Genomic DNA, 56,543 nt, shown 5'->3' on the forward strand with positions numbered 1-56,543 from the left:
CCTTGCCGGGCAGCGACGGCAGCCCGCAGTGCTTGACGAAGGCCTCGATGCGAATGATCGCGTTATGCCCCCAGTAGTTGGCGGTGTCGCCCTGCCAGACGCTCTGCCCGGCCGCCAGCATGGGACTGTAGAGGGTTGCCGCGAACTGCAGGAAACGCCCGAACAAGGTGTTCGAACGCACCGGCAACGGCACGGTCTGCAGCAGTCCCAGGCGCGGGTTGGCCTGCATCGTCGCCGCCATTCTCACCAGCGTGCGCCCCCCCATCACGCTGTCGGCATCGAGAATCAGCATGCTCTCGTAGTGCTGCCCCCAGCGCGAACAGAAATCCGCCAGGTTGCCCACCTTGCGGCCGATATTGCGCTTGCGACGGCGGTAATAGAGGGTCAGGCCGGCCGGCAGTCGCCGACGCAGCGCGGCGGCGGCGTGTCGCTCGGCCTCGGCGACCTCGGCATCGGTGGTGTCGCTTAACAGGAAGACATCGAAAGCTGCCGACTTGCCGGTGTCGGCCAGCGACAGGCAGGTTGCTTCGAGTCCGGCGATCACCCGCTCGGTATCCTCGTTGTAGACCGGCATCAGCAAGGCGATGCGCCGCTCGGGGTCGAGGGCCTCGTCGAGCGGTGCGGCGCGCTTGAGCGTCAGCGGGTCGCGCTTTGAGAACACCACCAGGAACCCGGCAATGCCGGTCCAGAAAGACACCGCGATCCAGGCGAACATGCACACGAACAGCACCAGGATCGACAGCTCGAGCACGGTCAGGCCATTGGCGCGCAGGATGTCGAACATCATGTAGGCGCCCTGCAGGCTGGTCAGCAACGACAGGATGAAGAAGACCAACCGGCGCAGCCCCAGCAACGGCATGCGCTGGCGATCGCCCCCCCCTGGCCGGGCCTCGCTTGCGGCGCCCCCTGGCATGCCTTTCGCCCGACCCGCCTGTTCGACAACCGGCGAATCGGCATCGTGGTTCAGCGCCCGGTCACGGGAATCGTTTTCACAACACATCGGGATTCCACAGGTAGCTCCAGGTTTCGGTCAGTCGCCGACCACGCAACTGCAGTTCGAGCTGCATATCCGCGTTCTTGCCTTGGGTGGCCAGCTTGAAGGACGCACGCCACGTCTTGCCGTCGGGCAGCTGGCGAACCTTGAGCTCGCTGATCTTGCCCTGCGAAACGTTGAGATTGGCCTCGACCGGCTGCGCGGCAGCCAGGCTCGAGAGCTCGTCGCCACCGCGAAAGTCGACGATGAAGCGGCGCAAGTCGCGCGATGGCGGATCCGTCTGGTCGGGATTGGCCCCCCAGCCATTGCGGACCCTGACGACCTGACCCAAGGTATTCTCGGGTAGCGCCTTGCCGTAGGTGGAAATCTGATACTGATAACGACGCTGGTCGCCGGCACGGAACTCGGCGTCGGGCACCCAGTAGACAACGATGTTGTCGTTAATTTCCTTCTCGGTGGGAATCTCGACCAGCTCTACGCCGCCCTCGCCCCAATCGCCCTCGGACGGACGAACCCACAGACTGGGACGGTTCTGGTAATCGGCCTCCAGGTCCAGGTAGTGCTCGAAATTCCGGTCACGCTGCATCAGGCCGAAACCACGCGGCGAATTGTCCCGTAACTGGGTGACGTTGAGTGCCGGCGGATTCGACAACGGCCGCCACAGCCACTGGTTGCTGGACGTGTACATCTGCACGCCGTCGGAGCTATGCACCTCGGGACGGAAATCGTCGTAATACTGCTGGCTGTTCTCGCCGTAAAGAAACATGCTGGTCAACGGCGCGATGCCCAGCTTGCCGACGTTCTCACGGGCGAATAGCCGTGCATCGACATCGATGACGGTATTGTTGCCGGCATGCACGTCGAAGCGATAGGCCCCCGTCACGGAGGGGCTGTCGAGCAGCGCGAACAGCGTCATTTCGGCATCGTTGGGCTCGGGGCGCACCAGCCAGAAGGCACGGAAGGCCGGAAATTCCTCCCCCCCCTGCGTTGCCGTATTGACCGCCAGCCCGCGCGCCGAGACGCCGTACTCCTGCCCCCGACCGACCAGCCGGAAGTAGGACGCGCCGAGGAACGCCACGATCTCGTCCTTAACGTCAGGGGTATTGATCGGGTAATGCAGGCTAAACCCGGCGAAGCCCATCTTTTCGGGATCGATCCCGGCAACCAGCTCCTTGAGCGGTGCAGCGCCATTCTCGTAGTTGAACATCGCCGGGTCGAAGCCGATTTCGTCGATGCGCCCCCCCTTGAGCACATACATCTCGACCGGCTGGTCGTAGAGGAAGCCGGGATGGAAGAACTGCACCTCGAACAAGCGATCGTCGCGCCATAGCGCATACTCGTTGCGATAACGAATATCGCGATAGTCGCTGTAGCTGAGATTCTTGAGCTTGTCCGGCAACGGCGACTGCGGAGCGCTGTAGGCGCTGCCCGCCAAGGCCTTGGCACGCTCGATGACACGCTCGAAGAGTTTCTCGGGGGTCATTTCCGGCTCGGGCTGGGGTTGCTGAGCCGAAGCATCGGCCTGCCCGTTCGCAGCCGAAGCCTCGGACGAGCCGTTATCCTGCGGCGACGCGTCGCTCCCCCGTTCCTGCTGATTCTGATCAGCGGGTTGCTGCTCCTGGGCCTCGGCGACGGTCACCCCCAACGAGAGGCCGACCAGCACCAGGCATTGCCACACCTTCATGTGTAATTCCTCATTCCCTCAATGGACCAATGCGACCCCTCAGTCCTTGCAAACTCAGTCCTTGCAAACTCAGTCCTTGCAAACTCAGTCCTTGCAAACTCAGTTCTTGCAAACTCAGTCCTTGCAAACTATGCCGATTGATTTTTATCGGTGCGTCGATGCCATAGCATGAAACCCGCCACGCTTCGATGGTCAGCAGTCTGCCAAGCGTGGCGTAAGTTTTTGTATCATGATCTGTTGGCTTTGCTCGCCATCAATTTCGTGCTACTCGCCCCGTGGCTACTCGGCCATTCCACTCAGCCTATCATTTGTTAGTCGATAACGTCGGCCGGGACGTTACCTGGCTGACCTCGCGGCTGATTCAGCGGCTATCATCGCCTGCCTGTGGCGGGTCGACCAGGAGCTCGCCCGCATCCGCCCGCTGAAGCTTCCCTTCCGGGCTCGGCGAGCTGTGCCTGGCGTGGCTGGCCCCACCTGCCGACGCGTTTCGCGGCGATCGGCCTGCATGTCGTCAGCGCGATTGCTACCGCCCCTGTCCAGGACGGCCAGTCATGGCTGGCGCGCTCGCGTACACCAGTGGACTGTGGCTGACCAGTCAATTGCATTACAACCTATTGCTGAGCGCCGGCTATTCTACGTTGATCGACAATTTCCCCGCTACCGGCCATGGCATGTTGGCGATCTTGCCGGTGATCACGGCTCCCTGGCCGGCCGGTCGGCGTCTGAGTTATCAGCACATCCTCGTGCATGCAGTTTGCGTGGCCGAATCGAGCGATCGTGTCGCTCTGGCATCGGTGGATGCCGCGCGCAGACAACCGTCCGCCGCGGCGCCCACCCACAATCGCTCGTAACTCTCGCGCTATGTAACCGAGCGATAGGGACATCGCCAAGCCGCTGTATCGTACGACACTCCGACATTTTTCGCTTGAACGACCAACCTGAACGGCCCGCTCGCTGGCGCTTATGCGATCAAAGAGCAGAGCGTCAGGTGCGAGAAAATTCCGTGAGCAGAAACGCCTCGATCGCCTGACGCACCGAGGGCAACATCACATCGCGCTGCCGCATCAATTCGCGCACCGTATCCTCGAGTCCCGGCACTCCGACCTCGCGATGCTTGCACAGCGCCATGCGCGCGCAGGTTCGCGGGCAGGCATCGTCGCCCACTCGCACGCCGAGCGCCTGGATGCGCGCGCGAAAGTCATCGCCATCGATCAAGTCGACGATCATCATAATCGGCCTCCGTTATTGTCCTGCGCGTGGATCACCCGGTCCGCGACCACTCGAGCGAGCGCCACGCAGCATGCAGCGATATTCGCTCTCCACGAGGTCGACGACAATCCCTCGCCGTTTCCAGGCCTCTTGATGACGTTCATCGTCAGGCCGAGGTCGCGACAGGTCATGTCTAGAAACACGAAGCATAACCAAAGAAGGGCCGCCCCGGTCTAACCTGGGGCGGCCCTTCTTTATTCATGCCGGCATGCCACCGATTCAGCGTCGGTCTCGGCACATCGGCTACGGCTACGACGCGGTCACATTACGACTGACCGGCCATGCCCTGAACCTTCTTCATCAGCTCGGGATCCTGCTGAACCGTCTGACCGATGGCATTGAAGGTCTCGACGGTCAGACCGCTGTCTTCGACGACCGCAACCATCTTGTCGTTGGCTTCCTTACGGATCTCTTGTTGCTTGGACTGGTCTTCAGCCTGCTGCAGACGCTGGGTGTAATCCTGCGAGATCGCGGCGATCTCCTGCGAGGCATCAGCGAATTGCTGGAGCTGTTCGTCCGTGAAGTCTTCAGCGCTCGGCGCGGCCTGCTGGGTCTGCTGCTGGGCGGCATTATCGCCGCTTTGCTGAGCCATGGCCGGCGCGGAAACCATGCCGGCGCTCAGTAGCGAGGCAGCGAACAGTGCGGTGATCTTGCGCATGTAAATCTCCAAATACTTTTTCGAACGTGTGCTGAACTGGGACGACCTTAGTGGAGGGAAGGTTCCAATCTTTTTGTTACTAAATGTAAATATCCTGCCGGCCGACTCACTGATCTTCGAGCCAGGCGACGATCGCTTCGATCCCCGCTCGAGTCTGGCGCAGCGCTGGGGTTCCCAGAACCTCGCCGGAGCTGGCGAGCAATTCGCCGCCGTCGAAGTCCACGTAGGCGAGCCGCACCGTCAGTTGCTCCGGCGGGCAGCCGAAGGCACTGCCCGGCAGCAACGCAACGCCCGCCTCGGCGAGCAACCGCCGGGTCAGCTCGCCGCTGCTGGTGATACCTCGCGCCGCCAGGCGCTGGCGGTGGGCGGCGAAATCCGGAAACACATAGAAGCCGCCATCCGGGGCGTGTGTGCGCACCCCGGCGGCGTTGAGCCGCGCTGCGCACCAGCCACCGACTTCAGCGAGTACCGTGCGCTGACGTTGCAGGTAGGCGTCGAGCGCGGGGCTCGCGGTATAGGCGGTGATCGCGGCCTGCTGGATGGGGCTGGCGACGCTCGACCAGGTCTCAGAGGCGACACCGAGCAGGCGCTGGAACAACTCGCCGCCCAGCGCCGCGGGCAGGTGCGCCACACCCAGCCGCCAGCCACCGGCTCCGCACCACTTGGACAGCCCGCCGGTGGTCACCGTGCCTTCCGGATAGTCGCGGGCGAAGGCGCGATACGCGCCGCGATGATGGAGCAAGCCGTAGATCTCATCGGCCAGCACCACCACGCCATAGCGGCGCGCCACCGCGGCCAGGCGCTGCTGAGTCTCGGCATCGGGTGCCAGCCCGGTGGGATTGCCCGGTGCGTTGTGGATCAGCACCTTGAGCCGCTCGGGCCGCTCGCGGCAATGCCGTTCGAGCGTCTCGGCAGTGACTTGCCAGCGATGGTCGTAACTGGCCTCGAGACGCACGGCGCGCTGCCCGGCCATGCGCGCCTGCGGTGCGTAGGACACCCAGGCCGGCGCGGGTATCAGGATATCCGCCGTCGGCAGCGCCTTGATCAACGCAAACAACAGCAGTTTGCTGCCCGGACCGATCAGCACGCGCTGGGCGTCCCAGTAGGTTTCATCGACGCGACTCTGGAACGCCGCGACCCGTTCGCGCAGCGCCGGCAGCCCCTGCACCGGCAGGTAGGCCTTGTGCGCGGCGTGCGCGGCGAGCGCCGACACCGCGGGGGCGAACACCGGAAATGGCGACTGACCGAAGCCGAACTTGTAGATACGCTGGCCACTCGCCTCGAGCAACCGCGACTGCTCGTTGATCAGTAGCGTATCGGATGATGGCGTGGCCTCATCGCCATCGGCATAGCTTGCGAGCAAGCGAGCGGCGACGGGATTGCCGGATTCAACGGGAACATCGGTTGCGCGGGTCATGCGGGCCTCCTCGAAGGCACGGAACGGTAAATAATCGGAAAATACGGACATCGGCTCACTCGACGCCCAGCCGGGCGATCAATGCCTCGCGCCGCCGGATCGACGCCACGGCGTGTTCGCCGAGCCGCACGGCGACGCGCGACAGCAACAGCTCCACCAACAGGAACAGGCTGCTCATCGGGTTGAAGAAGAACGGCCCCTCGGCCGGCGCCACCAGCCGGCAGTCGGTAAGGCCCGCCAACTGCGAACGCGGGTGATTGGTCAGCGCCACCAATCGCGCGCCCTGCTCCACGGCCAGCCGACAATAGTCGACGCTGGTCCGCGTCTCGGGGCGAAAGGCGATGCCCACCACCAGATCGTCGGAATCGAGCGTGAGGGCCCGCTCGACGCCGACGCCGGCCTCGCCAGCGATCAAATGCACGTCGTCACGCAGGTAATCGAGGTAGTAAGCCAGATAATGCGCCGCGCCGAAGCTGGCACGCAGGCCGATCACCTGAACCCGGCGCGCGGTCGCAAGCCCCGCGGCGGCACGCTCGAGCATGGCGTCATCGAGTCCCTCGACCGCGGCCGATAGATTGGCCATTTCCTGTTCCCAGAGCGCCCGCTGCGCGCCGCCGGGACGCAACGTCGGCGTTTCGCCGAAATCCAGCAGCCGCTCGGCGCGCGTGGAATAGTAAGTGGCGCCGGAGAGATCTTCGCGGAACAGTGCCTGGAAGGTCTTGAAGCCGGAAAAACCCAGCGCCCGCGACAATCGCGTGAGGCTCGAGGGATTGACGGCGTGCTGCTCGGCGAGTTGCGAAATGGTCGATAGCCCGACGCGTTCGGGGCTGGCAAGCAACGCCTTCAACACCGTCTGTGCCCTGGCCGAGAGTCTCGGCGCGCCCTGATCCTGGCGGGCAATACGCGCAGCCAACGCCTGCAATTCGGCGAGGCTGACGGGCGGTTCAAGCGCTTTGGTGTCCATGGGTTCTCCAGAGTACTGACTGGCCAGAGTACTGACTGGAGAGTAGGTTGAAGGCGACGTTATTGCAAATAAATTTGCATTATTGGAATTAAATTTTCTTCCGATGAGTGCCTGGCAGTTGGCCTTCACCAACGCCTGGCGCAGCCATGGGTTCGAGGCCCGGGACGAAGCCGATCGCTTTTGGTTCGATCACCCTCTCGACCTGGCTCTGATCGCCGCCACAGACTGCAACGGGCGTCATAAGGCGCCCGTTGCGGGTCTTGCCGCCCGGCTAGCCGTAGACCAGATTGGGCAGGTAAGTGATCAGGGCCGGGAACAGAATCACCAGCAGCAGACCGACCCCCTGGATGCCCAAAAACGGCAGCGACGAGCGGAAGATCTGCGCCATGGTGATGTGCGGCGGGCAGACCCCCTTGATGTAGAACAGCGCATAGCCGAACGGCGGACTCAAGAACGACATCTGCATGTTGACCAGGTAGATCACCCCGAACCACAGCGAGACGTCTCCTGCACCGACCCCCGGCAGCCCCAGCAGGCCATCGAAGGAGAGCGGCTGGATAAGCGGCACGAAGATCGGCACCGCCAGCAGCAGGATACCCACCCAGTCGAGGAACATGCCCAGCGCTATCAGCAGGATCATCATGACCGCCAGCACACCGTAGGGTCCGAGCCCGGCACCGGAGATCAACGCCTGGACGAAATCCTGACCGCCCTGAAGAATATAGAAACCGACGAAGATGCTGGCGCCGAAGATGATCCACATCACCATCGCCGAGGCGACCAGCGTGGTCATGCAGGCGGCATGCAAGTTGGCCCAAGTCAGGCGCCGGTGCATTGCCGCAACCACCAGGGCACCGAAGGTGCCGATGCCGGCGGCCTCCACCGGCGTGGCGATGCCGGTGAAGATGATACCGAGCACCAGAATCACCAGCACGATGGGTGCCAGCATGTTGCGCAGCAGGCGCAGCTTCTCGCCCGTGTCGACGCGATCCTCCACCGGCATGGGTGGCGCCATCTTGGGGTTGATTGTGCCACGCAGCCAGCAGTAGAGGGCGTACATGCCCGCCAGCAGCAGGCCGGGAATCAGCGAGCCGAGATACAGCTCGCCCACCGACTGCTGGGCAATCACGCCGTAGATGATCGCCAGGATCGACGGCGGAATCAGGATCCCCAGCGTACCGCCGGCCATGATCGAGCCGATCGCGATCTCGGGATCGTAGTTGCGCTTGAGCATCGCCGGCAGGGCAATCAGGCCCATGGTCACCACCGCGGCACCGATCACGCCGACCATGGCGGCGAGCAGCGTCGAGGCGATTATGGTGGCGATCGCCAGCCCGGCCTTGAGCCCGCCCATCCATTTGTAGACGGTATCGAACAGCTCCTCGATGATGCCAGCCTTCTCCAGCACGGCCGCCATGAAGATGAACAACGGGATCGCCGAAAGCTGATAGTTGGTCATCATCGGGAAGATGCGCGAGGGCATCAGGTTGAGCATGGCCTGGTCGCCCACCAGATAGAGAAAGGCCACACCCAGGCCGCCGGTGACGAAGGCCAGCGGCAGACCGGCCACCAGCACCACCATCAGGCTACTGAACATCACCAAGGTCAGACCGCCGATTCCCACGCTGCTCAGGCTGTTCTCGAGGCTTCCGGCCAGGCTCTGGTAGTCGGTGACGCTGATGTTGACTATCTCGAACACCATCCAGGCAGCCAGCACAGCGCCCAACGCCACCAGCAGGTGAGCAAAGCCGCGTCCCTGGCGTTCGCAGGCACGATAGTGGCGGAAAGTCTGCAAGTCCCGGATCAGTTGGGCGATCCCCTGCATCAGCAGCAGCAGAGCGCCGAAGAAGAGCATGAACTTCACCGGATAGAACTCGATGGCCCATTCGGTGAAGGAAGTTTCGTTGGCATAGCTGGAGCCGAAGAAGAACGTGTCGCTCACCGACTGCGAGAAGAACTTCCACCCGGTCGCCACCAGGCCGAGGGTGAAGATGAAGAAAAACACCGATGTCAGCAGGTCGAGGGCTGCCTTGGTCAGCGGCCGGGCGCGCTGGTAGAGGATGTCCACCCGCACGTGGCCACCCTCGCGCAGGGCGAAGGCGCCGGCGATCAGGTACTGCATGCCGAACATCAGAGTCATCGACTCGTGAACCCAGTTGGTCGGCGAGTTGAAGGCATAACGCACCAGCACCTCATAGGTGTAGGCGAAGGGCGCGATCATGGACCAGTAGGCGACATAGCGGCCGAAGAAGCCCGAGATACTGTCGGAGACGGCGGTAAAGACATTGCCTGGCGGATGGTAGCGCTCTACCGGGGCCTCAGCAGGGATCTCGGCGGTATCGCCGCCGCTGACCACGGCGCCGCGGCGAAAGCTGCGATCGACGCAGAACATCACCACCAGCGGCAACAGGGCCAGCACGGCCCAGTAGAGCCAGTGGGGCAGGACAAAATCAATGTCGAGATTCATGAACACTCCTCCGCTGCGCCATCTCGTTCCGGCGATGGCAACGGATCAATGAGTCAGAGAATGGCGGGGTGCATGGGTTGTCATCGGCCCGGCCGATGCCGTCCTTAGACGGCCACCGGCGGGCACCTTGGGGATTTACAGGTTAAGCTGGTAGTCCTTGATGTCCTCGCCGGTGACCAGCGCCACCGCCGGGTCCATCATGGTGTCGAGGTGTGCCTTGAACAGGCGCGCGGCGTCCGGATCCTTGTTGGCCCACTTGAACCACAGCGGAATGGCGGCTTCGCGGAAGCGGCTGGCATCCGCCTCGGAAAGGTGGATGATTTCCACACCCTTCTCTCGGTATTTGGGCCAGGCCTCGGCATTGGCCTTCTGGATCGCGGCGTAATGCTCACGGGAGTAGGCCGACACCAGATCATGCATCAGGTCCTGGGTCTGCGGCGACATGCGCTCGAAGACGCGACGATTGACGGCGATGTCCATCAGATCGACGGCCTGATGAAGACAGGGTGTGGAGGGCGGCCCCATGATGATGTAGTCCGCGACTTGCCAGAAGCCAAGCTCATAGTTGACCGCCGCGCCAGTGTAGTCGGCGGCGTCGATGGTTCCCTTCTCGAGTGCCGGGTAGACCTCCGAGCCGGGCAACAGCGTGGTTCGCGCACCGATCGAGGCGAAAGTCTCGGCCACGATGCCGCCGGGCATGCGGAGCTTGATCCCCTTGAAGTCGTCGAAGCTGCGCAGGGGAATCTTGGAGTGGATCAGGTTGAGGTCGTGCTGGACGTAGCCCAGCAGCTCCTGGCCCTGCTTGCGGTACAGATCCTTGGCGATCCCGAAGCCTCCGTAGGCGCCGAACATCATGTCCCACTGGTGCGGCGCGGAGAGGCCCATGGGATAAGCCGTCAGGAACACGCCAGCGGGCATCTTGCCGGGCCAGTAGACGGTGAACCAGTTCTGGCCGTCGAGCACCCCGTTGCGTACCGCATCGGCCACCTCGAAGGCGCCGGCCACGGCACCGGCTGGAAACGGCTCGATGCTGACCTCACCGCTGGTCGCCTCGGACACCCCCTTGGCCCACGCCTCGAAGGTCTTGTAACCGGTAGTGCCCGGCTGCCACGAGGACTGCATGCGGATGCGAATACCCTGCTGCGCCTGGACGCTGCCAACCCACGGCGCGGCGACCGCCGCCGCCGAACCCAGCGCCGCCCCCTTGAGGAAGGTGCGCCGGCTGGCGGGCTTGGTGGCTGCGCTGGTGGGCTGAGAGGCGCTATCCTGATCGGCGGTGGTCGCCGGCTGGTGTGTCTTGTCGTGCATGGCGATATCTCCTGGGGAGTCGAGCCCACCCGAAGCGAGCGAGCCTTGTTGTTGTGCAGTTATCATGCGCTTGCCGCCGTGGGCGGCGGTGTGTCCCGAGAATCACAGTAGCCGAGTTGCGTTGGCTCGCCATCGATTCCCTCAACGCTAAAAGCGCCCCAGCCGTCTGAAAATACGGCCAAAATGATCTCCAGCCGCGCCACTGGCGGGCCGCTCTGGTCCGACCAATTGACCATCGAAATCACGTTTTAGACCAAAGCACGACCCCTGTGAGGCTATTTTGACGCCGCACTGGCATGCCAGGCAGCGATCTGGTGTGCTTGTCCGATCCATTACGCCGAGGAGCCGACGATGTCCCGCCACCTGCGCCCCCTGCTGATGCCCATGCGTCAGCGCGACTCGGGGCAGCACCAATGAGCGCCTCCCCGTCACCCGACGCCCGCGCCGAATCGCCCTGGCTGAAGACCATGCCGGGGCTGTTCGTACTGTTGTGGAGCACCGGTTTCATCGGCGCCAAGTTCGGGCTGCCCTATGCCGAGCCGTTCACCTTCCTGTTCATCCGCTTCATGCTGACGCTCGCGGTGCTGCTGCCGCTGGTGTGGTTGCTCAAGGCGTATTGGCCACACTCCCGGGTGCTCTGCGCGCATGTCGCGGTGACCGGGCTGCTGGTGCATGCCGTGTATCTGGGCGGGGTGTTCCACGCCATCGAACTGGGGCTGCCCGCCGGGCTGGCGTCGCTGCTGGTCGGGCTACAACCCCTGCTCACCGCTGCGCTGGCCTTGCCGCTGCTCGGCGAGCGCCTGACGGCCGGTCAGTGGCTTGGCTTGCTGCTGGGCCTGGTGGGCATCACCCTGGTGCTCGGCGGCAAGCTCGCCCCCGCCGCCGGCCGCCTGTTCGACGGCTTCGGCGTGGGCGCGCTGGTCAGCGTACTCGCCTCGCTGATGGCGATTTCCGCCGGCACCCTGTATCAGAAACGCTTCTGCACCGGCATGCCGCTGCTTACCGGCAGCGTGATCCAGTACCTGGCCGCGGGCGTCGCGCTGGGTGCCGGCGCGCTGTTGCTGGAAAGCCGTGAGGTGACCTGGACGATGACCTTCGTCGCGACGCTCGCCTGGCTGGTGCTGGGCCTGTCGGTGGCGGCGATCCTGCTGCTGATGGCGCTGATCCGACGCGGCGCGGCCTCGAAGGTCGCCAGCCTGTTCTACCTGGTGCCGCCGCTCACCGCCCTGGAAGCCTGGTGGTTGTTCGACGAGACGCTGGGGCCGGTGGCGCTGGCCGGCATGGCGATCAGCCTGTTCGGGGTGGTACTGGTATCGCGTGGCCAGGCCACCCCCAAGACTCGCCGCTAGCTGCCGATAAAACGATGGAGGGCCGCAGCGACCCAGGTTATGTCATCCAGTGCGACGTTTACGGTATACCCGTGAGGCGGGCTGCGCGCCCATGCGCTAGATAATAACCGGGGAGCGAGAACACCATGAATCATTGCGCAAGAGTCGAGGGCCACTGCGGACGTTGCGATACGCCGCTGCCGTTCGATTTCACCATGGCTTTCCAGCCGATCGTCGATGTCGAACGAGGTCAAGTGGTCGCTTTCGAGTCGCTGGTACGCGGCACCCGGGGCGAATCGGCCGGTCAGATCCTCGGCCAGGTCGACGAGAAGCTGCTCTATCGCTTCGATCAGGCCTGCCGAGTCAAGGCCATCGAGCTCGCCAGCCGGCTGGGCATGCGGGAGAAGCTGTCGATCAACTTCCTGCCCAACGCCGTCTACGAACCCGCCGCCTGCATCCAGGCCACGCTGGATGCCGCGCGGCGTGTCGACTGGCCCATCGAGCGCATCAATTTCGAGATCGTCGAGAGCGAAGCCGTCAGTGACCGCGCTCATCTCAAGCGCATCGTCGACAGCTATCGCGAGATGGGCTTTTCCACCGCGCTCGACGACTTCGGCGCCGGTCATTCGAATCTCGACCTGCTGACCGAGATGCGCCTGGACACGCTGAAGCTCGATCGTCAGCTGATCATGCAGATCGATCGCGACCCGCGCCGCCAGGCGATGGTCCGTGCAGTGGTCGCCATGGCCGCCGAACTGGATTGTCAGTTGATCGCCGAAGGCATCGAGACGCTGGCCGAGGCACGTTGGCTCAAGCGCGCCGGGGTCGTCCGCCAGCAGGGCTACTTCTTCGCCCGCCCGGAACTCGAGGCGCTGCCCGTGGTGCCGGCAGCGCGTTTCGTCGATACCCAAGCATGAGCTAGACAATGCTCATGAGCCTTGTCCGTATGGGGGCAACGCGTATGAGCGCCGAATCGATCCACCATACACCGCCGGCCTGGCTGGCTTCTCGGTCTGCTAGATTTTGTCTGAACGTTGGCGAGCGCGGGCAGTTTTCGGGCAACGCCTAAGCCATGATCTGGAAGCGATAGCGGGTCCGCAGGGTCTGGCCCTTGGTCAGCCCGACCAGCCCCTGGTCGAGCGGCGCGGCGCCGTGATGGGCGTCCACGTCGTGGTTGACCGGCTCGAAGCAGAAGAAGTCGGCCTGACTACCCGGTGAATAGACCAGATAGCGCGGGCACGGCGGGTCGCTGTCGATATACAACGTCAGGTCGCGCTCGGGCCAGACCAGCCGTGCGTGGCCATTCCAGCCGGTAAACAGATTGTCGATCGGCCCGGCCGGCAACTTGCCGCCGTGACGGAAATCCCATTCGCTCGCCGCGTCGATGGCCCGCCAGCCGGTGGGCAGTTGCGCGGCGTCGACGTCCCACACGCCATCCGCCGGGGCCTCGATAGTCACCCCGACGCTGCGCGGGAACCAGGGATGCACGCCCATGCCGTAGGGTGCGGGCGCCTCGCCCCGATGGGTGATCACCAGTTCCACGGTCAGCGCCGCGCCGTCGAGCCGATAGATCAGCCGCGAGCGGTAGTCGAACGGCGGCTGGTGGCTGGATTCGCGTTCGAGGGTCAGTTGGGTGGCGGTACGGTGGGCGACGCGCCACGCCGCCTGCCAGCCATCGCCGTGGATCGGAAATCGCTCGCCCTGGCGATTGGGTTGCAGCGGATAACGCTCGCCCTGCCATTCGAAGCCGCCGCCGCTGATGCGGTTGGACCACGGCACCAGCGGATACAGCCCCATCTCGTTGGGATCGTCGGTCGCACTGTCGCCGGGGCGGAACAGCGCGATGTCGCCATCCTTGCGCAGCGCCTCGAAGCGCACCACCGAACCGCCCACGGCCGGCGCCACCTCGAGTCGCAGCAAGGTGTTCTCGAGCGTAATCGTCATTGCCTGGCTACTCCGCTGAAATCGATCGCCACAGCATACCGCACCAAGGCCTTGGCGGGGACCGACCGATGGCTACTCAGTCGTGATAGACCGCGCTGCGTGCGCCGTCGACGGTGATACAGGTGCGCTGAAGCGGTTGCCAGCCGACTCCTCGAGCGTCGGCCATGAAGCGATGACGCGCGGCCCGCCCAGACGCACTCGAGGGTATTGATGGCGATCATTGCGCGTCCCTATCGATACCGAACGTGGATGAATTCAATGCGAGTGCCGGGGCACCTCGGCGCCGCGGCAGCCGACCAGGAAGTCGAAGTCGCAGCCCTCGTCGGCCTGCAGCACCCGCTCGATGTAGAGCTGACGATACCCGCCGCTAGCGGCGATGGTCCGCGACGCTGCGGTAGGATCCGTCTCGGCCAGCCGTGCCGCGAGCGCCGTGTCGTCAAGTTCCAGGTGCAACATGCCGGCGTAGGCGTCGAGTTCGATCCAGTCGCCGTTGCGTACCGCCGCCAGCGGCCCGCCGGCGGCGGCCTCGGGGGCGACGTGCAGCACCACGGTGCCGTAGGCGGTGCCGCTCATCCGCGCGTCCGAGATGCGCACCATGTCGGTGACGCCCCGTTCGAGCAGCTTGGCCGGCAGGCCCATGTTGCCGACCTCGGCCATGCCGTGATAGCCGCGCGGCCCGCAGTGCTTCATCACCAGTACGCTGTCGGCGCTGACCTCGAGATCGGGATCGTTGATGCGCGCCTTGTAGTCGTCGAAATCCTCGAACACCACCGCCTGGCCGCGATGGGTCATCAGCTCGGGGGTGGCGGCGGAGGGCTTCAAGACCGCGCCGTTGGGGGCGAGGTTGCCGCGCAGCACGCACATGCCGCCGTCCTCGCGCAACGGGTTGTCGAGCGGGCGGATCACTGCGTCGTTGTACAGCGGGGCGTCCTTGACGTTGTCCCACAGGGTGCGGCCGTTGACGGTCAGGGCATCCTTGTGGGGCAGGCGGTCGGCCTCGCCGAGCCGCCGCAGCACCGCGGGCAGGCCGCCGGCGTAGTAGAACTCTTCCATCAGAAAGCGCCCGGAGGGCTGCAGGTCGACGATGGTCGGCGTGCCGCGACCGATGCGCGTCCAGTCGTCCAGCGTCAGGTCCACGCCGATGCGCCCGGCGATGGCCTTGAGATGAATCACCGCGTTGGTCGAGCCGCCGATCGCGGCATTGGTGCGGATGGCGTTGTCGAACGCCTGCTTGGTCAGCACCTTGGACAGCTTGAGGTCCTCGTCGACCATCTCGACGATGCGGTTGCCGGAGAGATGCGCTAGCACGTAGCGCCGCGAGTCCACCGCCGGGATCGCGGCATTATGCGGCAATGAAACGCCCAGCGACTCGGCCATGCAGGCCATGGTCGAGGCGGTGCCCATGGTGTTGCAGGTGCCGGCGGAGCGCGACATGCCGGCCTCGGCGGCCATGAAGTCGTGGAGCGAGAGCTTGCCCGCCTTCACCTCTTCCGAGAGCCGCCAGACCACGGTACCGGAGCCGATGTCCTTGCCCTCGTGCTTGCCGTTGAGCATCGGCCCGCCGGTGACCACGAGGGTGGGGATGTCGCAGCTCGCCGCGCCCATCAGCAGCGCCGGGGTGGTCTTGTCGCAGCCGACCAGCAGCACCACGGCGTCCATGGGGTTGCCGCGAATCGCCTCCTCGACGTCCATGCTCGCCAGGTTGCGGGTGAACATCGCGGTGGGTCGCAGGTTGGACTCGCCGTTGGAGAACACCGGGAACTCCAGCGGGTAGCCGCCGGCTTCCAGCACGCCCTGCTTGACGTGTTCGGCAAGCTTGCGGAAATGCGCGTTGCAGGGGGTCAGTTCCGACCAGGTGTTGCAGATGCCGATGATCGGCTTGCCCTGAAACTCATGATCGGGGATGCCCTGGTTCTTCATCCAGCTGCGGTACATGAAGCCGTTCTTGTCGGCGCTGCCGAACCAGGCGGCCGAGCGTAGCGGTTTCTCTTGAGTGCGTAGCGGGCGTTTCACATTGGTCATGAATCAGTTCCTTACGTCTTAGCTCGGCGGGTCTGCTTCCAGCGGTCGAAGAGTACCGCCAACAGCAGGATCGCCCCGCGCACCAGGTACTGGTAGAAGGTCGGTACGTTGAGCAGGCCCATGGCATTCTGCACGCTGCCCATGATCAGCACGCCGACCAGCACGCCGGTGATCGACGCCACCCCACCGGACAGCGACACGCCGCCCAGCACGCAGGCCGAGATCACCGCGAGTTCCAGACCCAGCGAGGTATTGGGATCGCCCAGGCCCATGCGCGAGGTGAGCAACACCCCGGCGATGCCGGCGACCACGCCCTGCAGCGCGAACACGGTGATCTTGAGTCGGCGCACGTTGACCCCGGCCAGGCTCGCCGCCTCGGCGTTGCCGCCGGTGGCCAGCACGTTGCGGCCGAAGGCGGTCAGGTTGAGCAGCACGCCGAAGATCACGAAGCACACGATCATCGTCCATACCGGCAGGGTCAGGCCCAGGAACGAGGCGCTGCCCAGGTCGAAGAACCCCGGCACGCTGATCATCACCGCGTCGCCGCCGGAGGTGATGTAGGCCAGCCCGCGCACGAACTCCATCGCCGCCAGGGTGGCGATCAGCGAGTTGATGCCGAAGCGCGCCACCACGAAGCCGTTGAAGGCGCCCACCGCGCCGCCGGCGGCCACCCCGCCGAGCACGCCGATGACCACGCTGCCCGAGGTCGAGGTGATCACCGCGGCGACGACCCCGGCGAAGGCGACGATCGAGGCCACCGACAGGTCGACCTCGCCCAGCGCCAGCACCATCATCATGGTCGTGGCGATGGTGCCGATCAGCGTCACCGAGAGCAGCAGGCCGACGATGTTGCGTCCGGTCAGAAAGTCCGGCACCAGCACCGACAGGCCGATGAACAGCAGGATGAAGATGGCGATCAGCCCGGAGGTATCGAGCAGCGTGCGCAGGACCTTGGGCAGGCCGCGCCGTCCCTCGGGCTGCGCCGCCGTTGAAGAGACGACTTTTTCACTGGACATGGGTCATTCCTCTCTGAAAGCTTCGACGCTCGTCAGGCCGGCAGCGCCAGGCCCAGCAGGCGTTCGGGGGTGGCCTCGTCGCGGTCGACGATGTCGATCAGCGCACCGTCGCGCATCACGCCGATGCGGTCGCAGATCGAGCTGACCTCGGCCAGGTCGCTGGAGATCACCACCACGCTCTTGCCCTGCTCGGCGAGGTCGTAGAGCAGCGAATAGATGTCGCGGCGCGCGCCGACGTCGATGCCGCGGGTCGGCTCGTCCATCACGAACAGCTCGATCTCCTCGGCCAGCCAGCGGGCCACGATCACCTTCTGCTGGTTGCCCCCCGACAGGTTGTTGATCGGGGTCCTGGGCCCCGGGGTCTTGATGCTCAACTGGCGGATATAATCGTTGGCGTTGTCGGTCTCGCGGCGGGCATGGCGGAACACCCCCCAGCGCTTGAAGAAGCGCCGGCAACTGATGTTGAGGTTGTCGGCGACACTCGCCACCGGAAAGATGCCCTGCGACTTGCGATCCTCGGGACACATGGCGATGCCGGCGCGGATCGCCTCGCGGGGGCTGGCGAAGCGGCGCGTGTCGCCGGCGAAGCGCACCGCGCCCTCGCTGGCCTTCTCGACGCCGCAGACCAGCCGCATCAGCTCGCTGCGCCCGGCGCCGACCAGCCCGAACAGTCCCAGCACTTCGCCACGCTTGACCTCGAAGCTGACCGGCTCGCGCACGCCGTGGCCCTTGAGACCCTCGAGGCGCATCAGCGTCTCGCCGTGCTGGCGTGGACGGTAGCCGTACACGTCGGCGATCTCGCGCCCGACCATCTCGCTGACCAGGGTGTCGTGGTCGAGCCCGGCGAGCGAGTCGTGGGTGGCGATGTGCCGGCCGTCGCGGAACACCGTCAGCGCATCGCACATCTCGAAGACTTCCTCCATGCGATGGGTGACGTAGAGCACCACCCGGCCTTCGTCACGCAGCCGCGCAACGATGCGCTTCAAGTGGCGGATCTCCTGCACGGACAGGCTGCTGGTGGGCTCGTCGAAGGCGATGATCCGGGTGTCGCGCAGCAACGCCCTGCCGATCTCGATCATCTGCTGCTGGCCAATCGACAGATCGCGAACTTTGGTGGCGGGGTGAATGTTCGCCTCGCCGAGATCCTCGAGCACCTTGAGCGCACGCTCGCGCAGTCGGCGGCGGTCGATGAAGCCGTGGCGCTCGGGTAACTGACCGAGCAGCAGGTTCTCGGCCACCGACAGGTTCGGCGACAGCGTCAATTCCTGATAGATGATCGCGATGCCCTGATTGAGCGCCTCGCGGGCATTGCTGAAGACGTGGCGCTCGCCGTTGATCCACAACGCCCCGGCGGTGACCTTGTTGACCCCGCTGAGCACCTTGAGCAGGGTCGACTTGCCAGCGCCGTTCTCGCCCATCAGGGCATGCACTTCGCCAGCGCGAACGTTGAAGCTGACGTCATCGAGCGCGCGCACGCCGGGAAACTCGACGGTAATGCCGTCGACGCGAAGATAGGGTTCGGACATGGATCTAGACTCCGCAGGGATGGACAGGGCCCACGACACGCCTCGCCATGGGCCGGACGACTCAGAGATTCAAGTCCTTGCGGACCTGCTCCCAGTTGTCGCGAGTCATCAGCGTACCGGTGGTCTCGGTATTGGCCGGCGGCTTCTCACCTTCGGTGATCCAAGTGTAGAGATTGTCGGCGCTCTGGCGGCCGTGCATGGTCGAACTCACCGCCACGGTGCCATAGAAACCGGTGGGCTTCTCGCGAGAGAACTCGGCGAAGGCCGCCCCCGAGCCGTTGATGCCGACCCCGATCACCTGGTCGGGACTCAGCCCATACTGTTCGCTGGCGCGCACGCCGCCCAGCACGCTTTCTTCGTTGAGGGCATAGATCACCCAACGCTCGAAATCGCCTCGTTTGGCAAACACCGGCGAAGCAGCTGCAAAGGCACTGCTGGTGTCGGTGTTCTGTTGCGGTGCATCGAAAATGTTGGCTTTCTTGAAGCCGGACTCCAACAGCGCGTCGGTGGCACCATCGGTGCGCGCCTTGGCGGTGGGCAGCTCATAATTGGTGATGCGCAGTGCGGCCACGTTCTCGGGATCCCAGCCGCGACGTTCCATTTCTGCGGCGATGGCATCGCCCACCTGCTGACCGATCTTGTAACCCGACATGCCCAGGTGCGGCACACCCTCCATCGGCTCGCCGTCGGCGCCCACGAAACGGTCGTCGACGGTGACCACTTTCATGCCGTACTGCTTGGCACGGTTCATGATCGCCGGCCCCAGGCGCACGTCGGGCGGGCAGATGACGAAGCCCTGAGCGCCCTGGGAGTTCAAGTTGTCGATAGCGCTGAGCACTTGCTGGCCATCCTCGCCGGCCAGACTCACCACTTCGAAGCCCTTTTCCTCGCCGAGATTGGTGGCGGCCTGCTGTTCGTTGATGAACCAGGCCTGTTCCGGCTTCTTGACGATGAAGCCGATCTTGACCTCGTCGTCGGCGGCCTGCGCCAGGCTGAACGCGCTCAGTGCAAGACCGGCGCCCAGCGCAAGGCGTGATAGCGTATGTGTAAATGACATTCGGCATTCTCCTGCCCCGAGGGCACAGATGTTGTTGTTGTGATCGGACGACGCAGCGACCGACCCTATGAGCACGCTGTGACGTTAGTCAGTCTATGGGTAAGCGACTAATACGCATTGCCAGACAGGGGGATATCGTTTTGTTTATCAATAAGCAAGCAGGCTTGGTCGGTTGCGCCCCATACCCACCGAATGGCCTCGATGGCTACGACTAATGTCAGGTTCGTTACGACTAAAGTCGTTCGCGGCTGGCGCCATCTCTTTTCCGTAGAACGCAGAAGCGGATGCCCTTTACCTGCTCGGGCGACTCGGCGGTCACAAGGCGGCAGACGCTCTGCGACCGACAGGTCCCGCCCGGCCGGAGCATCGCCGCAGGAAATCAGGAGGGTTGTTATTGCAGGTTAGACAGCGGCAAAGAGCACAGTTAATAATGCGCTTCACATAAAAGATATCAAAAAAGTTATCAGCGATGAGAGAACAACACAGCAGGGCTGCACTAGCGCCGGACTGGTTTCTTCGCGTACGCCTGAAGTTACGCCATTTGCAGTTATTCCTGGCCCTGGAGGAGCATCGCAACCTGCACCGCGCCGCGGCCAGCCTGGCGATCAGCCAACCGGCGGCTTCCAAGCTGCTCGGCGATCTCGAGTCCCAGCTCGGCGTCACGCTCTTCGAGCGTCATTCACGTGGGGTCACGCCCAACTGGTACGGCGAGATCGTGATCCGTCACGCCCGCAGCATCCTTTCCGAGCTTCATCACGCCGGCAAGGAACTCAACGCCCTGCGCGCGGGCAATGCCGGCGTGGTCTCGGTGGGCACGGTGATGGCACCGGCGGTGACGATCCTCGCCAGCGCCATCCAGCGGGTTCATCGCGAACTCCCCGGGCTCAAGGTGAGCGTCGACGTCGACGTCAGCAAGTCGCTGATTCCCCGGCTGATGGAGGGCGAATTCGATTTCGCCATCACCCGCATCCCCGAGGGCTTTCCCGCCGAGCAGTTCGTGTTCGAGGAGATCGGCGAGGAGGAGATCTGCTTCGTGTGCCGCGCAGGGCATCCGCTGGCCGGCCTGGCGATACCCGACCTGGCCGACATAGCCGCCTATTCCTGGTCGTTGCAGCCCAGCGGCGCGCTGATGCGCCAGCGTGTCGACCACCTGCTGCTGCAACACGGCGTGCTGCCGCCCGGGCAGATCATCGACACGCCGGATATCCTGGTCTCGCTGGCGCTGGTCGCCAAGTCCGACACCCTGACCGTGACCTCGCGTCAGGTCGCCGACCTGCTGTGCGCCCCGCAACACTTTCGGCTGTTGCCGTTCAGCGAATCGTTGAGCGTCCAGCCCTACGGGCTGGTAAGCCTGCGCAAGCAGCGCCTGTCGCCCGGCGCCGGGGCGCTGATGAGCACCCTGCGCGAACTGATCGCCCACCAGCGCCGCATGACCTGAAGCGGGCGGCGCCGGCGGCGACATACAGGGCCAGACGGCGCTGGGCCCCTGGACTTTCGATACCACCGGGGTACTGGGCTACTCCGGCAGCGACGGTCACGCCCGCGTGCGGGGGTTCCCCGAATGGATCACCCTGCCGAGCTATCAGTCCCTGGCCATGGGGCGGCTGTGGCATTTCTTCTTCGCCTGGCTGTTCGCGGGCGCCGGCGCGCTGTTCGTGGTGTACGCGCTGTTCAGCGACCACCTGAAACGTGATTTATGGCTACCCGCGTCCCAGTGGCGCGGCCTGGGGCGCGACGTTCTCGATCATCTGCGCCTGCGCTTTCATGCCAATCGCGGCGGCTACAACGGCTTGCAGAAGCTCAGCTATCTGGGAGTGCTGTTCGTGGCCCTGCCAGTGATGATTCTGACTGGCCTGTGCATGTCGCCCACGTTCAACGCGGCGGCGCCCTGGCTACTCGACCTGTTCGGCGGTCGCCAGAGCGCGCGCTCGATTCACTTCATCGTCGCCGGTTCGTTGATCCTGTTCCTGATCGTTCATCTCGTGATGGTGCTGCTGAGCGGGCCGTTTCGGCAGGTGCGCGACATGCTGACCGGCGGCAGACGCGACGTGACGTGACGCCTGTCGAAAGCAGAGGGGGCACTCATCATGAAACGCAATGATGCCGCATTCCATGGCCGCAGACGCTTCCTGCAACGCGCGGCGCTGAGTGTGGCGACGCTGGGATTGGCGGGTTGCGATCGGCTGTCCCGGAACGATCAGGTCGTCAAAACGCTGGGCCTGGCCGAACGGCTAAACCTGCGCGTTCAGCGCTTTCTGGCCGGCGAGCGTGGCCTGGCGCCGAAATACCCGCCATCGATGATCGACGCAACCTTCCGCCCCAACGGCTCCACCGACCCGCAAGCGCCGCGCTATCGCCAGCTCGCCGCCGGGCAGTTCCGTGACTGGCGCCTGGAGATCGGCGGGTTGGTCGACGCCCCCCTGTCACTGTCGCTCGCCGAGCTGCAGGCGATGCCGGCCAGAACCCAGATCACGCGTCACGACTGCGTCGAAGGCTGGAGTGCCATCGGCCAGTGGCGCGGCCCGCTGCTGACCGACCTGCTCGAGCGTGCCGGCGTGCAAGCCGAGGCGCGCTATGTGGTGTTTCACTGCATGGATCAGTTGGGCGGCGAGGACTATTACTACGAGAGTCTGGATCTGAGCGAAGCACGTCATCCGCAAACGATCCTAGCCTACTCGCTCAACGATGCGCCGCTACCGATCGCCAACGGCGCGCCGCTGCGGCTTCGCGCGGAGCGTCAATTGGGCTACAAGATGGCGAAATATCTCTCCGCCATCACCCTGGTCGGCGATTTCGACGACATCGCCGGTGGCAACGGCGGCTATTGGGAGGATCGCGGCTACACCTGGTATGCCGGGATATAGCCGGCACCCGCTATCGGCATCGTCGATACGCTTGACAATCTTTCACGATCAACTGAACTCAGACGGTCGGAGCTCCCAGAAAATCAAACTTGATATCAGCCCCCTTACACGTCAGGAGCAGCCCTCATGCCAGCCACACGTCATGCCATCCGCACGCTTCGCCAGGCGCTACTCGGCCTCACCATCGGTTGTCTCGCGAGCGGTGCCCTGGCAGCTCAGGACACGCCCAAGAACCTGCGCGGCACCATCACCAAGCTCAGCGGCGACGGCTTCACCGTCGAGTCGGTTACCGACGGCAGCAGCCATCGGGTGACGATCGGCGACAACACCCGGCTCGCGGCCGTCAGTGAGAGCAGTCTCGACGAGATCGAGGAAGGCACGTTCATCGGCACGGCCAACGTGCCCGGTGAAGATGGACAACCCGCCAGGGCACTGGAAATGGTGATCTTCCCGGACTCCATGAAGGGAACCGGAGAAGGCGACTACCCTTGGGACATGCCGCGCGGCGCCACCCAGAGTGGCTCGGGTGGCGAGAAACTTGGCGGCAGCGGTAGCGGTTCGACCATGACCAATGGCACCGTCAGCGCCAGCGACGCCAAGAGCGGCGATACAGGCGGCAAGATGGGCGGCGCCTCAAGCGGCTCGACCATGACCAACGGCACCGTGGATAACGCCGCCGACGAAGACGGCATGATGACGCTGACCGTCGACTACGGCGATGGCAGCAAGCAGATCCGCGTACCGAGCGACGTCCCCACCGTAATGGTCAGCAAGGGATCCAAGGACGATCTCGAAGCGGGAGCGGCAGTCTTCGTTGCCGGCGATCTCGGTCAGGATCCGATCCAGGCCAAGGCCGTGATCGTCGGTCGTGATGGCACCGTGCCACCGATGTAATTCGGCCATCGGTCCCGGGGCCGGATCATTCACTCGTCGTGGAACGCCTCGACTAACTCTCGCCGGCCGAGCAGGAAGGCGTCGGCGACGTGGCGCAGCGGCGCGACGTCGACGTCCGACTCGCCGGCGGCGACGAGCTTGGCGAAACGTGCATAGAGCGCCGGGTATTCCTGCTCCTCGCCCGTCGGCTGGTGTTCGCCGTCGATATACAGCGCGCTGCCGCCCTTGCTCAGGGTCAGCCGCCCGGCATCGGTATCGACGTGGATGTCCCAGGTCTGCGGGCCGGTCTGGCGGAAGTCCAAGTCGGCGCGGATCGGCGTCTCGGCGGCGTCGCTGAAGCTCAGTTGCGCGGCGATCGGCGCCTGGCGGTTCTGCGGCACCTGCAGCGTCGCCTCGCGCAGGTGGAACGCCTGCGGCAGGATCGCGGTGGCGATCGACAGCGCGTTGATGCCGGGGTCGAACACCCCCATGCCGCCGGGCTCGAAGATCCATGCCTGACCGGGGTGCCAGACGCGCACGTCTTCCTTCCATTCGATCGTCACGCCGCGGATGGTGCGCCCAGCCAGCCAGTCGCGGGCCGGCGCCACGCCCGGTGCATGCCGCGAATGCCAGGTGGCGAACAGCGTGCGCTCAGCCGCTTGGGCCTGACGGGCCAGGTCCTCGACCTCGCTGAGCGTGGCGCCGGGCGGCTTTTCGAGCATCACGTGCTTGCCGGCGGCCAGCGCCTGCCTGGCCTGGGCGTAGCGCACGGTGGGCGGCGCGCACAGCGATACCGCGTCGAGCTCGGGCATCGCCTCGAGCATCGCTTCCAGCGACAGGAAGTTGGCGGCCCCCGACAACGCCGCGTTGCGGCTGGCGATGGCCACCAGCTGGTAATCGGGGTTGGCCTCGAGGGCGGGCAGGTGCTGGTCGCGGGCGATCTTGCCCACGCCGACGATGCCGATCTTCAGGGGAGTCATCACAAGGTACCTTGGCAGTGAGAATTGCCATCACCTTAGCGGGGGCGCCGCGAGGGTGCCAATACCGATCCCGGCATGCCGCGATCACCCTTGGCGTATGAACCCGCCATGGCGCGGCGGGAATTCACAGCCGCTCGAGGTAGGCCGTGCCGCCGAGCTGGCGCATCTGTCGCTGGATCCACTGGCTGCGCTGGAGCGTCGCCGAGGACGGCCGCGCGGCACTGCGCTCGCGCGGGGCGGGCAGAATGGCCGCCAGCCGGCTGGCCTGGGCGATGCTGAGCTGGTCGGCGGAGACGCCGAAATAGTGCTGGGCGGCCGCTTCCAGGCCGAACACCCCGCTATCCCATTCGACGATGTTGAGATACACCTCGAGGATCCGCTGCTTGGTCCACAGCGTTTCGATGAGCACGGTGAACCAGGCTTCCAGCCCCTTGCGCAGCCAGTCGCGGCCAGTCCACAGGAACAGGTTCTTGGCGGTCTGCTGGCTGATGGTGCTCGCCCCGCGCAGGCTGTCGCCGGATTGCCAGGCGGCGATCGCCTGGCGCAGTTGCCCGAAGTCGAAGCCGTTATGGTCGGGAAATTTCTGGTCCTCGGCGGCGATCACCGCCAGCTTGGCGTTATCCGACAGCCGTTCCCAGGGCATCCAGGCCTGGCGAATATCCAGCGACTCGCCGTCGATCCACGCTTCCACCTTGCGCTCGACCATCACCATCGAGCCGAACACCGGCACCACGCGAAAGAACATCACCAGGGCCAGCGAAGCGAGGACGAACGCAGCGATACCCAGCAGCAAATAGCGCAGCAGCCTGCGTGACCAGGGGTGAGACATGCAATGGCGATCCCGTGCGTGCGAAGACCCGGCGAGTATAACAACACACGCCGCCGCGGCGGCGAACGGCAACCAACGCAACGCGCCCAATCCCCATGGCGACTCAAATTCGAATACAGCATTGTGGGAGTGCGCTTGCCTTCGATGGGATGCAAGTTTCCATCGCGAAACGGGCCGCTAGCGTAGCGTCACACTGGCGTAGGTCGGCTCGCCCTGCGCCTGGGTCAGTGCCAGCACTGCGCTCGACAGCGGCTCGGCGGGTGGCGCCGAGAGGGACATGCGCACGCGCAGCTCACGCTCGCCCGGAGTATCGCGCGCCTGGCGGGAGTCGATTCCGTTGCGCTCGTCGCGTGGCGGAACGCCGAAATACTCGCGATAGCACTTGGAGAAGTGCGGCGTGGACACGAAGCCGCAGGCCGAGGCGACCTCGATGATCGACAGCGCGGTCTGCTTGAGCAGTTGACGCGCCCGGGTCAGGCGCAGCTTGAGGTAATAGCGCGACGGCGAGCAGTTGAGGTACTTCTGGAACAGCCGCTCGAGCTGACGCCGCGAGACGTCGACGTAGCTGGCCAGCTCGTCGAGGCCGATGGGCTCCTCTAGATTGGCCTCCATCAGCGCGACGATCTCCAGCAGCTTGGGCTGGGTGGTGCCCAGCACGTGCTTGAGCGGCACCCGCTGCTGATCCTGCTCGTTGCGCACCCGATCGTAGATGAACATCTCGGAGATGCCCGCGGCCAGTTCGCGGCCGTGGTCGCGGCCGATCAGGTTGAGCATCATGTCGAGCGGCGCGGTGCCGCCCGAGGCGGTGAAGCGGTCACGATCGATCGAGAACAGCCGGGTGGTCAACGGCACCCGCGGAAACGCCTCCTGCATCGCCGCCAGGCACTCCCAGTGGATGCTGGTCTCGTAGCCGTCGAGCAGCCCGGCCTTGGCCAGCGCCCAACTGCCGGTGCACACCGAACCCAGCCGTCGCGAGAGCCGCGACTGAGCCTGCAGCCAGGCAACGTGCTCGCGAGTCACGCCGCGATGCGGGGCAACGCCGCCACACACCACCACCCAATCGAGCGACAGCGGAATGTGCGTCGCCGCGTCGGGGGTGATCTGCAAGCCGTCGCTGGCCCGCACCAGCTCGCCGTCGTGGCTCAACGTGTACCAGCGGTAGAGTTCGCGACCGGCCAGTTGATTGGCCATGCGCAGCGGCTCGATGGCCGAGGCCAGCGAGATCAGGGTGAAGTTTTCCAGCAGCAGGAAACCCAGCGTCTGGGGGACAACGGCCCGCGCGGCCGCCGACGATGCCTGTACAGCCTGGGAAGATGCCATGGCGATCTCCTCTTCCACGGGTCCGCCCTTCGGTTTGCGCCCAAGGGTCCTATTGTAATTGTTAGCAGTGTCAATCGCCCACTGCGTCAAGATCATCGCTGAACGCGACATTCCTGCAGTTCATTCTTGCGGACAAGCGGAGTCAACGCACTCATCAACGACATCCATGTCGCAAAAAGACATGACAAGGTCGCTTCCCGCGTCGCGTGTGGCAAACCATCAGCAAGGGCGCCGCACGTCGCCGCCGTAGCGCCACTCGCCGATGGTCGCGATTGACCGCCATGCGCGCCGACTCCATGCTCGAATAGACCGTGACACGTTGCCCCGCCACGTCTGGCGAATCCGTCGGCTCTCGAAGCGATGGCTCTCGAGGCGATGGTTGGGCGAGGAATCATAGAAGGGAGGTCGCCATGACCGACCACGCGCCGCGCAGCCAGCTTGCCACTCACCGGGTCGACAATCAGCCGCCCGCGCCCCGCGATCGCGATCTTTTCGCACTCGATCAGCCGCTGCGCGAGGCGCTGGCCCGCGAAGCCCCCGACTGGGTGGCGCGGCGGCTCGAGGCGCTGGGCGCCGCGGTGGGCAGTCGCGAAGTCCAGGCCCTGGGCGAAGCCGCCAACCGTCACCCGCCCGAGCTGCGGCTGTTCGACCGCCACGGCCGGCGCCTCGACGAGGTCGTCTACCATCCCGCCTATCATGAACTGATGCACCTGGCCTTCGACAACGGCTGGCACGCCGTGGCCTGGGAGGAGGAGCACCACGGCGGGCACCAGGCGCATGTCGCCGCGCTCTATCTGCTGACCCAGGCCGAGCCCGGTTTCTGCTGCCCGCTGACCATGACCCACGCGGCGATTCCCGCGCTGCGCCGCGAACCGCAGGTCTTCGACGAGTGGCGGTTCCGGCTGCTGGCCTGGGATTACGACGAGCGCGCGGTACCCGCCTGGGAAAAACCCGCCGTCACCCTGGGCATGGCGATGACCGAGAAACAGGGCGGCAGCGACGTGCGCGCCAACACCACCCACGCCGAACGCGCCAGCGACGGCTACCGACTGACCGGCCACAAGTGGTTCTGCAGCGCGCCGATGTCCGACGCCTTCCTGACCCTGGCGCAGACCGACGAGGGCTTGAGCTGCTTTCTGGTGCCCCGCTTCACCCCCGACGGCCAGCGCAACGCGCTCGAGATCCAGCGGCTCAAGGACAAGTGCGGCAACCGCGCCAATGCCTCGGCGGAGATCGAATTCCGCGACGCCTACGGCGAAGCGGTCGGCGAACCCGGCCGCGGCATTCCCACGATCCTCGAGATGGTCCAGCAGACCCGACTCGACGCCGCCACCGCACCCGCCGGCATGATGCGTCAGGCGCTGCTCGAGGCCTGGAGCCACGTGAGCCAGCGCCAGGCTTTCGGCCGCGCGCTCGGCGAGCAGCCGCTGATGCGCCGAGTGATCGCCGATATGGCGCTGGAAAGCGAAGCCAGCCTGGCGCTGGTGATGCGCACCGCGCGAGCCTTCGACACCCCCGGGAACGCCCACGAGCAAGCCCTGGCGCGGCTGCTTCCGGCACTCGGCAAATACTGGCACAACAAGCGTGGCCCCGGGTTCATGGCCGAAGCCATGGAGTGCCTGGGCGGCATCGGTTATGTCGAGGAAACGCCGCTCGCGCGGCTCTACCGCGAGGCGCCGGTCAACTCGATCTGGGAGGGTTCCGGCAACGTGATCTGCCTAGACGTGCTGCGGGTGTTCGACCGTCACCCGGAGTGCTTCGATGCGTTGCGCGAGGAGCTCGCCACGGCGCGCGGCTTGTCGCCGGCGTATGCGCGGGCCGTGGCAGCGCTCGAAAACGCGTTCAGCGAGCCGCACGCCTCGCTCGAGGCCAACGCCCGCTGGCTGACCCAACGCATGGCCCAGTGCCTGCAGGCCGCCCTGCTCCTGCAGCACGCGCCCAGCGAGGTCAGCGACAGCTTCTGCCGCAGCCGCCTCGACGACAGTGTCAGCCCGGTTTACGGCGTGTTGCCGCTGGACATGCCACTGGATGCGATACTCGCGCGCATCGAACCCTGAAGCCGGCCTCAGCCGACCAGCACCCGCAGCGCCAAGGCGATCAGCAACACGCCGGTGATACGGTTGATCCAGTGCGCGCGGGCCTGCAGCCATGGCAGCACCGTGGAGTGCGACAGTGCCAGCGCGACCATGACGTACCAGCCGCCGTCGATCAGCGTCGCCGTGGCGACGATCAGCGCCTTGCCGGGCCACGCCATGTCGGCGCTGACGAACTGGCTGAGCAGGGCGACGAAGAACAGAATCAGCTTGGGGTTGCCCAACGCCACCAGAACGCCGTCTCTGGCGGCCTGGGCCGGGCCGCTGGCGGCGCCCTGTGCCTCCAGCGCGCCGCCGCGTCCGGCACGCAACGCCTTGATGCCCAACCAGGCCAGATACGCCGCGCCGCCCCAGGTGATCACCATAAACAGCATCGGCTGACGACTGATCACCGCGCCCAGCCCCCACACCGTCAGCAAGGCGTACAGCCCCACGCCCATGGCATGGGCGAGCCCGGCAATCACCCCTGGAGTACGCCCGCCGCCCAGCGTATGGCGCAGCACCATCGCCAGGCTGGGGCCGGGCGACATCGCGCCCAGCGCACAAACGGCGGCGAGCGACAGCCATAGCGTCAGCGGCATGCGGGGCTCATCCCTCTCTCCTCACGCTACTTTTTCAACGGTGGAATTGGCCGGACGCTTCGGGCTGCCAGAGGATCGCGTCGATGCGCAGCGTCTGCCGGCTGCCGTCCCCGCGCGGCCAGCTTACGCAGTCGCCGAGACAACGGCCCAGCAGGTCGGCACCCAGGTCGGTGAACACCGACAGGCCATCCTGGACGCTGTCCAGCGAATGCGGGAAGACCAGCGTGCAGGTGATCGAACGTGCGTCGCCCGGGTCGGTCAGGCGAATTTGCGTATTCATGCTGACGACGCTGGCGGGCAGTTCCTGCGGGTCGAAGACGATCCCCAGATCGAGCTTGCCCTGGAGCGTGCCGGTCAGTCGTTGCTCGTCGATGTCGTCCATTTCGTCGATCAAGCGTTGCAGGCGTTCGGCGTCCAGGCGGTTCAAGGTCATTGCACGGCGTAGCATATAGAGACTCCTTCTCTTGAATGCCATGAGCGTTAGCGCGAAAAAACAGCCCGCCCTCGCTGGTTGCTGCGGGAAAAGGACTGATATCGCACGCTCATCATAAGCCTGAATGCCAATCGAAGTCAGGCCCGGCCATTCAACCAAGGATCAATGGGCAGTCGCCCCACCGTGACCGATCGGAGGCACAAAAAAGGACCGGCACCCCCGAGGGAGCGCCAGCCAAACAGGGATGCAGAGATGCATCGCCATCATTCTAAAGGCGCAAAAATGTTCGCAATTGCCGGAAATGGCCCCGTTTACAAGGGCAAATTAATTCAATCGGGCGTCCGAGAATAATCAATGAAAATATAATCTTGCAATACGCCTCGCAGCCCATGAGCAACAGGATCCTGCTCTCCGTCGTGCCCGACAGGTCGGCACCCGGTCACGAACACTTTCGATGCCCGCTTCGTGAATACCGTTGCGGGCCCTTGAAATCCTTGAATGTAACCCAATGTATACTAACGTAAGAAGCAAGGGCACGTGACACCCTTGCACTGCAAAGGAGAGCACCAGGGACAAGCTGCAGAGAACGACGGAAACGGCCCACCATCATCCGAGCATCGTCTATTGCCGGCGTGCATACTCAAGGCTTGGTTAACCTGTCACAACGAACTGGCCCATCATGCCTGTGTCCTCATGTTCAAGATTATGGCAGTGGTACATGTAAGGCAGATATGGATCACTGTAATCCGTAAAGCTCAGAAGCACGCGTACCCGCTCACCAGGATTGACGACCACCGTATCCTTCAGTCCCCTCTCGTTCCGTGCAGGCGGCGAGCCATTGCGATCGAGTATCCGGAACTGGACATCATGTACATGGAACGGATGGGGTACCATGCTGGTGTTACTCATCTCCCATATCTCTGTGGTTCCTAAACGGACAGTTTCATCGATACGGTTGCGATCCATCCGTTTTCCATTGATCGTCATGCCCATTCCCAATACGAACGGGCGAGTCCCGATCGCCTGAGCAGGATCGGGCGGATCCAGGGTGGCGAGACGACTGGGCAGCGCCGCGACGCGAGCACGTTCGAGATCGGGCTGGATACGCAAGATATCGAACACCTGTTCACTGCCCACCGGGCCGCTTCCCGAAGAGACGGCACGCAACACGACGGGGCGACCATCGCTTAAATCAACAATGACCTGAGCGCGCTCGCCAGGTGCGAGACTAATGTGCGAGACATCAATCGGGCGCTCCAGAAGCCCGCCATCGGTTCCTATCTGGCTGAATAGGCGCGCGTCGCTGAAACCCAGCGAGTAGAAGCGCGCATTGGACCCATTGAGTATTCGCAAGCGCAGCTTCTGGGATTTTGATTCAAGATACGGATTCAAGCTGCCATTAACGAGCATGACGTTGCCCATCACGCCCATCATCATGCCGGAGTAAAATAGCGAACCGTCATCGTCGAACGTGCGATCCTGCAGCACTAGTGGAATGTCATCCACCCCGTATTCGTTCGGCAGGTCCAGGCGCCCGGTCTCCTCATCATCCACGTAAATCAGCCCGGCAAGGCCCTGGTACACCTGCGGGCCGGTGACGGGCGGCAAATGGGAGTGATACCAGAACATCGAGCCACGCTGTTTCACCTCAAATTGTGGCGACCACGTGGCACCATCCTTGATGATCTGATGAGGCCCCCCATCGGCATAGGCCGGTAGATGAAAGCCATGCCAATGCAGCGTACTGTTCTGGCCGAGCTTATTGGTGACGTTGAGTCGCACGGTATCCCCGGCCCGCATCTTTAGCGTCGGGCCCAGATAGCTGCCGTTGATACCCAGCGTGGGCGTATTCACTCCATCGTAGAATGGGGTAGTCCCCTTCTGTAGATTGAGGTCGTACACCCTGACCCCGTCCCGGTTTTCCCCGCCAAGCACGGGCGGAACAGCAAGCGGCTTGAGAGAGGCGGCAAAAGCAGGTCTACCAAACAATATCTGTTGCAAGCCCCCATAACCGGCCATGCCCGCGACCAGCGTTGCCGCGCTTCCGCCAAGGAGCAAGTTCTTGACGAGATCTCTTCTTGTAAGCATCCGTTTATCCGTTGATTGATGCGGGATGGGGGAAACAGGCCGGTCAAGCCGGGGCACCCCGAAAATAGTGAAGGAAGAATGGCAGCGGTCGAGCAAGGCCGCTGACCGCTGGGAAAAGCGCTAGCTTAAACCTTTGCCTGGCCCGAAGGTCAAGTGCGTTGGACCACTTCAGCTCGCCTGGTGCAATGACAAGCTGGGGTATTGACATTAAAGTTAACTTTAAAGCTATCGTAGGCAATGCAGCCTCAGCCCTTGGCGTCGGACGAGGAAGCCAGGGAGCGCTTTCCTGAAGGCCGGGATGAGCAGACACCGTACCTGCGTGTGGTCCGCCAGCCCAAGTAACTCACAGAATATCAGCTGGCCCGGTTTGCACCGGGTTGCCTGAAATTTCGCTGAGGAGGTACTGATGACGACTTACAGTATCGGGCAGCTGGCCGAGCGCTGCGGCATTGCCACCCAGGCGATCCGCTACTATGAGCAAGAGCGGCTCATGCCGACCCCTCAGCGAACGGAATCCAACTACCGCCGCTACCCCGAGGAGCATGTGGCCAGGCTGCGGTTCATTCTTCATGCCAAGCAATGGGGGTTTACCCTCGACGAGATTCGTGAGCTGCTGATCCTGCAGGATGCCAACGGCGACCGGGCACAAGCCAAGCGGATTGCCGAAGAGAAGCTGGCCAAAGTTCGAGAGCAGCTCAAGCATCTTTCTAAGATCGAGTCGGTGCTTTCAAGGACGCTCTTTGAATGCTCAGGAGAAGGACCCATGCAGGAAGGGTGCCCCATTGTCGAAGCGATCACCGACGGCAAATAAAGCCTCTGCGCCTTTCTCTCTGGGCTTGGCGACGAACCTTCTTAACGTAAGCGATACTACCAGGAGTTCTAGATGACCGAGCGTGTCGATATCAGTATCCGGGGCATGTCCTGTGCTTCCTGCGTCGGTCGCGTGGAACGCGCCCTCAAGAAGCAATCCGGTGTCACGGATGCGCAAGTGAACCTGGCGACTGAAAAGGCCACGGTTACTTTCGAAGAGCATGCCAATCCCGGCCAGGTAGCCCATGCCGTTGAAGAGGCTGGCTACCAACCCGTCGTTGAAACCGCCGAGATTCCCATTATCGGCATGACCTGCGGTTCCTGTGTCTCGCGGGTTGAGCGCACCATTGAGAAGCTACCAGGTATTGTCCAGGCCAGCGTGAATCTCACCACGCAAAAGGCTTTTGTACGGTTCCTGCCCGCTGCGGTAACGTTGCCACGCATTCATCATGCCATTCGCGATGCCGGCTATGAGCCGCAGGACCAGGGAGAGAGTACACAGACCGAGCGCGAGGACCAGGAAGGCGTCCAACTCCGCAACAAGGTACTGATTGCGGCGCTATTTACGATTCCGGTCGTGATTATTGCCATGGGCAAGATGATACCCGCGCTTGAAGCGATTCTCACCAGCATCATGCCGTATCGAGGCTGGATGAGTATCGAGTGGTTGCTGACTACCCCGGTCCAGTTCTATGCCGGGGCGCGTTTCTATCGCGCCGGCTATGCGGAACTGCGACATGCGAATCCAGGAATGAACAGCCTGGTCATGATTGGTTCGAGTGCCGCCTACTTTTATTCTGTGGCCGCGCTTCTGATTCCCGGCTTCTTCCCGGCTGGGACCGCCGAAAGCTACTTCGAAGCGGCTGCGGTCATCGTCACGCTCATCCTGCTGGGGCGTTACTTCGAACATGTCGCCAAGGGCCGCACCTCCGAAGCAATCAAGAAACTGCTTCAGCTACAGGCAAAAACGGCCCGCGTCATTCGAGATGGCGAAACGGTCGAGGTGCCGATCGAGGCCGTCGTACCCGGCGATCGCATTCTGGCCCGCCCAGGCGAGCGCATTCCCGTCGACGGCGTCGTCGAGGAAGGTCACTCCTACGTCGATGAATCGATGATCAGCGGTGAGCCGGTGCCGGTCGCCAAGCAGAAAGACGCTGAGGTCGTCGGCGGTACGATTAACAAGAACGGCGCTCTGACGTTCCGCGCCACCCGAGTCGGCGGCGATACGGTGCTGTCGCAGATCGTCAAGATGGTGGAATCGGCCCAGGCCGAGAAGCCGCCGATCCAGAAGCTGGCCGACAAGATTGCCGGAATCTTCGTGCCCGTGGTCCTGGTGATCGCGCTGATCACCTTTGCGGTGTGGTTCGGCATCGGGCCAGCCCCGGCGCTGTCGTTTGCCTTTGTCACCACTGTCAGCGTACTGCTGATTGCCTGCCCCTGTGCCATGGGCCTGGCGACGCCAACCGCAATCATGGTGGGGACCGGTAAAGGCGCAGAGATGGGCGTGCTGTTCCGCAAGGGGGCGGCGCTCGAGACGCTGGCCAAGGTGAACACGATCGTGCTGGACAAGACCGGCACGTTGACCATGGGGCGCCCCGAGCTGACGGACTTCGTTGTGCTCGAAGGGCAGGAAAACGACGTGCTCCGATGGGTCGCCGCGGTCGAAGCGCAGAGTGAACACCCGATTGCCGAAGCGATCGTACGTGGCGCGAAAGACCGGGGCCTAGAGCTGCCATCCATCAGCCACTTCCAGGCCGAACCTGGCTTTGGCATCGAGGCCGAGGTCGACGGGCACAAGCTCAATGTGGGCGCCGACCGCTATATGAGCCGGCTCGGCATCGAGCTAGGTAAAAAAGCAGAAGAGCGTGCCACGGCGCTTGCCAGAGAGGCCAAGAGCCCGCTGTATGCGGCAGTCGATGGCAAGCTTGCAGCGATAATCGCTGTCGCCGACCCGCTCAAGGAGGGCTCGGTTGAGGCTATTGCGTCACTCCAGGAACAGGGCCTGAATGTAGCCATGCTCACCGGTGACAATCGCGCCACGGCCGAGGCTATCGCCAGGCAGGTGGGGATTCATCAGGTGCTCGCCGAAGTGTTGCCGGATCAAAAGGCAAACGAGATCAAGCGACTACAGGCTGAAGGCCACAATACCGCATTCGTCGGCGACGGCATCAACGATGCACCGGCATTAGCGCAAGCCGACGTGGGCATTGCTATTGGCACAGGTACCGATATTGCCATCGAGGCCGGCGACGTCGTGCTCATGCGCGGCGATCTGAGAGGCATCGTCAATGCCACGGCTCTATCCAAACGCACCCGCAAGACCATTCTTTCCAACTTTGTCTGGGCCTATGGCTACAATGTGGCACTGATTCCGGTAGCGGCAGGGGCGCTGTATCCGTTCACCGGCTTCCTGCTCAACCCGATACTGGCGGCTGCGGCCATGAGCCTATCCAGCATCTTCGTCCTGACGAATTCTCTGCGGCTGCGTCGCTTCCAGCCCCAAGGGAATGCACCTGACCCGAGGGCTAACAATGAGGAACCAGCCCTTGAATACTCAGCCTAATTCTAGACGTTGAAACGAGGGAAAAGTGCTGAATGGTATTTCCTCCAGCCTTATTAACCCCTCCGGGAGAAAACACGACCATGCGCAACCTTTTTGTCATGTTGCTAATTGGTCTGCTAAGGCCGGGCACTAGCCCCTGATTGGCTTGCAGCAAGGAAAAGGCTTGACCTTAAAGTTCGCTTTAAGGCTATTGTAGGCAATGCATCATTCAACCCCAACGTGAGGATAGCGTGATGGCTTTGCAGCTTGGAGAAGTAGCACCCGATTTTACAGTGGAATCAACGGAAGGCACCGTCAGCTTCCATGAGTGGCTTGGTGATAGTTGGGCCGTGCTGTTTTCCCACCCGGCCGACTATACGCCTGTCTGCACGACGGAGCTTGGCGCGTTTGCCCAGCGCAAAGGCGAGTTCGACAAGCGCGACGTCAAGCTGATCGGCGTTTCCGTCGACCCGCTGGACTCCCATGCCGGCTGGGCGAAGGACATCGAGACCACTCAAGGGACTTCTCTCAACTATCCGCTACTGGCTGACGAGGATCGGGTGGTCGCAGAGCTTTACGGGATGATTCATCCCAAGGCCGACCCCAAGGTGACGGTACGCACCGTTTTTATCATCGACCCGGACAAGAAGATTCGTCTGACCCTGACCTACCCACCCAGCACGGGTCGCAATGTCGATGAAATCCTGCGGGTCATCGATTCGCTGCAACTGACCGGCAAGCACAAGGTGGCAACCCCGGTGGACTGGCAGAACGGCGAAGACGTCATCATCGTCCCCTCCGTGTCGGACGAGGAAGCCAGGGAACGCTTTCCTGAAGGCTGGGATGCGCAGACACCGTACCTGCGTGTGGTCCGCCAGCCCAAGTAACCAACAGAAAGATCAGGTGGCCCGGTTGCACCGGGTTGCCTGAAGTGTCGCTGAGGAACTCTTGATGAAAACCTACAGTATCGGGCAACTGGCCGAGCGCTGCGGCATTGCCACCCAGGCGATCCGCTACTACGAGCAAGAGCGGCTCATGCCGAACCCCCAGCGAACGGAATCCAACTACCGCCGCTATCCCGAGGCGCATGTGGCCAGGCTGCGGTTCATTCTTCAGGCCAAGCAATGGGGTTTTACCCTCGATGAGATTCGTGAGCTGCTGATCCTGCAGGATGCCAACGGCGACCGGGCACAAGCCAAGCGGATTGCCGAAGAGAAGCTGGTCAAAGTTCGCGAGCAGCTCAAGCATCTTTCTAAGATCGAGTCGGTGCTTTCAAAAACGCTCTCCGAATGCTCAGGAGAAGGGCCCATGCAGAAAGGATGCCCTATTATCGAGGCAGTAGTTAAGAATGACGTTGCTGCGCCAAGAATTGCTTGTAAACCGTCCATGTTAAAGGCATGACTTACCGGCAACGTTGTGGATCAGGAACGGCATTTTGACGGCATGCCTTATCTAATCATTAACTACCACCAAGCAAGTTTGCTGGCCTTCAGGAGTATTTTAAAACCTGCTGCTGCGAAACATAGCCCTAACCTGCTAAATTAATAGAGATGGTGAAATGATGGGAAGTGACGCATGCACCTGGGGAATGGTTGGACTTGGTCTGATAGTCATTCTTCTGGTGGTGGCGCTGATACTCGGCATTGCTGCGTTAGTTAAATATCTGTTTTTCAGTAAACCCCGGAAAAGCGCCGAGTAGGTTGATGAATATTGACGCAGTCGAGAGGCTTAGCCTCATGATAAGAGGGCGTATGGCACACAAGCTGCGTTTACAGCAGAGGCTCGTCTGGGGAGCTTCGGCACTAATTGGCCTGGCTGTTCTCTACTGGGCGCTGATGGAAACAGGGGCTTTATCAATACTCGCAGACAAACAAGCGTTACGTGAGTGGGTCAATCAGCTTGGCCTCTGGGGGCCACTGGCTATTATTGGGCTGATGGTAGGGGCCATTGTTATGAGCCCAATCCCCAGCGGGCCGATTGCCATGGTGGCTGGGGCTACCTATGGCCCTTTCTGGGGAACTCTCTATGTGGTCATCGGTGCCGAGGCCGGTGCTCTAATTGCCTTTTGTATTGCACGCTTACTTGGTTATGAGGCGGCTAACCGCTGGTCACATATTAGACCTGTGCTGACCTGGCTAGGCAAAGAACGCTCGCAAACGGGAATAATGCTGATAGTTTTTGCATCCCGATTGGTGCCGTTCATTTCATTCGATGCCGTCAGTTACGCGGCGGGCCTCACACCGCTTGCTTTTTGGCGATTCTTGGTGGCCACCTTGGCTGGCGTAATTCCGACAGCGTACATGATCGCCGCGTTCGGCGAAGCGTTCATCACTGCCGACTCCAGGGGAATGACAGTTATCCTGCTTTTGATTAGTGGAATTACCCTTTTACCCATCTTGACGAAGCTGGTTTGGGTTTGGCAGCGCAACCGAAAGAATCGCTCAAGTTGACGAGATGAAGGGACTGCCGTTCTCAGCTTAAATAACGTCACTCAGGATAGATTATTCCATGCTCGTCAAAATCATTCCTGAGCTAGGACTCTTTGCGTTGATCGTGGCATTCTACGCTAACCAACAAGACAGAGGAAAGACAAATGCTGCAATACCCCACCATTGATCCTGTGGCTATCGCCATCGGGCCGATTAAAGTCTATTGGTATGGGCTGATGTATGTGATCGGGCTGGCTGCCGCCTGGTGGCTTGGGCGTCGGCGTGCCCACCGTATAGGCTTGAGTCACGATGACGTAGGCGATCTCATTTTTTATGGTGCTGTCGGCATCATAGTGGGAGGACGCGTTGGCTACGCCTTGGTGTATGGGTTCGATCAGCTACTTGCCAACCCTTTATGGTTATTCAAGATATGGGAAGGAGGAATGAGCTTCCATGGCGGGCTCATCGGGGTACTTGTTGCCGCCTTACTGTTTGCTCGAAAGCACCAATTGGCCTTTTTCCAGCTTACTGATTTCATAGCTCCATTAGTGCCAATCGGCCTAGGGGCCGGACGTATCGGAAACTTCATCAACCATGAACTGCCTGGACGCGTCAGTGACGTCCCCTGGGCTATGGTGTACCCATCAATGATGGGGTTTGGACCAGAGCCGCGTCATCCTTCATCGCTTTATGAGTTCGCCTTAGAGGGCGTTGTCATGTTTGTTGTGTTGTGGTGGTTCTCGAGCCGTTCGCATCAACGCGGCATGACATCCGGTCTGTTCCTGGTGCTCTATGGTAGCTTCCGCTTTGCTGTGGAGTTCGTACGTCGGCCCGATCCTCAATTAGGTTTTATCGCCTTTGATTGGATGACCATGGGACAGCTACTGAGCCTGCCCATGATTCTTGCAGGCCTGGTACTAATGGCTTGGGCTAGGCGTCGGCCGTTTGGTAGCGAGAACAGGACAGTATCTTCATGATAAGTAACTATTCAAATGGTTTCGAGCAAGCATCGCCAATCAGCTGATTTATCTTGCATAGCGTCTCGAGACATATAGTGTCCCGAGACATATCACGCCATTCGGTGACATGGCCATCAGCGACATAAACACCGGCAAAGCCTACGAGAGGAATTATTTTATGAATATTAAGAAAACCGGCATATGGTCAGGAATAATCGTGGCAGTCATAGGCTTATTCGTGTTCATTGCCAGCAACGATAACAAATCATCACCGCAGGCCGCATCAAAGGCCTCGCAGGGTTCAATGGCTCCCGACTTTGATTTGCCTTCGTCTGACGGCAAACGAGTCACGCTATCAAGTTTTAGAGGTAAACAAAACGTGCTTATCTATTTCCACGAAGGGTTGTCATGTGACGCTTGCATGCAGCAAATGCCGGAGCTGGATAAGTACCTGTCTGACTTCAATAAAATGGATGTCAAATTGCTTTACGTCGCACTGGACTCACCAGAAGCAATGAGCAAAGCCAGTTCGCGTTACGGTTTGAAGTCACCTGTCTTGTCATACCAAGACGCCCAAACCGAGCAAGACTATGACCTCTTGCCCTATAGCATGGGTATGGGCCGGCGTGCCGGGCATACATTCGTGTTAGTCGGCAAGGATGGCAAGATTCTGTGGCGCAAAGACTACTGGCCGAGCGTTGGCATGAGCGTGCCTGGCGGCAGGATGTTTGTGCCTGGTTCAGAAATCCTGTCTGAGGTCCAAAAAGTGCTGGGAGGTAGCTCATAGTGGACGCCGGCAGTGCTTCAGCGCTTTTAACCAGCGCATCGTTAATTGTCGCCTTTTTCGGCGGTGCTATCATGCTGTTCGCGCCGTGCTGCATCACGCTGATGCTGCCGGCTTATCTGGGTACGGTGTTCAAATCGCGCTCCAAGGTGATTTTCTTGACATCGGTATTCGCGCTGGGGGTTGCCTCGATCATTCTGCCTATCGTGCTGGGAGCCCGTTTCCTGACCTCCTTTTTGTCGGCGTTCCACCCCTATGTCTTTGCGACCGGCGCTTTGTTGATGATCGGCGTCGGGGTCATGACCTTGTACGGTAAAAGACTCAAAATGCCGTTCGTCAGCCGGTTGCAGTCACCGAGGGTGACCAACGCCGCGTCTGCTTATGCGCTGGGAGTCGTGTCAGGCATTTCCAGTGCCTGCTGCGCGCCGGTGGTGCTGGGTGCCTTGACGCTGGCTGCCATTTCGCCGACTCTTCTGCAGGCCGGTGCCGTCGGTTTGGCCTATACCTTTGGCATCGTTTTCCCGCTGTTCGTGCTCGGCCTATTTTACAAGCAAGGCCTGTGGCGTAAGAGCCAGAAACTGCAAAAGAGCCAGGTTCGGCTTGGCAGCCTGACGGTTCCGCTCTCCAACTTTCTGTCGTTCATTGTATTTACATTGGCCGGTGTTTCTTTCCTGATCTTGTCGTTACTGGGATGGAATACGGCGAGTTCGTTTTCTTCGGAGTTTTCTATCAAACTCAAGAGCTGGGTGGACGTTCTTGCTGGGGCTGTTGAAAAAGTACCGTTTGGCGAGGCGCTTTTCGGGTTGCTGCTCATTGCGCTGCTTGTATTTTTGGTTCGTTTGGTTCGAAGGGAGCTGAAACAGCCCGATGACGACGAGAGCGGAAAACATGTATGACATGGCAGTAATCGGCGGCGGCCCAGCCGGCATGATAGCGGCAACGACCGCGGCGCGGCGCGGCCTGAAAGTGTTGCTGGCCGCCGATTCGTTACAAGGTCAGCTGGGAAAAATCGACCAAATTGAAAACTGGCCCGGAGAAACGCGCGTAACCGGCAGCCAGCTGGCAGCGAGCTTCGCAAAACAAATAACGGAACCTGGAAATTCTATAGATTGCCGGAAATCAACCGTAGCCGGAATACGGAGGGCAGGCCAGCTGCTAAAGATTACGTTCGCTGGCGGGGATACGGTTACAGCTAGAACTGCCATCATAGCGACGGGAGTCCGGCATGGAACACTAGGTCTGCCGGGCGAAAAGGAGCTTTCAAGCAAAGGTGTCTCGTACTGCGTGACCTGTGATGGTCCGTATTTCAAAGGTAAAAAGGTGGCGGTCATCGGCAGGCCGGAGCAGGCTTTGGCCATGGCGGAGCAACTGTCCCGCATCGGTGCCTACGCCTATCTTCTGCAGTCGCGGCCGGTTCAGCCAGCCTTCAGTTATGATAGGGTTACTTTGCTGCCAAAAGGTTGGCCAGTCGAAATTATCGGCGATCAAAAGGTTGCTGCTCTCAGATATCATGGTGATCACTCTAATAATATGACTGAAGAACTGCCGGTCAGCGGCGTTTTCATAGCTGCTGAGCGTATGCCCAATACCCAATTCACGGATGGCATACTAGACTTGGACGAAGATGGTTACATTAGTGTTGACTGCCGGACTATGGCCGCGTCCGTGCCCGGCGTATACGCCGCCGGTGACGTTACGAGCGGACCGCACAAACAGATTACGACGGCCGTCGGGGACGGAGTCAAAGCCGCCCTTTCAGCCGCGCAGTATATTGATACGCAACTTAAACGGGAGATTAAATCATGATTATAACTTTAGTAAGCCCGCCTGACTGCCAGAATTGTGCCGAGCTGCAGGCTGAGATCGATGAGTTAAAAAATAGATATTCGGCACTCGAGGTGGCGCATATTGACGCCTTATCGCCGGAGGGTGAAAAACTGGTACTGCAACACGGTATCCTGGCAAGTCCGGGCGTGCTTGTTGACGGCCAGTTTTTTGGCATGGGGGCTATTTCAATAGAGAAACTCGAATCACATATCATGACAGGCAGTTGATGCCTGACGACCCCCACGAGCCTTGTGCTACCCATCGCCCAAGGTCTATCTTTTGATCGCTTTCTGGCTGGAGGACCTCACGACGCTGTGCCAGAATGCGCCCGGCTGTGCCGCTGCTTGGGGTAACGTGGCGAAGGGCGCCATGGCGGTGCTTGTATTGTACCATTCAGTAAACTCCCCGACCCACGCTTGCGTCTAGGCCAGGGTGCAACGCCGTCGACGGTAAAGCCCGGCCGGTACTTCAGTATCTTGAACAACGTGACCTTCGAAGCCATTGGCCTGCCGGCACCGACCGCATCCCGCTTGCTAGTGCCAATTTCGACAACATATTTCAAATTTAATCAGCAGCTTACGCTCCTTTGTCGAGCCCAATGGAAGATAAAAGCCGAGGCAAAAAAGCCTCTCAAACCCCTTGACTCTAAAGCCTACTTTAAGGATATGCTTCGAGCAAGACTACCGGCCCCGCCTAGCCCGAACGTTGCATCAGGTGCCGTGATGATCGCGCAGATAATGGGTTTCACAGAGGTTTTTCCGATTGAGCGCCGTACCGCGGTATACGATCGAGTAAGGAAAATTGTCTATGGAATCAAAGAGCAAGCGAGGGCGCGAGCGACCAGCTGCAATATCCGGGCTACCAAACGCAGGAGATAATACGTTGACCTGCAGGCAGGGCTTGGGTTCTAGGCTAAGGGTGTAGTGCTTGATATTGTAGTGCTTGATATAGTGAAAGCCTTTTCGGGGCGGCGCACTACTCCCTGGTGAAGGAAAAGGCCAAACCAAGCAGCGAGGGGTTTGTCATGCGAAAGATGCGCAATATAGTACTCACAGCCACAGTGATGACCGTTAGCACCTTTGGGGCTAGTTCACTCTTCGCGCAGGAAAATGTGCAGAACGAGGAAGGCCAGCAAGGCAACATGATGCAAGAAGGTGGTGGCATGCAAGGCAACATGATGGGCATGATGAAGCAAATGAATTCCATGATGGAGAAATGTAACGACATGATGGAAAAACAGAAAAACGACACTAGCGCCTGATTGGGCTGGCTGCTCTGTGGCTTCGCCTCGGGGCAGCCTGCTTCTAGATATCACAGTGGGGGCATAATGCATGAAAAATATTGCTATGCTCCGTTATCTACCTTATCTGCTTGTTCGCTCCAAGAAACCGACACAGAGTTGCGAATACGGGCGAGCTACGCACTGGCACAATCGCAACGGACAATATCGCAACGGACAATAGAGAAGCCACCACTAGCATTAGTGAAAGACCCAAAAGTTTTGCTCAATGGTATTTTAGACAAGCTGCAACACTATATTTATATCCAGCTTGCTATATAAGCAGAGCTGGATAAATATTAATTTGCTAGAGAGACGATCAATGAAACACGTCAAGACGATAGCCTTCACTGCCCTGCTGATGCTCCTGTTCCCCTTGTCAGGTCTCGCTGCAGTAACGCAGGCTACCCTCTACAAGAGCCCGAACTGCGGATGCTGTGCCGCGTATGCCGATTATCTAGAGAAAAATGGTTTTGATGTCGAAGTGATCGATACCAATGACTTGGCAGAGATCAAGGCAGAGTACAACATTCCTGAAAAGCTTTACGGCTGCCACTCTACGCTGATCGATAACTACGTCTTCGAAGGCCATATCAATGTCGAAAGCATCAAGCAGGTGTTGGCAGAAAAACCGTCTATCAAAGGCTTGAGTGTACCCGGCATGCCTCTTGGGGCACCGGGCATGGGAGGCGAAAAACAAGGCCCTATCGAAGTCTATACCTTATCATTTCAACCTACCAATTCACCTGAAGTTTACGCCACTTATTAATATCGGCATCGGTAGTTGCTGCCACTTCCCCTTAAGCGGGCCGTAGCCATCGTGTGCCTGATAGCGGCGGCATGGCCGGAGCCAAGCTTGACACTGTGGCGATTCCGACGACGTTACTGATCGATCCCCATGGTGAAGATATCGGGCGCCTGGTGGTCGCCACTAGGTGGGATAGCCCCGAAATGGCCGATTTTCTCAAAGAAGTTATTGAACTTTCAAAAGAGGTATCACTATGAGCTGCTGTGGTGGCAACAAGCCTAATCAAGGTCAAGAAAAATCTGGATTCAAAAGCCTGGTATCAGGCCCGCGCCGCTTATGGATCCTGGGTGCCGTAATCGTGGCTGGCGGTCTCGCCATGGGTTGGGACCAATTAGTCATACTCGGCATGGCCCCTATTCTGCTGGCACTATTGCCATGTCTGCTCATGTGCGGCGTAATGTGCCTGACGAAATGCAAGAAGGACAAGAAAGGCGAGTCTGCCAGCCAGAGTGAGACGGCAGCACAGCAGGCCCACGCTGACATGTCCCCCACTACTACTAAGAAAACATTCTAGCCCGAATATTGCCCCCGTACCGTGCCGTTCATCCCGGCACCCGCTTGCAGGTCAGCTTCCGGAAGAGCCACTGCTGCTCCTTGATGCGGTTCTCCATATCGCCGCGCGGGTAGTAACGACTGGCCCGCTGTTCGAAGCGACACAGCGTCGACTGGCTGGCCAGCACGCCGTCGGTATCGACCGCGGTCTGCAAAGCGATATCACGGCGCAGATGATCGTTGAGGTCTTCGTGGCCCAGCACCAGGCTGAAGAAGACGCGCTGCCGGAGCGTGGTCTCCGCCCGGTGCCGGCAGGGCGAGAGGCACGGGCGTCATCGCGACGGGCGATCCTGCTGGCGGAGCAGGAACACACCTTTCTTGGAGGTGAACTCACCGCTGTCGAAACGAGCAGTGACATGGCGGCCTTTGCAGCGTGGAAACGAGGCGGTGGGCGTGGTACATTTCGTCATAGCGGCTGTGGTCGGTGATTCTTGGTTAGGCTCTTGAATCATAACCGATTTTCAGCCGCTTTTTCATATCTGAGGAAATATCCGGGATGAGATCTATCCGATGAATGTAAAAACAGCCCTGGCCATCGGCCTTATACCAAGCACTCTTCTCATGGGTGCTTCCCTTGCTCAAGCGCACTCGGCGTTGAAAAGCTTTTCACCCGCGAATGGCGCCACGATCACCGAGGAGCCAGCCAAGCTCGAACTGCAGTTCACATCTCCCCTCCTTCTTACATATGTCGCCCTGACGCCGCAGGGTCAAGAGTCCTTGTCGCTCGAGGTACCCGAGCGCCAGTTACAAGCCGACTATGCACTGCCGTTACCAGCACTCGAGCCTAACCACTACAGCGTCGAATGGCGCTCGATGTCCAAAGATGGCCATAACATGAAAGGAAACTTCGAGTTCAACTTAAAGAAGCAATGACCACAAGGGTGAAGCCAAGGAGAGACCTATGTGGGAATTGGCTAGTTTCGTACTGAAGGCGGTGAGCTATGCCGTAGTGTTGAGCGCGGCCGGTAGTGCGCTCTTTTTAGCCCTGTTTCCAACCTTGAACGAGCGCGAGTGCAGCAGAACAGTAACGACGGCGCTCGGCCTCGCGCTCATGGGCAGTGTGCTCACAGCCGCGGCAATTCCGCTTCGCGCCGGCTTTCTGAGTGGTGAGGGGCTGGGTGGGATGTTCGAGCCGTTCTATCTGGGCATGCTGTTCGAATCTACAGTGGGTACCAGCACTAAACTTCGCTGGCTGGGGCTGGCCATGATCGGCTTCGTCTGGCTGCGGCGCCCACTCGGATATGGCATCGGGGCGCTGGGAGCGCTTCTGGTCGTGGCGTCGTTTGCGTTGATAGGTCATACGGCGAATCTGGAAGCCCGGATGGCAGGAGGACTGCTAATCGCGTTGCATCTTCTGGCAGTCAGCTACTGGATTGGTGCACTGTGGCCATTGATAGGGGTGAGCTATGCTTCCGATACCTCTCGTGTCGCAAGGGTGCTAGAACGCTTCGGCACATTGGCCATGGTCCTCGTTGGCGCTCTCGTCCTGGCGGGAATAGCGCTGGCGTGGCTATTTATTGGCGAATTTTCGGCGCTATGGGAGAGCCGCTACGGAAACATCCTTGTCTTCAAGCTAGTGGCGTTCGCCGGACTGCTGACTCTCGCCGGTCTCAATCGCTTCCAGCTCGTGCCAAGGTTCGCTGCGAATGTGCCGGGATCCAGCGCAGCGTTGCGCCGATCAATCGTCTCCGAGGTGATCGCGGTCGGCATCATCCTGACAATTACGGCAGTGCTCACCACCTACTCGTCTCCCTTCGAGCAGTGACGTCGGTGCGGATTGGAACGGTAAGGGTCATTCCAGAACGTCTGGACTTACCCTTCAATCTCTACCGGAGAGGAGCGGCGGCGAACAGCGCCTTCCAGCAGAGCGGCGTCAACCCTTCGGCGCGAGAGGCCGGAGGGAGGACGATGTGCCGTAGCACGTCGATCAGGTAGGTATAGGTATCCACGCCCTGCAGCCGGCAGATTTGCAGCCCAGAGTGCGTAGACACCTTGTGGACACGCAGGAAAAATCGGGAAGGTCCAAGCGAAGAAGGAAACCGCTAATTGCTTGAAGCAATGGTGCCGGCGGTCGGACTCGAACCGACACACTGTCTCCAGCGGCGGATTTTGAATCCGCTGCGTCTACCAATTCCGCCACGCCGGCAGCGGGTCAGGATTATACGGGTCTCGCCGGGTTCGTCAATCGCCGGGCCTGACTTAATCGCGCATGTCGATTATCATGGTGCGCCTTTGCGGGCGGCCCCTGCCGGGGAAAGCGTCTTCGCGTATCGAAGCGCCCTCCGCAGACAGGTTTTGACCGTTATCGTCTTGTTACTATCTCGAGCCTTCACGCAGCCATGCAGCGCGCCGACTTCCACTTCGATCTCCCCGACGAGCTGATCGCTCGCTACCCCAGCGAACAGCGCAGCGATTGCCGGCTGTTGTGCCTGGACGGCGACAGCGGTGCCATCGAGCACCGGCGCTTTCCCGACCTGCTCGAGCGCCTGACGCCGGGCGACGTGGTGGTGTTCAACGACACCCGGGTGATTCCCGCGCGGCTGCATGGCCACAAGGCCAGCGGCGGGCGCGTTGAAATGCTGCTCGAACGCCCGCTCGACGCCCATCGCGGGCTGGCGCACATCCGCGCCAGCAAGTCGCCCAGGCCGGGCAGCGAGTTGATCTTCGAAGGCGAGGTACGCGCGGTGGTCGAGGGCCGCCGCGAGGCGCTGTTCGAGCTGCGCTTTCTCGGCGACACGCCGCTGATCGAACTGCTCGAGCGCCACGGCCACATGCCGTTGCCGCCGTATATAGAACGCGACGACGAACTCGCCGACCGCGAGCGCTACCAGACCGTCTACGCACGCCGCGACGGCGCGGTGGCCGCGCCCACCGCCGGGCTGCACTTCGACGAGCCGCTGATGGCGGCGATGCGCGAGCGCGGCATCGAGACCGCCTTCGTCACCCTGCACGTGGGCGCCGGCACCTTTCAGCCGGTGCGCGTCGACGACATCCGCGAGCACCCCATGCACAGCGAATGGGTCGAGGTCGACGAGACGGTCAGCGCCCAGGTGCGTGCCGCCAAGGCGCGCGGCAACCGGGTGATCGCGGTGGGCACCACCAGCGTGCGCTGCCTGGAGAGCGTCTGCGCCGCCAGCGACGATGGCCAGATCGCGCCGTTTCGCGGCGAGACCGACATCTTCATCTACCCGGGCTATGAATGGCGCTGCGTCGATGGCCTGGTGACCAACTTCCACCTGCCCGAATCGACCCTGCTGATGCTGGTGTCGGCGTTCGCCGGTTTCGAGCCCGTGATGCGCGCCTACCGCGCCGCGGTCGATGAGCGCTACAGCTTCTTCAGTTATGGTGATGCCATGTTTTTGACACGCAAGCCCTGACCCGCCAGACGCGCTGATTTCAGCCCGCGGCGTCATCCATCATTTTCGAGAATTGCATGCGTAACGAATGCTTCATGAGTTTCGAGCGCCTGGCCAGCGACGGGCGTGCCCGCCGCGGCCGGCTGAGCTTCCCCCGCGGCACGGTGGAAACCCCGGCGTTCATGCCGGTGGGCACCTACGCTACCGTCAAGGGCATGACCCCGCAAAGCGTCGCGGAGATCGGCGCCGAGATCATCCTCGGCAACACCTTTCACCTGTGGCTGCGCCCGGGCACCGAGGTGATCGAGGCCCACGGCGACCTGCACGACTTCGCCCAGTGGGACAAGCCGATCCTCACCGACTCCGGCGGCTTCCAGGTGTTCTCGCTCGGCGCGATGCGCAAGATCACCGAGGAAGGCGTGCATTTCCGCTCGCCGGTGGACGGCACCAAGGTGTTCATGGGCCCCGAGGAATCGATGGCCGTGCAGCGCTCGCTGGGCTCGGACATCGTGATGATCTTCGATGAATGCACGCCCTATCCGGCCACCGAGGACGAGGCGCGACGCTCGATGGAGCTGTCGCTGCGCTGGGCCGAGCGTTCGCGCCGCGCCCACGGCGATTCGCCCTCGGCGCTGTTCGGGATCATCCAGGGCGGCATGTATCCGGAACTGCGCAAGCGATCGCTGGAAGGGCTCGAGGAGATCGGCTTCGACGGCCTGGCGATCGGCGGGCTGTCAGTGGGCGAACCCAAGGCGGAGATGATCGAAGTGTTGAACTATCTCCCCACCTGGATGCCCGACGACAAGCCGCGCTACCTGATGGGGGTGGGCAAGCCCGAGGACCTGATCGAGGGCGTGCGCCGCGGCATCGACATGTTCGACTGCGTGATGCCCACCCGCAACGGCCGTAACGGCCATCTGTTCACCGCCGAGGGCACGGTCAAGATCCGCAACGCCAAGCATCGTCATGATACCCGTCCGCTCGAGGAGGATTGCGACTGCTACACCTGCCGGCACTTCTCGCGCAGCTACCTGCATCACCTTGACCGGTGTGGCGAAATGCTGGGCTCGATGCTCAGCACCATCCACAATCTGCGCTATTACCAGCGCGTCATGGCCGGTTTGCGCGGTGCTATCGAAGCGGGTACATTGGCGGACTTCGTGAATATGTTCTATGCACGACGGGGCCTGAGCGTGCCCGACGCGCCGCAGTGAACTAGCGACGATCTTATTTATTTCGGTCGAGGCCGTGTCTCGACCTTGCTTTGCAACTCCGCAACTCTCCAGGAGACAACAACCCATGCTGGATTTCTTCATCTCACAGGCGCACGCCCAGAGCGGCGGTGGTGCGGCTGCGGGCGGCGGCATCGCCCAGATCGCTCTGCTGGTCGGCTTCGTGCTGATCTTCTACTTCCTGCTGTGGCGCCCCCAGTCCAAGCGCGCCAAGCAGCACAAGCAACTGATCAGCAACCTCGACAAGGGTGACGAGATCGTCATCGGCGGCGGCCTGGTCGGGCGCATCACCAAGGTCAACGACGAGTTCCTGACCCTGGAGATCGCTGAAGGCACCGAGGTCAACGTGCAGAAGAATGCCGTCGCGGCGGTCCTGCCCAAGGGCACGCTGAAATCCCTCTGATAGTTCTCACGCTGCCGGCCCTCGCGCCGGCAGCGCTCTTACCGCGTCAGCAACAAGGACAGGGCTTCCATGCTCAACCGTTACCCCCTGTGGAAGTATCTGCTGATACTCGTCGTGCTCGTCGTCGGGTTGCTTTACGCCCTACCCAACCTGTACCCCGAAGACCCCGCCGTCCAGATCAGCAGCGCCCGCGGCAACGTCAGCCTCGACGAGAATCAACTCGAGCGGATTCGCGGCGCCCTCGACGACGCCGATATCGCCATCCAGCGCATCGAGGACCAGCCCAACGGCGTGCTCATTCGTCTCGTCGATGGCAGTGACCAGCTTGACGCCCGCGAGATCATCAGCGGACTGCTCAACGACGATTACACGGTGGCCCTCAACCTTGCCGAGTCGACCCCCGCCTGGCTCGAAAGCCTGGGCGCCTCGCCGATGAATCTGGGGCTCGACCTGCGCGGCGGCGTGCACTTCGCCCTCGAGGTCGACATGCAGGCGGCCGTGGAACAGCGTCTGCAAGTCAACGCCAGCGCCATGCGCGAAACGCTGCGCGGCGCGCGCATTCGCTACCGCGACACCCAGATCGACGGCAATACCCTGACGATGACTTTCGCCAATGCCGAGGATCTCAGCGAGGCACGCGACATCATCAGCGGCGAGTTTCCCGACTTCCAGTACCAGACGCCCGACGCCGAACGCGGCGCGTCGCTGGCAATGACCCTGACCCAGCAAAAGATCGACGAGATTCAGGACTATGCGGTTCAGCAGAACCTGACCACCCTGCGCAACCGCGTCAACGAACTGGGCGTGGCCGAGCCGCTGGTCCAGCGCCAGGGCCCCAACCGTATCGTCGTCGAGCTGCCCGGCGTGCAGGACACCGCCGCCGCCAAGCGCGTGGTCGGCGCCACCGCCAATCTGGAGTTCCGCCTCGCCGCGCGCCCCGACACCCCCGCGTCGGAAACCGAGACGCTGGCGTTCCGCAACGACGAGCAACGTACCGCCGAGCTGATGCGCGACGTGATCATCACCGGCGAGAACGTTTCCAACGCCAGTACCGGCTTCGACCAGAACGGCCGCCCGCAGGTCAACATCAACCTCGACGGCACCGGCGGCACGCTGATGAACCGCGCCACGCGCTCCAACATCGGCCGTTCGATGGCGGTGATCTACATCGACAACAAGACCCGCACCCGCACGGTGATGGAGGACGGCAAGCAGGTCGAGAAACGCGAGCCCTACGTCGAGCGCGGCATCATCAGCTTGGCAACCATTCAGAGCGCGCTGGGCAACCGCTTTCGCATCACCGGGTTGGATTCACCCACCGAGGCCCAGGAACTGGCCCTGCTGCTGCGTTCCGGTTCGCTCGCCGCGCCGATGTACTTCGTCGCCGAGCGCACCATCGGGCCGAGCCTCGGCAAGCGCAACATCGAGCAGGGCATATTGTCGGTCGAGATCGGCATGTTGCTGGTGGTGGCGTTCATGCTGATCCGCTACAAGGCGTTCGGCGTGGTCGCCAACCTGGCGTTGGCCACCAACCTGGTGCTGCTGGTCGCCGCGCTGTCGATGCTCGGCGCCACCCTGACGCTGCCCGGCATCGCCGGTATCGTGCTCACGCTGGGCATGGCGGTTGACGCCAACGTGCTGATCTTCGAGCGCATCCGCGAAGAGATACGCGCCAAGATGCCGATCCAGCAGGCGATCCACGCCGGCTACGAGCGTGCCTTCACGTCGATCGTCGACGGCAACATCACCACCCTGCTGGTGGCGGTGATCCTGTTCTCGATCGGCACCGGGCCGGTCAAGGGCTTCGCCGTGACGCTGTCGCTGGGCATCCTGACCTCGATGTTCACCGGCATCCTGGTCTCGCGCGCGATCGTCAATCTCTCCGTCGGCGGCAAGCCGGTGAAGAAACTCTGGATTTAAGGGGCTAACGCGATGCGACAGTTCGATTTCATGGGCAAGCGCCGCCTGGCCTTCATCGTCTCCGGCGTGATGCTGCTGGTCTCGCTGCTCTCGCTGTTGTTCCAGCAGCTCAATCTGGGGCTGGACTTCACCGGCGGCACGCTGGTCGAGATTCGCTACGCCGCGGCGCCGGCGCTCGAGGCGGTGCGCCAGGCGCTGGAGAGTGCAGGCTTCAGCAACGTCTCGGTGCAGACCTTCGGCGCGCCCTCGGAGATCCTGGTGCGCCTGCAGCAGGCCTTCGATCCCGGCGTCGGTCAGCAAGTCACCGAGGTGCTGCGCCAGAGCGGCGAGAACGTCAGCCTGGTGCGCGCCGAGTTCGTCGGCGCCCAGGTCGGCGGCCAGCTGCGCGACCAGAGCGGTCTGGGCATGCTGGTGGCCCTCGGTGCGGTGGTGCTCTACGTGGCACTGCGCTTCCAGTACAAGTTCTCGCTGGGCGCGCTGCTGGCGTTGGTCCACGACGTGATCATCGTGCTCGGGGTGTTCTCGCTGTTCCAGATCGATTTCGACCTGACCGTGCTGGCGGCGGTACTGGCGGTGATCGGCTATTCGCTCAACGACACCATCATCGTCTACGACCGGATCCGCGAGAACATCCGCAAGTCGCGCATCGAGCACATGCCGACGATCTTCAACGAGGCGATCAACCAGACCCTGTCGCGCACTCTGGCGACTTCCGGCACCACCCTGCTGGTGTTGCTGGCGCTGCTGACGCTGGGTGGCGACATGATCCAGAACTTCGCCCTGGCGCTGATCATCGGCGTGGGCGTGGGCACCTACTCGTCGGTCTATGTCGCTTCGGCGCTGCTGATCTCGGTCAAGCTGCAGCGCGAGGATTTGATGCCGGCGCAGAAGGAAAACGCCGACGGCGAGGAAGAACTGCCCTGACGCGGCGCCACGAATGCCTGGCAAGACCCGCGACACCCCGCCTTGGCGGGGTGTCGTCGTTCAGGCGCGGACTCAACCCGGGTCGCCGATGCGCAGGCCGTGCTTGCGCAGCTTGCGCACCACGCTGGGCTGGCTGATGCCCAGCCGCGCGGCCAGCGCATAAGTGCTGGGTAGCTCGCCGCACAAGCCGGCGAGAATCCCGCGCTCGGTGGCATCGAGCGCCTGGCGCAGCGTCTGGCCCTCGGTCAACCCCGCCGGAGTGTCGACACAAGGACTGCCGGGCGGCTCGGGAGCGCCGCTACTCGCCGCATTCGTCGGCGCGCCGATCAGCTCGCCGGGACTCGCCAGCCAGGTGCGCTCCATCCAGTTTTCCAGCTCGCGCACGTTGCCCGGCCAGTCGCGGCCCATCAGTTCCGGCCATACGCTCGGGTGCAGCACCTTGGACTGGCCGTAGCGCTGGTTGAGCCGCTCGAGCTGCAGTTCCGCCAGCCCGGGAATATCCTCGCGGCGCTCGCGCAGCGGCGGCAGGGTCACCGGAATGACGTTGAGCCGGTAGTACAAATCGAGGCGAAAGGCGCCGCTCTCGACCCGCGCGGCGAGATCCTGGTTCGAGGCCACCACCAGGCGGAAGTCGACCCGCCGCGAACGGGTGTCGCCGAGCCGGGTGACCTCGCCGTCCTGGATCACCTTGAGCAGCTTGCTCTGCATCGCCAGCGGCAGCTCGCCGATCTCGTCGAGAAACAGCGTGCCGCCGTCGGCCAGCTCCAGCATCCCGGCCTTGCCCTGGCGGGCCGCGCCGCTGAACGCCCCGGGCTGGTAGCCGAACATCTCGGACTCGAACAGCGCCTCGGGGATCGCCGCGCAATTGACGTCGATGAACGGCTTCTCGCGACGCGCGCTCCAGCAATGCAGCTGACGCGCGAAGGCGGTCTTGCCGACGCCCGATTCGCCGAGCATCAGCACCGTGGCGTCGCTGGGCGCGACCCGCTTGAGCAGCAGCGCCACCTCGCGCATCACCCCGCTGCGCACTTCCAGGCTGCCGAGTTCTAGATCCTCGTCCAGCGGCGGGGCTCCGCCACGCTTCAGGTGTTCGCTGAAGCGCCGCTGCAGCAGCGCGTATTCGTCCTGCAGCAGTTGCAGGTCGGTGAGATCCATCGAGCGCGAGACGATGCGCACCAGCACGCCGTCGAGGAATACCGGATGCGCCTCGGCGATCACCCGCCGGCCGCTGCCGGTGTGCTGCATCAATTGCGCCGGCTGGCGGGTGCGCATCACTTCCTGGGTCACCGACGGCGACAGCACGCCGCGCTCGACCAGTTGCTGAACGGTGCTCGCACACAGCTCCTCGCGCCCCAATCCATACACCGCCGCGCTGCCGGGGCTGACATTGCGAACCCGGCCCTCGGCATCGACGATGAAGAAATGCTCGTGAGCGGTCTCGACGATGGTCGAGAGCACCGCGCTGTCGATGTCGCTCATGTCGCTTCCCGAGATGTGATTCACTTTCGCATCAATGATACACGGATGAATCGCAAAGAGCCCCCAACGATTCATCGATGAATCACGGCGAGGATGCAGCCCGCCAACCACGCCGCCCAGGCGCTGGCATGGTTCATGCAAAGTACACACAACGTCAGTGATCGATAACAATGCCGCTTCAGGAGGCCGCATGGACAAGCCGAACCTCAACCAGCCGCTGGGCGGCAACGAGATGCCGCGTTTCGGCGGCCCGGCGACGATGCTGCGCCTGCCGACCCAGACCACGGCCGCCGGCCTGGACGCCGCCTTCATCGGCATCCCCATGGACATCGGCACCTCCAACCGCCCGGGCACCCGGCTCGGCCCGCGCCAGATCCGCGACGAATCGCGCATGCTGCGGCCCTACAACATGGCGACCCGCGCCGCGCCGTTCGACAGCCTGCAGGTGGCCGACATCGGCGACGTGCCGATCAATACCTTCAACCTGCCCAAGAACCTCGACATCATCAGCGGCTACTACGACGCAGTGCTCGCCCAGGGCTGCGTGCCGCTGACCCTGGGCGGCGACCACACCCTGACCTGGCCGGTCCTGCGCGCCATCGCCAACAAGCACGGCCCGGTGGGGCTGATCCACATCGACGCCCACGCCGACGTCAATGAGCACATGTTCGGCGAGGAGGTCGCCCACGGCTGCCCGTTCCGCCGCGCCCAGGAAGAGGGCCTGCTCGACAGCCAGCGGGTGGTGCAGATCGGCCTGCGCGGCACCGGCTACGCCGCCGATGATTTCGACTGGTGCCGCGACCAGGGCTTTCGCGTAGTGCCCGCCGAACAGTGCTGGTACCAGTCGCTGGCGCCGCTGATGGCCGAGGTCCGCGAGCAGATGGGCGACGGCCCGGTGTACATCTCGTTCGACATCGATGGCCTCGACCCGTCGGTGGCGCCGGGCACCGGTACCGTCGAGATGGGTGGCCTCACCGCCCAACAGGGGCTCGAGATCGTGCGCGGCGCCTGGGGCCTGAACGTGGTCGGCGGCGACCTGGTCGAGGTCTCGCCGCCCTACGACACCAGCGGCAATACCGCGCTGATGGGCGCCACCCTGCTCTATGAAATGCTCTGCGTGCTGCCGGGCGTCGAGCGCCGCTAATCCACGACGGCGTTGGTCGTGGCCGGCCGGCGCCGTTTTGATCCGCTTTGCTGATCGACAACAACAATGGGTAACCACCATGTCTTCCAATCAAGCCACGGCCGCAGGCCGTAACGACAGCAACGCGCCCGATGGCGGGCGCATCAAGCCGCGGGCGCTGATCAAGTTCCTGCTCCCCTCGCTGATCGGGATCGGCATGTTCCTGATCCCGTTTTCCACCGGCGACGGCATCAATATCGGCATGGGCATGCTCGCCGACGGGCTCAAGGCGCTGCTCGGCGCCGCGCTACCGGCGATCGCCGTGGCCGTGCTGTGCCTGTCGGTGATCCTGACCGCGCTGATCAAGCTGACCCGGCCGGGCTGGGCCCGCGACGGCGCGGCCAACGAACTGTTCGACGTCGAGCCGCTGTGGTTCGCCATGCGCGTGCTGGGTGCCGCGTTCGCGCTGATGACCTATTTCCAGGTCGGACCGGGCTTCATCATCGCCGATTTCACCGGCGGCGTGATGCTCAACGACCTGGCGCCGGTGCTGCTGACGTTCTTCTTCTTCGCCGCTCTGCTGCTGCCGTTCCTGGTCGACTTCGGTTTCATGGAGTTCATCGGCAGCCTGGTGCGCAAGCCGTTCCGGCTGATCTTCGGCCTGCCGGGGCGCAGCGCCATCGACGCCACCGCCTCGTGGATGGGCTCCGGCACGGTGGGCGTGCTGATCACCACCCAGCAGTACGAGCAGGGCTATTATAACCGCCGCGAAGCGTCGGTGATCGCCACCAACTTCTCGATCGTGTCGATCGCCTTCGCGCTGCTGGTGACCAGCTTCATCGGCATCAATCAGCTGTTCGTGCAGTTCTACCTGACCGTGGTGGTCGCCGGATTGATCGCCGCCGTCGTGGTGCCGCGCCTGCCGCCGCTGTCGCGCAAGCCGAACAGCTATTACGAGCCGGTGGGCTGCCGACTCGAGGAGGAAAATACCCGCCGGGTGGGCGTGCTGCGCTTCAGCCTCGGTCAGGCCGTGGCCGCCGAAACGGCCCCGGGTCCGCGTGCCCTGGCGCGCAGCGCGATGCTCAACGTCGCCGACATCTTCCTCGGCCTGCTGCCGCTGGTGGTGGCGATCGGTACCGTGGCGCTGATCCTCGCCGAGTTTACGCCGCTGTTCACCTGGCTCTCCTACCCGATGGTGCCGGTGCTCGAGTGGCTGCGCATTCCCGAGGCCCAGGCCGCCGCCCCGGCGACCCTGGTGGGCTTCGCCGACATGTTCCTGCCGGCGGTGCTGGCCAAGGACATCGACAGCGAGCTGACGCGCTTCGTGATCGCCTGCCTGTCGCTGACCCAGTTGATCTACATGTCCGAGATCGGCGCGCTGCTGCTCAAATCCAAGATCCCGCTCAAGCTCTGGGAACTGGTAGCGATCTTCCTGCTGCGCACGGCGATCACCCTGCCGATCATAGCCTTCATCGCGCACACCTTCGTGTTCTGAAGCAAAGCGACGGGCTACGAGCCGCGAGCCGCGAGCCAAAAATGCTAACGAAGCCCGAAGCCAAAGGATAAACAATGACCTGCGCCGAACTGCTGATCCGCTTGCTGCGCGAACGCTACGCCGTCGATACCGTGTTCGGCATTCCCGGCGTGCACACCGTCGAGCTGTATCGCGGCCTCGAGGATCAAGCGATACGCCACGTCACCCCGCGCCACGAGCAGGGCGCCGGGTTCATGGCCGACGGCTACGCCCGGACCAGCGGCAAGCCCGGCGTGTGCCTGATCATCACCGGCCCCGGGATGACCAACATCGCCACCGCGATGGGCCAGGCGCTGGCCGACTCGGTGCCCATGCTGGTGATCTCCAGCGTCAATCGCCGCGACACCCTGGGCCGCGGCCAAGGACGTCTGCACGAACTACCCTGCCAGCAACAGACGCTGGCCGGGGTGGCGCGCTTCAGTCATACCCTGCTCGATCCCGAAGCGCTGCCCGAGGTGCTGGCGCGCGCCTTCGCGGTGTTCTCCTCGGCGCGCCCGGGGCCGGTGCATATCGAGATCCCCATCGATCTGTTCGCCGCCCCCGTCGCGCCGCCCGCGCAGTGGCCCGGCGCCCGGCTGTATCGCCCGGCGCCCGACCCGGCCAGACTGGCCGAGGCCGCCGAGTGGCTGCGCGAGGCCGAGCGCCCGCTGGTGCTGCTCGGTGGCGGCTGCGTGGATACCGCGAAGAGTGCGCGACAGCTCGTCGAGCGTCTCGACGCGCCGTGCGCCACCACCATCAACGCCAAGGGCCTGCTGGGCCGCGATCACTCACTCGACCTGGGCGCCAACACGGCGCTGCCGGCGGTACGCGAGCTCGCCCGCGAGGCGGACGTAATCCTGGCCGTGGGCACCGAGCTCGGCGAGACCG

Annotated in this window: 51 protein-coding genes, 1 tRNA gene and 1 pseudogene (2 of these 53 cut by a window edge); 31 read left to right on the top strand and 22 right to left on the bottom strand. The window is 62.6% G+C overall.

The genetic code is table 11. From position 1 onward, the window contains the following. A protein-coding gene (gene mdoH, locus HALZIN_RS0111210; protein WP_236254984.1) for a glucans biosynthesis glucosyltransferase MdoH crosses the window boundary here: on the bottom strand, positions 1–1,000 show its start. Its footprint begins 1,040 nt before the window's first position; the window shows 1,000 of its 2,040 coding nt (coding positions 1–1,000); the start codon lies at positions 998–1,000; the stop codon falls past the left edge of the window. Further along, entirely contained in the window at positions 990–2,678 is a 1,689-nt protein-coding gene (locus HALZIN_RS0111215; protein WP_035575319.1) for an OpgD/OpgG family glucan biosynthesis protein, read from the bottom strand. Before HALZIN_RS0111215 ends, mdoH begins: the two co-directional genes overlap by 11 nt. Positions 2,679–3,229: 551 nt before the next feature. Between HALZIN_RS0111215 and HALZIN_RS0111220 the strand changes: the two genes are divergently transcribed. Further along, positions 3,230–3,529, top strand: a complete 300-nt coding sequence (locus tag HALZIN_RS0111220) for a hypothetical protein (protein ID WP_031384304.1) — start codon at positions 3,230–3,232, stop codon at positions 3,527–3,529. A gap of 133 nt (positions 3,530–3,662) precedes the next feature. On the opposite strand, the gene HALZIN_RS0111225 is transcribed toward HALZIN_RS0111220, so the two are convergent. The 6 genes from HALZIN_RS0111225 to dctP all read right to left on the bottom strand — a co-directional run bounded on the left by HALZIN_RS0111225 (position 3,663) and on the right by dctP (position 10,761). Continuing rightward, the gene (locus tag HALZIN_RS0111225; protein ID WP_031384305.1) at positions 3,663–3,908 is read right to left on the bottom strand and encodes a hypothetical protein; all 246 of its coding nucleotides are present in this window, start codon (positions 3,906–3,908) and stop codon (positions 3,663–3,665) included. 304 nt (positions 3,909–4,212) lie between these two features. Then, positions 4,213–4,605 (bottom strand): DUF4168 domain-containing protein, encoded by a 393-nt coding sequence (locus tag HALZIN_RS0111230; protein WP_031384306.1) that lies wholly within the window; start codon positions 4,603–4,605, stop codon positions 4,213–4,215. 106 nt (positions 4,606–4,711) lie between these two features. Continuing rightward, a complete protein-coding gene (locus tag HALZIN_RS0111235; RefSeq protein WP_035575625.1) occupies positions 4,712–6,022 on the bottom strand; it encodes a pyridoxal phosphate-dependent aminotransferase in 1,311 nt (436 codons plus the stop codon). Between the two features lie 55 nt (positions 6,023–6,077). Beyond that, positions 6,078–6,986, bottom strand: a complete 909-nt coding sequence (locus HALZIN_RS0111240) for a MurR/RpiR family transcriptional regulator (RefSeq protein WP_031384308.1) — start codon at positions 6,984–6,986, stop codon at positions 6,078–6,080. 271 nt (positions 6,987–7,257) lie between these two features. Next, positions 7,258–9,453, bottom strand: a complete 2,196-nt coding sequence (locus HALZIN_RS0111245) for a TRAP transporter large permease subunit (protein ID WP_031384309.1) — start codon at positions 9,451–9,453, stop codon at positions 7,258–7,260. Positions 9,454–9,588: 135 nt separating this feature from the next. After that, positions 9,589–10,761 (bottom strand): TRAP transporter substrate-binding protein DctP, encoded by a 1,173-nt coding sequence (dctP, locus tag HALZIN_RS0111250; RefSeq protein ID WP_031384310.1) that lies wholly within the window; start codon positions 10,759–10,761, stop codon positions 9,589–9,591. A gap of 413 nt (positions 10,762–11,174) precedes the next feature. Here dctP and HALZIN_RS0111255 point away from each other — a divergent pair, with 413 nt between their 5' ends. Further along, positions 11,175–12,110 (top strand): DMT family transporter, encoded by a 936-nt coding sequence (locus tag HALZIN_RS0111255; protein WP_035575321.1) that lies wholly within the window; start codon positions 11,175–11,177, stop codon positions 12,108–12,110. A gap of 125 nt (positions 12,111–12,235) precedes the next feature. After that, the gene (locus HALZIN_RS0111260) at positions 12,236–13,006 is read left to right on the top strand and encodes an EAL domain-containing protein (RefSeq protein ID WP_031384312.1); all 771 of its coding nucleotides are present in this window, start codon (positions 12,236–12,238) and stop codon (positions 13,004–13,006) included. A gap of 148 nt (positions 13,007–13,154) precedes the next feature. Here HALZIN_RS0111260 and HALZIN_RS0111265 read toward each other — a convergent pair whose 3' ends face one another. The 5 genes from HALZIN_RS0111265 to HALZIN_RS0111285 all read right to left on the bottom strand — a co-directional run bounded on the left by HALZIN_RS0111265 (position 13,155) and on the right by HALZIN_RS0111285 (position 19,654). After that, a complete protein-coding gene (locus HALZIN_RS0111265; protein ID WP_031384313.1) occupies positions 13,155–14,033 on the bottom strand; it encodes an aldose 1-epimerase in 879 nt (292 codons plus the stop codon). A gap of 255 nt (positions 14,034–14,288) precedes the next feature. Continuing rightward, positions 14,289–16,055 carry an IlvD/Edd family dehydratase gene (locus tag HALZIN_RS0111270; RefSeq protein WP_031384314.1) on the bottom strand — a complete coding sequence of 589 codons (1,767 nt, stop codon included), beginning with the start codon at positions 16,053–16,055 and terminating at the stop codon, positions 14,289–14,291. Positions 16,056–16,066: 11 nt separating this feature from the next. After that, positions 16,067–17,071 carry an L-arabinose ABC transporter permease AraH gene (gene araH, locus HALZIN_RS0111275; RefSeq protein ID WP_031384315.1) on the bottom strand — a complete coding sequence of 335 codons (1,005 nt, stop codon included), beginning with the start codon at positions 17,069–17,071 and terminating at the stop codon, positions 16,067–16,069. 32 nt (positions 17,072–17,103) lie between these two features. Further along, complete coding sequence (gene araG, locus HALZIN_RS0111280) at positions 17,104–18,597, bottom strand: L-arabinose ABC transporter ATP-binding protein AraG (RefSeq protein WP_031384316.1); 1,494 nt, start codon at positions 18,595–18,597, stop codon at positions 17,104–17,106. A 61-nt stretch (positions 18,598–18,658) separates the two neighbouring features. After that, on the bottom strand, positions 18,659–19,654 hold the full coding sequence (locus HALZIN_RS0111285; protein ID WP_031384317.1) for an arabinose ABC transporter substrate-binding protein: 996 nt from the start codon (positions 19,652–19,654) through the stop codon (positions 18,659–18,661). A 469-nt stretch (positions 19,655–20,123) separates the two neighbouring features. Between HALZIN_RS0111285 and HALZIN_RS0111290 the strand changes: the two genes are divergently transcribed. The 4 genes from HALZIN_RS0111290 to HALZIN_RS0111305 all read left to right on the top strand — a co-directional run bounded on the left by HALZIN_RS0111290 (position 20,124) and on the right by HALZIN_RS0111305 (position 23,412). Beyond that, entirely contained in the window at positions 20,124–21,092 is a 969-nt protein-coding gene (locus HALZIN_RS0111290) for a LysR substrate-binding domain-containing protein (protein WP_031384318.1), read from the top strand. Positions 21,093–21,198: 106 nt separating this feature from the next. Continuing rightward, positions 21,199–21,711 carry a cytochrome b/b6 domain-containing protein gene (locus tag HALZIN_RS0111295; protein ID WP_231664228.1) on the top strand — a complete coding sequence of 171 codons (513 nt, stop codon included), beginning with the start codon at positions 21,199–21,201 and terminating at the stop codon, positions 21,709–21,711. Positions 21,712–21,741: 30 nt separating this feature from the next. Next, entirely contained in the window at positions 21,742–22,518 is a 777-nt protein-coding gene (locus HALZIN_RS0111300) for a molybdopterin-binding protein (protein ID WP_031384320.1), read from the top strand. Positions 22,519–22,644: 126 nt separating this feature from the next. After that, a complete protein-coding gene (locus HALZIN_RS0111305) occupies positions 22,645–23,412 on the top strand; it encodes a hypothetical protein (protein WP_031384321.1) in 768 nt (255 codons plus the stop codon). 29 nt (positions 23,413–23,441) lie between these two features. On the opposite strand, the gene HALZIN_RS0111310 is transcribed toward HALZIN_RS0111305, so the two are convergent. The 3 genes from HALZIN_RS0111310 to gbdR all read right to left on the bottom strand — a co-directional run bounded on the left by HALZIN_RS0111310 (position 23,442) and on the right by gbdR (position 26,520). Beyond that, positions 23,442–24,371 (bottom strand): Gfo/Idh/MocA family protein, encoded by a 930-nt coding sequence (locus tag HALZIN_RS0111310; RefSeq protein WP_031384322.1) that lies wholly within the window; start codon positions 24,369–24,371, stop codon positions 23,442–23,444. Between the two features lie 124 nt (positions 24,372–24,495). Beyond that, positions 24,496–25,200 carry a monofunctional biosynthetic peptidoglycan transglycosylase gene (gene mtgA, locus HALZIN_RS0111315; RefSeq protein ID WP_031384323.1) on the bottom strand — a complete coding sequence of 235 codons (705 nt, stop codon included), beginning with the start codon at positions 25,198–25,200 and terminating at the stop codon, positions 24,496–24,498. A gap of 177 nt (positions 25,201–25,377) precedes the next feature. Continuing rightward, positions 25,378–26,520 carry a choline metabolism transcriptional regulator GbdR gene (gene gbdR, locus HALZIN_RS0111320; RefSeq protein ID WP_031384324.1) on the bottom strand — a complete coding sequence of 381 codons (1,143 nt, stop codon included), beginning with the start codon at positions 26,518–26,520 and terminating at the stop codon, positions 25,378–25,380. Positions 26,521–26,930: 410 nt separating this feature from the next. Here gbdR and HALZIN_RS0111325 point away from each other — a divergent pair, with 410 nt between their 5' ends. Then, entirely contained in the window at positions 26,931–28,577 is a 1,647-nt protein-coding gene (locus HALZIN_RS0111325) for an isovaleryl-CoA dehydrogenase (protein ID WP_031384325.1), read from the top strand. 8 nt (positions 28,578–28,585) lie between these two features. On the opposite strand, the gene HALZIN_RS0111330 is transcribed toward HALZIN_RS0111325, so the two are convergent. The 3 genes from HALZIN_RS0111330 to HALZIN_RS0111340 form a co-directional block, all read right to left on the bottom strand. After that, on the bottom strand, positions 28,586–29,194 hold the full coding sequence (locus HALZIN_RS0111330; protein WP_031384326.1) for a LysE family translocator: 609 nt from the start codon (positions 29,192–29,194) through the stop codon (positions 28,586–28,588). Positions 29,195–29,228: 34 nt separating this feature from the next. Next, on the bottom strand, positions 29,229–29,642 hold the full coding sequence (locus HALZIN_RS0111335; RefSeq protein WP_031384327.1) for a GreA/GreB family elongation factor: 414 nt from the start codon (positions 29,640–29,642) through the stop codon (positions 29,229–29,231). Positions 29,643–30,278: 636 nt separating this feature from the next. Next, positions 30,279–31,715 carry a multicopper oxidase family protein gene (locus HALZIN_RS0111340; protein WP_150113110.1) on the bottom strand — a complete coding sequence of 479 codons (1,437 nt, stop codon included), beginning with the start codon at positions 31,713–31,715 and terminating at the stop codon, positions 30,279–30,281. Positions 31,716–32,121: 406 nt separating this feature from the next. On the opposite strand from HALZIN_RS0111340, the gene HALZIN_RS0111345 reads away from it, so the two are divergent. The 13 genes from HALZIN_RS0111345 (at position 32,122) to HALZIN_RS17560 (ending at position 43,350) form a co-directional block, all read left to right on the top strand. Further along, a complete protein-coding gene (locus HALZIN_RS0111345) occupies positions 32,122–32,526 on the top strand; it encodes a heavy metal-responsive transcriptional regulator (RefSeq protein WP_031384329.1) in 405 nt (134 codons plus the stop codon). A gap of 72 nt (positions 32,527–32,598) precedes the next feature. Then, entirely contained in the window at positions 32,599–35,088 is a 2,490-nt protein-coding gene (locus HALZIN_RS0111350; protein ID WP_035575325.1) for a heavy metal translocating P-type ATPase, read from the top strand. A 233-nt stretch (positions 35,089–35,321) separates the two neighbouring features. Further along, positions 35,322–35,954: a peroxiredoxin gene (locus HALZIN_RS0111355; protein WP_031384331.1), complete on the top strand. Its 633-nt coding sequence runs from the start codon at positions 35,322–35,324 to the stop codon at positions 35,952–35,954. Between the two features lie 64 nt (positions 35,955–36,018). Further along, positions 36,019–36,468, top strand: a complete 450-nt coding sequence (locus tag HALZIN_RS0111360) for a heavy metal-responsive transcriptional regulator (protein WP_051907485.1) — start codon at positions 36,019–36,021, stop codon at positions 36,466–36,468. Between the two features lie 350 nt (positions 36,469–36,818). Next, positions 36,819–37,517, top strand: coding sequence for a TVP38/TMEM64 family protein (locus HALZIN_RS0111365; RefSeq protein ID WP_031384333.1), 699 nt, complete (start codon positions 36,819–36,821; stop codon positions 37,515–37,517). A 143-nt stretch (positions 37,518–37,660) separates the two neighbouring features. Then, positions 37,661–38,473, top strand: a complete 813-nt coding sequence (gene lgt, locus HALZIN_RS0111370; RefSeq protein ID WP_031384334.1) for a prolipoprotein diacylglyceryl transferase — start codon at positions 37,661–37,663, stop codon at positions 38,471–38,473. Between the two features lie 160 nt (positions 38,474–38,633). Then, a complete protein-coding gene (locus HALZIN_RS0111375; RefSeq protein WP_160171097.1) occupies positions 38,634–39,242 on the top strand; it encodes a peroxiredoxin family protein in 609 nt (202 codons plus the stop codon). Next, positions 39,242–40,135, top strand: coding sequence for a cytochrome c biogenesis CcdA family protein (locus tag HALZIN_RS17145; protein ID WP_051907486.1), 894 nt, complete (start codon positions 39,242–39,244; stop codon positions 40,133–40,135). Before HALZIN_RS0111375 ends, HALZIN_RS17145 begins: the two co-directional genes overlap by 1 nt. Further along, a complete protein-coding gene (locus tag HALZIN_RS0111385; RefSeq protein WP_031384337.1) occupies positions 40,128–41,045 on the top strand; it encodes an NAD(P)/FAD-dependent oxidoreductase in 918 nt (305 codons plus the stop codon). Before HALZIN_RS17145 ends, HALZIN_RS0111385 begins: the two co-directional genes overlap by 8 nt. Beyond that, a complete protein-coding gene (locus tag HALZIN_RS0111390) occupies positions 41,042–41,293 on the top strand; it encodes an SNARE domain-containing protein (protein ID WP_031384338.1) in 252 nt (83 codons plus the stop codon). The genes HALZIN_RS0111385 and HALZIN_RS0111390 overlap by 4 nt, the downstream gene beginning before the upstream one ends. A 797-nt stretch (positions 41,294–42,090) precedes the next feature. Further along, a complete protein-coding gene (locus tag HALZIN_RS0111395) occupies positions 42,091–42,327 on the top strand; it encodes a hypothetical protein (protein ID WP_031384339.1) in 237 nt (78 codons plus the stop codon). A 340-nt stretch (positions 42,328–42,667) separates the two neighbouring features. Next, positions 42,668–43,114, top strand: coding sequence for a DUF411 domain-containing protein (locus tag HALZIN_RS0111400; protein WP_031384340.1), 447 nt, complete (start codon positions 42,668–42,670; stop codon positions 43,112–43,114). Positions 43,115–43,185: 71 nt separating this feature from the next. After that, on the top strand, positions 43,186–43,350 hold the full coding sequence (locus HALZIN_RS17560; RefSeq protein ID WP_201448194.1) for a hypothetical protein: 165 nt from the start codon (positions 43,186–43,188) through the stop codon (positions 43,348–43,350). Between the two features lie 345 nt (positions 43,351–43,695). Here HALZIN_RS17560 and HALZIN_RS18695 read toward each other — a convergent pair. Continuing rightward, positions 43,696–43,947, bottom strand: a pseudogene (locus HALZIN_RS18695) (transposase); the annotation flags it as partial. Positions 43,948–44,215: 268 nt separating this feature from the next. On the opposite strand from HALZIN_RS18695, the gene HALZIN_RS0111415 reads away from it, so the two are divergent. After that, positions 44,216–44,578 carry a copper resistance CopC family protein gene (locus HALZIN_RS0111415; RefSeq protein ID WP_051907487.1) on the top strand — a complete coding sequence of 121 codons (363 nt, stop codon included), beginning with the start codon at positions 44,216–44,218 and terminating at the stop codon, positions 44,576–44,578. 28 nt (positions 44,579–44,606) lie between these two features. Further along, positions 44,607–45,470, top strand: a complete 864-nt coding sequence (locus HALZIN_RS0111420) for a copper resistance D family protein (RefSeq protein ID WP_031384344.1) — start codon at positions 44,607–44,609, stop codon at positions 45,468–45,470. A 294-nt stretch (positions 45,471–45,764) separates the two neighbouring features. Here the strand turns inward: HALZIN_RS0111420 and HALZIN_RS0111425 are convergent. Beyond that, positions 45,765–45,851 (bottom strand) — tRNA-Leu (locus tag HALZIN_RS0111425). 193 nt (positions 45,852–46,044) lie between these two features. Here HALZIN_RS0111425 and queA point away from each other — a divergent pair. From queA to secF, 5 genes are all read left to right on the top strand, one after another. Continuing rightward, entirely contained in the window at positions 46,045–47,082 is a 1,038-nt protein-coding gene (gene queA, locus HALZIN_RS0111430) for a tRNA preQ1(34) S-adenosylmethionine ribosyltransferase-isomerase QueA (protein ID WP_031384345.1), read from the top strand. A 74-nt stretch (positions 47,083–47,156) separates the two neighbouring features. Continuing rightward, complete coding sequence (tgt, locus tag HALZIN_RS0111435; protein ID WP_031384346.1) at positions 47,157–48,275, top strand: tRNA guanosine(34) transglycosylase Tgt; 1,119 nt, start codon at positions 47,157–47,159, stop codon at positions 48,273–48,275. 85 nt (positions 48,276–48,360) lie between these two features. Continuing rightward, complete coding sequence (gene yajC / locus HALZIN_RS0111440) at positions 48,361–48,696, top strand: preprotein translocase subunit YajC (RefSeq protein ID WP_031384347.1); 336 nt, start codon at positions 48,361–48,363, stop codon at positions 48,694–48,696. A gap of 69 nt (positions 48,697–48,765) precedes the next feature. After that, positions 48,766–50,616 (top strand): protein translocase subunit SecD, encoded by a 1,851-nt coding sequence (gene secD, locus HALZIN_RS0111445; RefSeq protein WP_031384348.1) that lies wholly within the window; start codon positions 48,766–48,768, stop codon positions 50,614–50,616. 12 nt (positions 50,617–50,628) lie between these two features. After that, the gene (gene secF, locus HALZIN_RS0111450; protein ID WP_031384349.1) at positions 50,629–51,540 is read left to right on the top strand and encodes a protein translocase subunit SecF; all 912 of its coding nucleotides are present in this window, start codon (positions 50,629–50,631) and stop codon (positions 51,538–51,540) included. Positions 51,541–51,612: 72 nt separating this feature from the next. Here secF and HALZIN_RS0111455 read toward each other — a convergent pair whose 3' ends face one another. Beyond that, complete coding sequence (locus HALZIN_RS0111455) at positions 51,613–53,019, bottom strand: sigma-54 interaction domain-containing protein (protein WP_031384350.1); 1,407 nt, start codon at positions 53,017–53,019, stop codon at positions 51,613–51,615. A 190-nt stretch (positions 53,020–53,209) separates the two neighbouring features. Here HALZIN_RS0111455 and speB point away from each other — a divergent pair, with 190 nt between their 5' ends. From speB to HALZIN_RS0111470, 3 genes are all read left to right on the top strand, one after another. Further along, a complete protein-coding gene (speB, locus tag HALZIN_RS0111460; RefSeq protein WP_031384351.1) occupies positions 53,210–54,163 on the top strand; it encodes an agmatinase in 954 nt (317 codons plus the stop codon). A gap of 79 nt (positions 54,164–54,242) precedes the next feature. Further along, positions 54,243–55,637 carry a YjiH family protein gene (locus HALZIN_RS0111465; protein ID WP_031384352.1) on the top strand — a complete coding sequence of 465 codons (1,395 nt, stop codon included), beginning with the start codon at positions 54,243–54,245 and terminating at the stop codon, positions 55,635–55,637. 74 nt (positions 55,638–55,711) lie between these two features. After that, on the top strand, positions 55,712–56,543 hold the 5' portion of the coding sequence (locus HALZIN_RS0111470; RefSeq protein ID WP_031384353.1) for a 5-guanidino-2-oxopentanoate decarboxylase. It continues 767 nt past the right edge of the window; 832 of the gene's 1,599 nt are visible here — the first part of the coding sequence; it begins with the start codon at positions 55,712–55,714; its stop codon lies off the right edge, out of view.

This window comes from Halomonas zincidurans B6 (assembly GCF_000731955.1).
Lineage (GTDB): Bacteria > Pseudomonadota > Gammaproteobacteria > Pseudomonadales > Halomonadaceae > Modicisalibacter > Modicisalibacter zincidurans.

Bases quoted from the DNA above. Each gene is read 5' to 3' on its own strand.
- HALZIN_RS0111290 (WP_031384318.1), top strand. From the start codon at position 20,124: ATGAGAGAACAACACAGCAGGGCTGCACTAGCGCCGGACTGGTTTCTT.
- araG (WP_031384316.1), bottom strand. From the start codon at position 18,597: ATGTCCGAACCCTATCTTCGCGTCGACGGCATTACCGTCGAGTTTCCC.
- HALZIN_RS0111465 (WP_031384352.1), top strand. From the start codon at position 54,243: ATGTCTTCCAATCAAGCCACGGCCGCAGGCCGTAACGACAGCAACGCG.
- HALZIN_RS0111415 (WP_051907487.1), top strand. From the start codon at position 44,216: ATGAATGTAAAAACAGCCCTGGCCATCGGCCTTATACCAAGCACTCTT.
- mtgA (WP_031384323.1), bottom strand. From the start codon at position 25,200: ATGTCTCACCCCTGGTCACGCAGGCTGCTGCGCTATTTGCTGCTGGGT.
- queA (WP_031384345.1), top strand. From the start codon at position 46,045: ATGCAGCGCGCCGACTTCCACTTCGATCTCCCCGACGAGCTGATCGCT.
- HALZIN_RS0111305 (WP_031384321.1), top strand. From the start codon at position 22,645: ATGCCAGCCACACGTCATGCCATCCGCACGCTTCGCCAGGCGCTACTC.
- tgt (WP_031384346.1), top strand. From the start codon at position 47,157: ATGAGTTTCGAGCGCCTGGCCAGCGACGGGCGTGCCCGCCGCGGCCGG.
- secD (WP_031384348.1), top strand. From the start codon at position 48,766: ATGCTCAACCGTTACCCCCTGTGGAAGTATCTGCTGATACTCGTCGTG.
- HALZIN_RS0111265 (WP_031384313.1), bottom strand. From the start codon at position 14,033: ATGACGATTACGCTCGAGAACACCTTGCTGCGACTCGAGGTGGCGCCG.
- HALZIN_RS0111400 (WP_031384340.1), top strand. From the start codon at position 42,668: ATGAAACACGTCAAGACGATAGCCTTCACTGCCCTGCTGATGCTCCTG.
- HALZIN_RS17560 (WP_201448194.1), top strand. From the start codon at position 43,186: ATGGCCGGAGCCAAGCTTGACACTGTGGCGATTCCGACGACGTTACTG.
- HALZIN_RS0111300 (WP_031384320.1), top strand. From the start codon at position 21,742: ATGAAACGCAATGATGCCGCATTCCATGGCCGCAGACGCTTCCTGCAA.
- gbdR (WP_031384324.1), bottom strand. From the start codon at position 26,520: ATGGCATCTTCCCAGGCTGTACAGGCATCGTCGGCGGCCGCGCGGGCC.
- HALZIN_RS0111375 (WP_160171097.1), top strand. From the start codon at position 38,634: ATGAATATTAAGAAAACCGGCATATGGTCAGGAATAATCGTGGCAGTC.
- HALZIN_RS0111220 (WP_031384304.1), top strand. From the start codon at position 3,230: ATGGCTGGCGCGCTCGCGTACACCAGTGGACTGTGGCTGACCAGTCAA.
- HALZIN_RS0111385 (WP_031384337.1), top strand. From the start codon at position 40,128: ATGTATGACATGGCAGTAATCGGCGGCGGCCCAGCCGGCATGATAGCG.
- HALZIN_RS0111360 (WP_051907485.1), top strand. From the start codon at position 36,019: ATGAAAACCTACAGTATCGGGCAACTGGCCGAGCGCTGCGGCATTGCC.
- HALZIN_RS0111245 (WP_031384309.1), bottom strand. From the start codon at position 9,453: ATGAATCTCGACATTGATTTTGTCCTGCCCCACTGGCTCTACTGGGCC.
- lgt (WP_031384334.1), top strand. From the start codon at position 37,661: ATGCTGCAATACCCCACCATTGATCCTGTGGCTATCGCCATCGGGCCG.
- dctP (WP_031384310.1), bottom strand. From the start codon at position 10,761: ATGCACGACAAGACACACCAGCCGGCGACCACCGCCGATCAGGATAGC.
- HALZIN_RS0111260 (WP_031384312.1), top strand. From the start codon at position 12,236: ATGAATCATTGCGCAAGAGTCGAGGGCCACTGCGGACGTTGCGATACG.
- secF (WP_031384349.1), top strand. From the start codon at position 50,629: ATGCGACAGTTCGATTTCATGGGCAAGCGCCGCCTGGCCTTCATCGTC.
- HALZIN_RS0111240 (WP_031384308.1), bottom strand. From the start codon at position 6,986: ATGGACACCAAAGCGCTTGAACCGCCCGTCAGCCTCGCCGAATTGCAG.
- HALZIN_RS0111285 (WP_031384317.1), bottom strand. From the start codon at position 19,654: ATGTCATTTACACATACGCTATCACGCCTTGCGCTGGGCGCCGGTCTT.
- HALZIN_RS0111270 (WP_031384314.1), bottom strand. From the start codon at position 16,055: ATGACCAATGTGAAACGCCCGCTACGCACTCAAGAGAAACCGCTACGC.
- HALZIN_RS0111235 (WP_035575625.1), bottom strand. From the start codon at position 6,022: ATGACCCGCGCAACCGATGTTCCCGTTGAATCCGGCAATCCCGTCGCC.
- HALZIN_RS0111325 (WP_031384325.1), top strand. From the start codon at position 26,931: ATGACCGACCACGCGCCGCGCAGCCAGCTTGCCACTCACCGGGTCGAC.
- HALZIN_RS0111365 (WP_031384333.1), top strand. From the start codon at position 36,819: ATGGCACACAAGCTGCGTTTACAGCAGAGGCTCGTCTGGGGAGCTTCG.
- yajC (WP_031384347.1), top strand. From the start codon at position 48,361: ATGCTGGATTTCTTCATCTCACAGGCGCACGCCCAGAGCGGCGGTGGT.
- HALZIN_RS0111390 (WP_031384338.1), top strand. From the start codon at position 41,042: ATGATTATAACTTTAGTAAGCCCGCCTGACTGCCAGAATTGTGCCGAG.
- speB (WP_031384351.1), top strand. From the start codon at position 53,210: ATGGACAAGCCGAACCTCAACCAGCCGCTGGGCGGCAACGAGATGCCG.
- HALZIN_RS0111335 (WP_031384327.1), bottom strand. From the start codon at position 29,642: ATGCTACGCCGTGCAATGACCTTGAACCGCCTGGACGCCGAACGCCTG.
- HALZIN_RS0111345 (WP_031384329.1), top strand. From the start codon at position 32,122: ATGACGACTTACAGTATCGGGCAGCTGGCCGAGCGCTGCGGCATTGCC.
- HALZIN_RS0111310 (WP_031384322.1), bottom strand. From the start codon at position 24,371: ATGACTCCCCTGAAGATCGGCATCGTCGGCGTGGGCAAGATCGCCCGC.
- HALZIN_RS0111225 (WP_031384305.1), bottom strand. From the start codon at position 3,908: ATGATGATCGTCGACTTGATCGATGGCGATGACTTTCGCGCGCGCATC.
- HALZIN_RS0111395 (WP_031384339.1), top strand. From the start codon at position 42,091: ATGCGAAAGATGCGCAATATAGTACTCACAGCCACAGTGATGACCGTT.
- HALZIN_RS0111230 (WP_031384306.1), bottom strand. From the start codon at position 4,605: ATGCGCAAGATCACCGCACTGTTCGCTGCCTCGCTACTGAGCGCCGGC.
- HALZIN_RS0111355 (WP_031384331.1), top strand. From the start codon at position 35,322: ATGGCTTTGCAGCTTGGAGAAGTAGCACCCGATTTTACAGTGGAATCA.
- HALZIN_RS0111215 (WP_035575319.1), bottom strand. From the start codon at position 2,678: ATGAAGGTGTGGCAATGCCTGGTGCTGGTCGGCCTCTCGTTGGGGGTG.
- HALZIN_RS0111340 (WP_150113110.1), bottom strand. From the start codon at position 31,715: ATGCTTACAAGAAGAGATCTCGTCAAGAACTTGCTCCTTGGCGGAAGC.
- HALZIN_RS0111330 (WP_031384326.1), bottom strand. From the start codon at position 29,194: ATGCCGCTGACGCTATGGCTGTCGCTCGCCGCCGTTTGTGCGCTGGGC.
- HALZIN_RS0111255 (WP_035575321.1), top strand. From the start codon at position 11,175: ATGAGCGCCTCCCCGTCACCCGACGCCCGCGCCGAATCGCCCTGGCTG.
- HALZIN_RS0111455 (WP_031384350.1), bottom strand. From the start codon at position 53,019: ATGAGCGACATCGACAGCGCGGTGCTCTCGACCATCGTCGAGACCGCT.
- HALZIN_RS0111350 (WP_035575325.1), top strand. From the start codon at position 32,599: ATGACCGAGCGTGTCGATATCAGTATCCGGGGCATGTCCTGTGCTTCC.
- HALZIN_RS0111420 (WP_031384344.1), top strand. From the start codon at position 44,607: ATGTGGGAATTGGCTAGTTTCGTACTGAAGGCGGTGAGCTATGCCGTA.
- araH (WP_031384315.1), bottom strand. From the start codon at position 17,071: ATGTCCAGTGAAAAAGTCGTCTCTTCAACGGCGGCGCAGCCCGAGGGA.